Raw genomic sequence first — 57,671 nt, 5'->3', positions numbered from 1 at the left:
GCGCATTGATGTACTCACGCGAGGTCAGGGTCTCTTCGAGGGTCATCCCGCCGACCACGTTGCGCAGCGTGGTCGTGGCCAGCTGTTCCACACCGACGATGTAGTCGTTGATCTCATAGACCGCGGCCTGCGGGGTGGTGACCTGGAAGTAGACGACGGTGTCGATGTTGACCGTGAGGTTGTCCTCGGTGATGACCGGCTGCGGTGCGAATGAGACCACCCGCTCCCGCAGATCGATGCGGGCCCGGATGCGGTCGACAAACGGAATCAGGAGTGTGAGCTGCCCGGACGTGGTTTTGATGTATCGGCCCAGACGCTCGATCACCGCCGCCTCGGCCTGCGGGATCAGCGCGACCGACTTCACCAGGATCACGGCCACAACCAAGACCAGAACCACGATCACCACCAGTCCGACCAGCATGGTGCTCATCCTTTCCACACCACGGCGGTGGCGCCTTCGATGTCGAGAACCGTCACCGATTCGCCCTCGGCGAACCGGTCAGCTGGATGCGCGGCCCGCGCCGACCACACACTTCCGTCGAACTTGACCTGTCCGGAATCGCCGTCGATGGCAGCAACGACCACGCCGTGACGGCCGATCAGACCTTCGGTGTTGGTGGCCAGCCGGGGACGGTTGTACATGTGTCGCTTGGCAACCGGACGGACAGCAAACAGCAAGAGCAGCGACATCAGGGCGAAAACGGTGCCGTCGACCCACAGCGGTGTGCCGAAGACTGCGTTGACCCCGGCCGCGGTCAATGCGCCGCCGGCGAGCATGAGCAGGATCAGATCGCCGCTGAGGACCTCAGCGCCGATCAGTATCAGTCCGGCCACGAGCCAGATGACTGCGCTCACACATCCACTGTGCCACGCAAAGTGAGTCTGGGTAGTTTCGTTATTCGACTGCGGTCACAAAATCGATCAGTTCCTCGACAGCCCGGATCAGTGGAACCTCGATGTCACGGAAACTCGACACGGACGAGTTCACCTTCCGCCAGCCGTCTTGCGGTGTACCCCAGTTCAATTCCTGGCAGATACCGGTCTTCCAGTCGATACCCCGCGGGATCTTCGGCCAGGCCTTGATCCCCACCGCGGCGGGCTTCACCGCTTCCCAGACGTCGATGTACGGATGCCCGGTGACCAGGACATGTTCGCCGACCCGCTCGGTGAGCCGGGATTCCTTGGAACCGGCCACCAGGTGGTCCACGAGGACGCCGGCCCGGCGGGTGGGGCCGGGCTCGAACTCGGCAAGTGCTTCATCGAGATTGTCGAGGCCGTCGAGGCTCGAGACAACGATGCCTTCGACGCGCAGATCGTCGCCCCAGATCCGTTCCATCAAAGCCGCATCGTGAACGCCTTCGACGAACAGGCGGCTCGCCCGGGCGACCCGGGCCCGCTGCCGGGCCACCGTCCGTGAACCGGACGCCGTTCGTGCCGGTGCCGACGGTGCCTTCACCACCGGTTTGATCAATGTGACAGTTTTGCCGTCGATCAGGAACGCAGCGGGCCGCATCGCGAAGATCCGGGTCAGTCCCCGACGGTCTTCCAGTCGCACGAACTCTCCGTCGTAGCTGCGTTCGAAGCCGACCACGGCGCCGCAGAATCCGCTGGCCGCATCCTCGACGACGAGGTCACGCTCGGCAGCGACCTCGGGGACGACGGGCCGGGTGCTCTTCCGCGGTCCGGACAGGACATCTCGACCATAACGATCAGAACCATTGCTGTTCACCGGCACCACGTTAGGGCCCGGCCAGGAGCCACGGTGCTTGCCACGCCGAGCCGCGGCACCGGCAGTAAGATCGGCCCAGACGCAACGAAGAAGTGAAGGCTGTGATGACCGACAACGTTTTTGAGTATCCGACCGACACCGCGGGCATCGGTAGTGCCCTCGGTGCGTGGGGTGCGGCGTGGCAGTCGGGTCGCTACTCCCCCGATGACCTGCTCGACGTGCTCGGTCGGTGGAGTTCGCGGCACCGCGTCATCGCGGCGGATGCTGCTGCCGCCCAGGAACTTTCATTGAATCCCGACGGCGAGGAGAGTGACGCACTCCTGCGCCTGGTCCGCGAGGGCTCCACCCATGGCCTGGCCTTGCTCCTGGTCGCACCCGGCGACATGCTCGGCCTGCCGCCGCGGGGTCCGGTCACCACGGCCGCACTCGAAGCCGGCGAACTGCTGGTGGTACCCGGACGTTTCGCACTCATCCCCCGCCGACTGGACCGCTACACCGTCGGCTGGGGTGTGCACACACTCACCGGTACTCCCGCGATCCCCATCACACATTCCCTCAGTGAGGTCGAATACGAACTGCGCGAGGGCATTCGGTCGGCGACCCAGATCCTCGCCGGTCTGCGGATGCCGCGCACGTCGTCCGCCGAAGGGCGCCCCGACCCCCGCGACGTGGTGGCGCAAATGACTCGACTCGCCGCCCAGCAACTACCGCCCGGGGTCAATCCGCGGGCCGAACGCATCCTCGAACAGGCCGCGCACGTGGCCGCCATCCTGTCGGTGGCCAGCGCTGCGGCACCTGACTTCGGGATCGTCGCCGGTCAGCAGCAGAGTGGTGATACGGCCTTGCGCGAGCTCGGTCGTACGGTCCGGATCGCACGGATGAGTGCCACCAATGCCGTCATCGACGAATTGGTCTCCAGCAACCACGTCTGAGACCAGCTGTGTTTGGCGAGCTATGCAGGACGACGGACGGGTTCGCAACAACCGCGTGCGCAGGGTGCCCCGTTGTCCGTCATGCCGAGCCTGAACTCGACGCCGCCGCTGCACTGTTCGGCGATGAGTTCGGTGATCATCGCGATGAACCGCGGGTCCGTCCCCACCGTTGACGCCCGCGCGTAGCCCAGGCCGAGCTCTTGCGCCTTCTCTCGGCCCTCGTTGTCGAGATCCCACACCACCTCGAGGTGGTCGGAGACGAAACCGATCGGGCACACGATCACGGCCCGGACGCCGCGGCCTGCGACGGTCTCGAGGTGATCGCAGATATCCGGTTCGAGCCACGGGATCTGCGGCGGGCCCGACCGTGATTGCCACACCTGATCGAACTCCGCGAAACCCGCGGCATCGGCGGCCAGTGCGGATGCCGCCGCGACCTGCCTGCTGTAGAGCTGCCCACCGTCAGCGGGTGGACCTGCCGCCCGGTCGGCCGAGAGCGGAATGGAATGAGCGGTGAACACCAGCCGTGCGTCGTCGCGGAGTTCTTCTGGCAGTCCGGCTTTGGCGGCCGCGATCGAATCGGCCCACGACGCCGTCATCGCGGGGTGCTGCCAGTACTGCGGCAGCTTGCGGATGAACATGTCCCCGGCATCGGCTCCGAGTGAGGTCAGCCCACGAGTGATGTCCTCGTCGTACTGGCGGCACCCGGAATAGCCACCCCACGCCGAGGTCGGAAAGACCAGGACCCGCCGATATCCGTCAGCATGGATCTGCGCGAGAGTGTCCTCGATCATCGGATGCCAGTTGCGGTTTCCGAAATAGACCGGCAGATTGATGCCGACCCGGTCGAGCTCGGCTTCGAGCGAGCTGATCATCGCCTTGTTCAGTGCATTGATCGGCGACACCCCACCGAAGTGGAGGTAGTGCTGCGCAACCTCATCAAGGCGTTCCGGTGGCACACCACGCCCCCGGGTGACGTTCTCGAGGAATGGCCGGACGTCGTCCGGCTTGTCCGGTCCACCGAAGGACAAGACCAGGACGGCGTCGAAACCGGTTGTCATGATCACTCCGTCGCGAAACCTTCGGGGAGCCAGGTGTTGTGGCTCGCGCCACCGTCGACGTAGACGATCGACCCGGTGGTACCGGGCAGCCAGTCCGAGAGCAGCGCACAGACCGATTTGGCGACCACCGAGGGATCATCGACGTTCCAGCCGATCGGCGACGCGCCATCCCAGTATTCGTTGAGCTGGCTGAGCTTCTTGGCATCACCGGTCGCGGTGCCGGCGATCGCCTTGGCGGCAAGGGTCTTGATCGGGCCTGCGGCCACCAGGTTCGACCGGATCTTCTTGGCCTCGCCGACTTCGCGGGCCACGTAGCGGTTCACCGATTCCAGTGCGGCCTTGGCCACACCCATCCAGTTGTAATACGGCATCGACGTCCGGGGATCGAAATCCATGCCGACGATCGATCCGCCCTCGTTCATCGCGGGCAGCACCGCCCGGGCGAGCGCCGCATAACTCCACGCCGACACCTGGAACGACTGTGCCGCATCGGGTCCGGGTCCTTCGAGGAACGGCTTGGCCTCCGGGCCCATCAGGGTGCGCGGAGCGAACGCGATGGAGTGCAGGACACCGTCGATGCCCTCGGGAGCGATCTCCTTGAGGCGATCGGCGAGGGTTCCGAGGTGGTCCTCGTTGGTGATGTCCAACTCGAGCGCAGGCGGCACTTCCTTCGGTAGACGCTGAGCGATCCGGTCGATCAACCGCAGGCGGTCGAATCCGGTGATGATCACGCGTGCGCCCTGTTCCTGTGCCATGGCGGCAGCGTGGAACGCGATCGAGGAATCAGTGATGATTCCGGTGATCAGAACTGTCTTGCCGTCGAGTATCCCGCTCAATGTCTGCTCCCTCGAGGTGGTTTCGTGTGTCGGTGGTGCGTAAATGCTGATGAAACGCCGGGTCTGACCGGAGTCTCAGTGACCCATTCCGAGGCCACCGTCGACGGGGATGACCGCGCCGGAGACATAAGAGGAGTCGTCCGAGGCAAGCCAGCTGACAACAGCGGCGACCTCTTCGGGCTGTCCGATGCGAGCCGCCGGGATCAATTTGACGGCCTGCTCCTTGTATTCGGCGGGCAACTCGTCGGTCATGTCCGTCTCGATGAGTCCGGGTGCGACGACGTTGGCGGTAATAGAGCGCGACCCGAGTTCACGGGTGAGCGATCGCGCCATGCCGATCACGCCTGCCTTGGACGAGGCGTAGTTGATCTGGCCCGGCGTGCCCATCATCGCGACGGCGGAACCGAGAAAGATGAACCGGCCCCAACGCTTGCGCAGCATCGATCGGCAGGCTGCTTTGGAGACCCGGAACGAGCCGGTGAGGTTGGCGTCGATGACCTTTTCGAATTGTTCCTCGGTCATCCGCATGAGCAGGGTGTCGTCGGTGATCCCGGCGTTGGACACCAGAACCTCGACCGGCCCCTGGTGCTCCTCGACCGCCTTGAAAGCTGCGGTGATGGAGTCGTTGTCGGTGACGTCGCACTTGACCCCGAACAGTCCCTCGGGGGCTCCTGAGCCGCGATGCGTGACGGCCACCTTGTGGCCATCGGCGGCAAGCCGTTGTGCGATCGCCAAACCGATTCCACGGTTGCCACCGGTGACGAGAACCGAGCGGGATACCTTCGTATTGCTGTCAGCCATGACGGTCAACCTATCGCTTTGCCCACTGTCGACGTTTAACAGGCCCCATCACGGGAGCCGCCTGTTGATTGCTACCGCACTCACCGCGGCCGCCAACACCAGCAGTGTGCCGACGATCAGCCACGGCCGGGACGCATCGCCACGCTGGGTCTCGTAACCGATCTGATTCTGCAGGTTCTCGTACACCTGGTTCAGCTCGTCGAGGCTCGACGCGGTGAAGAACTTGCCCCCGGACAATTGCGCGATCCGCTGGAGCGATTCGTCGTCGACGGGCACCGGGATCCGGTCACCTTCGAGATCGACGGTTCCGGTCGAGGTACCGAACGAGATCGTGTTGACCGGGATCCGTTCTTCTTTGGCCTTACGGGCCGCGGTGAACGCGCCACGCGGGTCGTCCGGATCGTCGGGGACGGTCTCTTTTCCGTCCGAGAGCAACACGATCTGGGCCGGCGGTGCACCCTCTTCCCCGCCGAGGACGGCGTTGAGGGTTTTGATCTGCGTCATCGCGGCCAGGATGCCCTCGCCGGTCGCGGTCTTGTCGTCGAGCGTCAACTTGTCGATTGCGTCTTTGGTGGCCTGACGGTTCGGGGTCGGTGACACCAGGGTGGTCGCGGTCCCCGCATACGAGATCAGCCCGAGGTTGATCCCCTCGGTGAGTTCGTCGGCGAACTTCTTGCCCGCTTCTTGTGCAGCCTTCAGCCGCGACGGCGAGACATCGGTGGCGTCCATCGACCGCGAGACGTCGATCACCAGGATCACCGTTGCCTTGTTCCGGGGCACCTTGCGATCGGCCTGCGGTCCGGCCATCGCCACCACCAGCACCGCCAACGCGAGGACCATCAGCACGATCGGTATGTGCTGGGCCCGGTTCTGGGTTTTGGGTGCGACACGGTTGAGCAGATCGAGATTGGCGAACTTGAGGGCCCGGCTCTGGCGCCTGCGCTGCATGTAGATGTAGCCGGCGATGAGGCCGACGACGGCGAGCAGGACCAGCAGCCACCACGGTGACGCGAGATCGAACCAGCTCATCGGGTCGACCCCGCATTCATTCCGCGGCGACGCTGCGCGATGAACCGGACCACATCGGCGATCCAGTCACGGTCGGTGCGCAGCGCGAGAGTCGGTGCGCCACAACGCCTCAGGGTCCGCTCCACCTGCTGTCGATGATCCTCGGCGGCGCGGGCGAAATCAGCACGGACCTTGTCGGTGATGGTGAGCTCGCGGATCTGACCGGATTCGGCGTCGCGCAAGACGACCTCTCCGACATCGGGCAGCTCCATATCGCGGGGATCGAGAACCTCCACGCCAAGGACGTCATGGTGGCCGGAGATCGCGCGCAACGGGCGATCCCAGTCGATCGGTCCCAGGAAATCGCTGACCACAACGGCCAGACCCCGGCGGCGCTCTGGCCTGCGCAGCGCATCGATCCCGGCATGCAGGTCGCCCCGCACGCCCTCACTCGAACGAGTGGTGGTGGCGATGGTCTTGAGGGTGTCGAGTGCATGCGCGCGACCGCCGCGGGCCGGGATGCGGACCACCTTGTCGCCGGTACAGACAACGGCACCCATCCGGTTGCCGCCACCGAGCGTCAGATGCGCGATCGCAGCGCAGGCGGCCACCGCGAGATCACGTTTGGTGGTGTTGACCGTGCCGAAGTCCAGACTCGCGGACATGTCGACCACCAGCCACGTCTCGAGTTCACGGTCGGCGACCATCTGTCGCACATGTGGCTGTGTGGTCCGCGCCGTGACCGACCAGTCCATCCGCCGGACGTCGTCGCCGGGCTGGTACGGGCGGGCCTCCCCCGGCTCGGTGCCCGGTCCCGGGATCAAACCGAGGTGGTCGCCCTGGAGTACGCCATCGAGCTTGCGACGAACAACGATCTCCAGCGTCTTCAGTGCTGCCGTCAGTTTGGGATCTTCCAGCGTGCCCGCGCCAAATGACGGAAGTGCGCTGTTATCCGCCATAGTGCGACTGGTTGCCCTGTCCCGGGCCACCCTGCGCTGCGGCAGGCTTGGTCAGCGGATTCGGCTGTTGCCGATAGCCACCCTGCTGCGGGTAGCCGGGCTGCTGATTGCCCACCGATTGTTGCGGAGGCTGCTGGTGCGGCTGATTGTTCGGGTGTTGGGCGTTCGCCTGCGCAGGCGCGGCCGGTCCGGTGTTCAGCGTCTGGGCGCTGACCTGTGGCAGCCCGATCGTCTGGAGGACGCGGGTGATGATCGTGTCGGCATCCACCTCGTCGGCGAGCGCGTCGTAGCTGAGCACCAACCGGTGCCGCAAGACATCCGGAATGACCTCGACGACATCCTGCGGCACGACATAGTCACGTCCGCGTACCAGCGCCAGCGCCCTGGCGGCGGCGATGATGCCCAGGGTCGCACGCGGCGACGCGCCGTACGAGAGCCATCCGGCCACGTCCTTCAGGCCCAACTCGGCCGGAAAACGCGTCGCGTGGATGACCCGCACGACGTAGTCGACAAGCGCATGGTGGACGAACACGTTGGCCGCGACGTTCTGCAGGCGCACCATCGTCACCGGATCGAGCACCGGCTTGGCCGTCGGCGGCTTGTTGCCCATGCGGTAGACGATCTCGCGCTCTTCTTCCATCGCGGGATAGTCCACCAGCACCTTGAACAGGAAGCGATCTCGCTGGGCTTCCGGCAGCGGGTAGACGCCCTCGTTCTCGATGGGGTTCTGCGTCGCCATCACGAGGAACGGATCGGGCATCGGGTACGTCGTCCCACCGATCGACACGTGCCGCTCGGCCATGACCTCGAGCAGTGCCGACTGGACCTTGGCCGGCGCCCGGTTGATCTCATCGGCGAGCAGGAAGTTGGCCACCACCGGACCGAGTTCGGTGTCGAACTCTTCGCGGCCCTGACGGTAGATCCGGGTACCGATGAGGTCGGTGGGCACGAGGTCGGGGGTGAACTGCACCCGCGAGAACGATCCGCCCACGACGGTTGCATACGTCTCGACAGCCAACGTCTTGGCCACGCCCGGAACACCTTCGAGCAAGATGTGTCCACGTGCGAGCAGGCCGACGAGGATCCGCTCAACCAGTCGATCCTGTCCGACGATGACCCGCTTGACCTCGAACATGGCCTTTTCGAGCAAGGCGACGTCGGCCTGCGTGAGCTTGAATTCGTCCACTGAAGTCTTGCTCTCGTCCTGCGCTGAGGTCACCGAAACCCTCCGGGGTCTGATCGATCGTTGTGCTGACTGAACCGAGGGTACTGGAGGCACCCAGGCGAACCCGCCGGTGTCAGCTCAGACGGACGACGTAGGGCATCGCGCCACTGGTGCGCAATGGCGAGATCTTGACGACATCACCCGACTGCGGTGCCTCGACCATCTGGTTGCCGCCCAGGTACAGCGCCACGTGCTGGCTCGCGTTGGGACCGTAGAAGATCATGTCACCGCGTTCCATCTGCGAGAGCGGGAACTGCGGGCCGGACGTGTACTGGTAGCCGGTGTAGTGCGGCAACGAGATCCCGATACCGGCGAATGCGTAGATCATCAGACCGGAGCAGTCGAATCCGACCTTGTTGTAGTCGCCGTACGAGTCGGCCACGCCGCCGTCACGGATACCGAGTGTCGGGCCGTTCGCGTTTCCGCCACCCCACGAGTAGGTGACACCGAGTTGTGAGAGTGCGCGGTTGACGACGATCTCGACTGCCGCCGATCCGGAGGCTCCGGGGATGACCGGTGTGGTCGGGGTCGACGGTGTCGTCGGTGTCGACGGAGTCGGCTCTTCCGGCACAGACGGATCGACGGGCAGGCTCGGGTCGACGGGCGTCGGGGTCTCGATGTCGGTGTGCGGCGGTGTCATCGAGCCGATGATGGCGGCGAGGACCTGCTGCGAGGTGTCCAGTGCCAGCCTGGCGCTGGCTTCACCCGCAGCCCGCAGAGCGGCGTCGTGTGCCTGTTGCTCGATGGCGGCCTGTTGGTCCGGGAGGACAGCGGTCGGAGCACCGGGGTACGAGGATGCGGGCTGGCCGCGGAGCTTGTCCAATTCACGCTGTGCCGCGGCCCGGTCCTGTTCGAGCATGGAGCGCCGCGCGTATTCGGCCTTGACCGCTTCGGTTGCCGCGGCGATGGCGCTTTGCGCGTCGGCCTGACGGGTCTCGGCAGAAGCAGTTGCGAACGTGGCCTGCTGCGCGGTGGCCTTGGCCGTGGCCGCGCGGTTCGCCTCTTCGTTTCGGGCCTGCTGCAACCGGGTGATGGTGGCCTGCTGATCGCGACTGATCTGGTCGACCACCGATGCCCGGTCGAGCAGAGCGCCGGGGTCACCGGACATGTATCCGAGCAGCGAGCCCTGGCTGTTGCCCATCGAGTACAGGCTACGAATGAACGCATCGAAGTCGGTCTGGGCGAACGCGATTGCGCCGGAGGCCTCTTCCAGGGACGCCTGAGCACCGCGGACGGCTACTGCAGCGAGACGCTCGGACTCCCTGGCATTCTGCAGATCGACCAGTGCCCGGTTCACGGCTTCACGCTTGACGGCAACCTCGCCATCGAGGTTGACCATCGTCTGGTTCGTGTCGGCGATCTGATTGATCAGTGTGGCGATCTGCTCCGCGCTACTCGGCGGAGCCGCGACCGCGGTTCCCGTGGCCAACTGTGCACAGGTGACCGTCACCACCGCCATCAAAGCGGTCACCGAGGACACTCGAATGCCACGTTTGCGCGGCTGTAACGCCTTTCCTCGACTCACTAATGACTCCCTCGCAGATCCGACAGTGCGCCGGTGCCACTGCGGAGCAGTGGCACACACTCGGCCATCGCCACGATGGTGATCAACTTCCCCATTAACCCCATCGGTGACATACGAACCGTACGTCACAAAAACAACCAAGGAAACATGAGTCACAAATTACATCGCAGTCATTACCTGCGGAAACGCTGTGATCACCACGGATGTGCAAGGTAACAAATTGGACATGCGCGAATTACACAAATGTAATTCAGTCGCGTGAATCAGAAATCTGTCCGCGAATCGTGGATCAGAGGCTGTGGATCACAGTCTGTCGGGTGAATCGGTGGCGGCGGTCGCCGAGGTCGGCACGTCTGCGTGGACGTCCGCCGGCTGCGCGCCACTTCCCTTGCGCAACTGCAGTTTGCGGCCAATGACCGCACCGACCGCGACAATGGCGATCAGGAGCATGGTCACGACGGTCCAGGGCACGTCGGTCTGACCGGTCATCCGGTCGACCATCTGCTGCGCGGCCTGCGGTGGATTCTGAATCGCCAGATTGTCGGTGGCATTCTCGAGTTCGACGCGGCTGAACTCGTTACTCGAACTACCCACGTAATTACCGCCGAGCACAATGACGGTTCCACCGGTCTCGGATTGCAACTCGGTGGCGATGTCACGGTAATAGGTGATTCGCGGATAGATCTTGTCGGTGACAACAAAATGCACGTCGTAGCCCTCATCGCGGGCTTGCGCGACGGCCGCCAGGATCGCCGGGGTCATCTCGGGTGGGGCGACGACACCTTCCTCTGCCAGTCCGGCCGAGAGCTCTGCGATATCGACGTCGGACGGGACGATCGTCGAGAAGGGCGTCGGTGCCATCTACTTACTGTCTCCATTCGGGCCACATGAATCTCCGCCGTGCCGGAAAGTTCAGCCTGTGTCCAACCTACGGCAGCACAGTACGACACAATTGACGGCGTACGGCATCCCCCTGGCGTGTCGTCCTCGCGAAGACACGCCAGAATCCCCCACTGGTTTACCAGTACGCTCGTACTGCTAGAATCGGAGGAAGCACGGATCGGCGCAGCCCGTCGGTTCGTACCTGTCGGCGATCACGCCGACAAGAGGATCAAGAACCGGCGTTGCCCAGCCGGTGAGACAACAAGACTGGAGCTGACGTAAGCGATGAGTATCGATACATTTGGCGCCCGCGGCACGTTGACCGTCGGTGAGAACTCGTACGAGATCTTCCGCCTCAACGCCGTCGAGGGAACAGAGAAACTCCCCTACTCCCTCAAGGTGCTCGCAGAGAACCTGCTCCGCACCGAAGACGGTGCCAACATCACCAAAGATCACATCAACGCGATCGCGAACTGGGATCCCAGCTCCGAGCCGGATACCGAGATCCAGTTCACCCCGGCGCGCGTCATCATGCAGGACTTCACCGGCGTCCCCTGCATCGTCGACCTCGCGACCATGCGTGAAGCCGTCACCGCCCTCGGCGGCGACGCCACCAAGGTCAACCCGCTCTCCCCTGCCGACATGGTCATCGACCACTCGGTGATCCTCGATGTGTTCGGTCGCGCCGATGCCCTCGAGCGCAACGTCGACCTCGAATACGAGCGCAATGGCGAGCGTTACCAGTTCCTCCGTTGGGGCCAGGGCGCGTTCGACGACTTCAAGGTCGTCCCCCCGGGCATGGGCATCGTCCACCAGGTCAACATCGAATACCTCGCTCCGACCGTGATGACCCGCAACGGCCAGGCATACCCCGACACCTGCGTCGGCACCGACTCGCACACCACGATGGTCAACGGCCTCGGCGTGCTCGGCTGGGGCGTCGGCGGCATCGAGGCAGAGGCCGCAATGCTCGGCCAGCCCGTGTCGATGCTCATCCCGCGTGTTGTCGGCTTCAAGCTGTCCGGTGAGATCCAGCCCGGCGTCACCGCCACCGACGTGGTGCTCACCGCCACCGAGATGCTGCGCAAGCACGGCGTTGTCGGCAAGTTCGTCGAGTTCTACGGCGCAGGCGTTGCCGAGGTCCCCCTCGCCAACCGCGCCACCCTCGGCAACATGAGCCCCGAATTCGGTTCCACCGCAGCGATCTTCCCGATCGACGCCGAGACCATCAGCTACCTGCGCCTGACCGGTCGCAGCGACGAGCAGCTCGCGCTGGTCGAGGCATATGCCAAAGAACAGGGCATGTGGCACGATCCCGAGCGCGAGCCGGTGTTCTCCGAGTACATCGAACTCGACCTGAGCACCGTGGTCCCCTCGATCGCCGGCCCGAAGCGTCCGCAGGACCGCATCCTGCTGTCCGAGTCGAAGGCGGCGTTCCGCAAGGACATCCACACCTACGTGGAGAACAACAACGACGCCGAGCACACCCAGCTCGACGAGGCCGTCGAGGAGTCGTTCCCGGCGAGCGACCCGGCAACGCTGTGTTTTGCCGACGACGGCGCCGATGAAGGCCGGTCGGCCGCCAGCGGCAGCAAGGGACGCCCCTCCAAGCCGATCAAGATCGTCGACCCCGAACTCGGCGAGTTCGTCCTCGACCACGGCGCCGTGGTGGTCGCGGGTATCACCTCGTGCACCAACACCTCCAACCCGTCGGTCATGCTCGGCGCTGCGTTGCTCGCCCGCAACGCGGTCGAGAAGGGACTGGCCACCAAGCCGTGGGTCAAGACCAATATGGCTCCCGGATCGCAGGTCGTCACCGACTACTACGAGAAGGCCGGCCTCTGGCCGTACCTCGAGAAGCTCGGTTACTACCTCGGTGGCTACGGATGCACCACCTGCATCGGTAACACCGGCCCGCTGCCCGAAGCGATCTCCAAGGCGATCAACGACAACGACCTGTCTGTCTCCGCGGTGCTCTCGGGTAACCGTAACTTCGAGGGACGCATCTCCCCCGATGTCAAGATGAACTACTTGGCTTCCCCGCCGCTGGTGATCGCGTACGGCCTTGCCGGAACCATGGACTTCGACTTCGAGACCGATTCCCTCGGCAACGACACCGACGGCAAACCCGTCTTCCTGAAGGACATCTGGCCGTCCACCGAGGAGATCGAATCCACGATTCAGTCGGCGATCAGCCAGGACATGTTCCGCAAGTCCTACGCGACGATCTTCGCGGGCGATCACCGCTGGCAGAATCTCTCGACTCCCGAGGGCGACACCTTCGCGTGGGATGAGAAGTCCACCTACGTCCGGAAGCCCCCGTACTTCGACGGCATGGCGGTCGAGCCGTCGCCGGTCACCGAGATCAAGGGCGCTCGCGTCCTGGCGTTGCTCGGCGACTCGGTCACCACCGACCACATCAGCCCGGCAGGCCCGATCAAGCCAGGTACCCCGGCAGCGCAGTACCTCGATGCCAACGGTGTGGCGCGCAAGGACTACAACTCGCTCGGTTCTCGTCGCGGCAACCACGAAGTGATGATCCGCGGAACGTTTGCCAACATCCGTCTGCAGAATCAGCTCCTCGACGGTGTCGCCGGCGGCTACACGCGCGACTTCACCCAGGACGGTGCCCCGCAGTCGTTCATCTACGACGCGTCGCAGAACTACCAGAAGGCCGGCATCCCGCTGGTCGTCCTTGGCGGCAAGGAATACGGTTCGGGCAGCTCGCGTGACTGGGCCGCCAAGGGCACCAGCCTGCTCGGCGTCCGCGCGGTCATCACCGAGTCCTTCGAGCGCATCCACCGCTCGAACCTGATCGGCATGGGCGTGATCCCGCTGCAGTTCCCCGAGGGCGAGTCGGCCACGTCTCTCGGACTCGACGGCACCGAGGTCTTCGACTTCACGGGTATCACCGAGCTGAACGAGGGCAAGACACCGAAGACGATCAAGGTCACCGCCACCAAGGGCGACGGACAGGTCGTCGAGTTCGATGCCAAGGTGCGCATCGACACGCCGGGTGAAGCCGATTACTACCGCAACGGCGGCATCCTGCAGTACGTGCTGCGCAACATGCTCAAGAGCTGACGAGCGGACGCAGTCGGTTGCCCAAGGTCAGTCAAGACCATCTGGAAGCCCGGCGACGACAGATCCTCGACGGTGCGCGCCGTTGTTTTGCCGAGTTCGGCTACGACGGCGCCACCGTGCGTCGGCTCGAGGAGGCAACCGACCTGTCGCGGGGTGCGATTTTCCACCACTTCCGTGACAAGGAGGCGCTGTTCCTGGCCCTGGCCAACGAAGATGCCGAACGAATGGCCGATGTTGCGGCCAACGAGGGTCTGGTTCAGGTCATGCGGGACATGCTCAACCGTCCCGAAGATTTCGACTGGCTCGGTACGCGGCTGGAGATAGCCCGAAAGCTGCGTACCGATCCCGGTTTCCGTACCGAGTGGAAAGCACGTTCGGCGGAACTGGAGTCGGCCACGCTGGCGCGTCTGGAGCGCCAGCGTACGGCCGGCCGTCTTCGTGACGATCTGCCCACCCGTGTTCTGGTCGCCTATCTCGACCTCATCCTCGACGGTCTCACGACGCGTCTGGCATCAGGTGCCGCCACCGATGATCTGCACGCGGTGCTCGACCTCGTCGAAGAATCGGTACGCCGGTCCCAATAACGGAACCGGTTACCTCGGCTGACGCCGAAATGCCCGCGTACGTAGGCCTTCCTGTGATAGTCCTGGTTAACATATCGCGGTCAGTCGGGCCGCGGTCGCCAGCGCCGGAGGTCGCGATGTTCCCGGGTAATTTTGTCGACAGCACGCCGGACAAGGTTGCTGTCGTGCGCCCCGCGACCGGTGAGTCGATCACCTACGCCGAGCTCGATCAGCTCTCGACGAAGCTAGCCCACTACTTGCGGGATGTCGGGCTCGGCCGCGGGGACAACATCGCCATGGTGTCGAACAATGACATCCGCATGCTCGTAATCTATTGGGCTGCACTGCGTTCCGGCATGTATGTGACAGCCATCAACAATCATCTGACCGCCGAGGAGACCAACTACATCCTCGGCGACTGTGGCGCGGTTGCGCTGTTCGCCTCTGCCGAGGTCGCCGATGTGGTGAGCCGTTCGGCCGAGGTCGCCACGCTCACCCATCGAATCGCCTGGGGCGGTGAGCTTTCCGGATTCGATTCGTATGACACGATCCTGGCGCAGGCCTCGGACGCACCGCTCAAAGATCAGCCGCGGGGCCAGGACATGCTCTACTCCTCCGGTACCACCGGCCGCCCAAAGGGCATCAAGGTTCCACTGCAGGACGGTCAGGTCGACGAGATCCTCGATCCGTACACACCGGTCTTCTCCGCCATCTACGGCTTCGACCAGGACTCGGTGTACCTGTGCCCGGCGCCGCTCTATCACGCTGCGCCACTGCGCTATTGCGGCATGGTCACGTCACTGGGCGGAACCGTTGTACTGATGGATCGCTTCGACGCCGAGACCGCGCTGCAACTGATCGACGAGTATCGGGTGACCCACAGCCAGTGGGTTCCGACGATGTTCATCAGGATGCTGAAGCTACCCGAGCAGGTGCGGTCGAAATACGATGTCAGCAGCCTGAAGGCCGCCATCCATGCCGCCGCACCCTGTCCGCCAGAAGTGAAGCGGGCGATGATCGAGTGGTGGGGTCCGGTCATCAACGAGTACTACGCGTCCACCGAGGGTTCCGGTGCCACGTTCATCGACAGCGCCGGTTCGCTGGCGCACCCGGGATCGGTGGGTAAACCGTTGCTCGGCATCGTCCGCATCTGCGGCGACGACGGCGCAGAACTGCCCACCGGTGAGATCGGTACCGTCTACTTCGAACGAGACGAATTGCCCTTCCACTACCACAACGACCCCGAAAAGACGCGGGACGCACAGCATCCCGACCATCCCGCCTGGACCACCAGCGGTGATGTCGGATATGTCGACGCCGATGGTTTCCTCTATCTCACCGACCGCAAGTCCTTCATGATCATCTCCGGCGGGGTGAACATCTACCCGCAGGAGGCCGAGAACATCCTCATCGGCCACCCCGATGTCTATGACGTCGGCATCATCGGCGTCCCGGACCCGGACCTCGGTGAGGTGGCGAAGGCCTGCGTCCAACTCGAACCGGGTGTCGCCGGAGGTGACGTACTCGCCGAGGAATTGATCGCGTTGGTCCGTTCTCGACTTGCCCACTACAAGGCACCGAAATCGGTCGACTTCGTCGACTCACTACCCCGCACACCCACCGGCAAACTCGTCAAACGTGAGCTGCAGAAGCGCTACCTCTGACCGGGTTCCGATGCCCGCCAGGAAGACTGATCGAATCGATACGACACCGCAAATAGGCCGTGTTCGTTAGGTAATCCTCGCCTAACAGATATAGGGTTCGCCTATTCTGAGAAGGGCGAACTAATGACCGGTTTGAACTCTGTCACCAGTCGGCGCACAGTACTGCGGGCGGCCACAGCGGGTGCGGCCATCGCGGCCGCCGCTGTAGTCGCACCCCGCGCTGCTGCCGGCACAGGAAGCACGGGCGCCACGGCGATCGTGATCGGAAGTGGGTTCGGCGGTGCAGTCGCCGCGCTGCGCCTCGGGCAGGCCGGCGTCCAGACGACCGTGCTCGAGCGTGGCCGCCGGTGGCCGATTCGCCCGGACGGAAACACATTCACCAATCTCAACAACCCGGACAAGCGGGCGGCCTGGTTCAGCACCAAGCCGCCGATCAATCCCCTGACGAGTTTCACCCGGCTGGAGCCCTACCCCGGCCTCATCGACCGCATCCACGGAAACGGTATCGATTCGGTCTACGGCGCCGGAGTCGGTGGCGGCTCGCTGGCGTTCGGTGCTTTCACACCCACCCCGCGCAAAGTCGACTTCGAGATGGAGTTCCCCGATGTCGCCAATTACGACGAGCTGATCCGGGACTACTACCCGACCGCTCGGACGATGCTCGGATCGAGTCCCATGCCCGCCGACATCCTGGCTCATCCGCAATATCGCGGCGCCCGGGTATGGACGAAGACCCTGGCCGACTACGGAGTCGAACCGGTCCCCCAGGACTTCGCTGTCGACTGGGACATCGTCCGCGACGAATTGGCAGGCAAGGCAAAGGCATCGCTGTCCGTGGGCGGCGGTCCCTACGGTGTGAACTCCGGCGCAAAGAACTCCGTCGATCACAACTATCTCCCGTCCGCCGAGTCCACCGGCAACGTCACCATCAAGCCGATGCACGAGGTGTTCGAGATCCGGCCGCGAGAGCGCGCCAAGGGATTTGTGGTGAAGGCCCGGCTCATCGACGATCAGCACCGCACGGTCAGCATCGAGACGTTCGAAGCCGACTACCTGTTCATGGCCGCCGGTTCGTACTACACGACGTCGCTTCTGGTGACTGCCCGGGCGAACGGCACCCTGCCCAACCTGTCCACACATGTCGGAAACGGATTCGGTTCCAACGGCGACTTCTTGATCATCCGGACCCTGCTCCGCGACGACGTCGGATACGCCCAAGGTGGCCCGGGCTTGTCTCGCATGTACGAGGATCGACTACCAGGCGGACCGGTGTCGATGATCTATCAGGCGACTCCGTTCCCACAGGTGGCAGGCGGGTTCACCACCACCCACATGGTGCAGACACACACCCCGGACCGCGGGACCATCACGTTCGACCGCGCCACCGGCAAGACGGTCCTCGATTACCCGTTCGCGGGCGGGCAGTCCATCGGCGACAAGCGGGCGATGGCGTTCGCCGGACACTTCCACGAGCGCACCGAAACCCGCTTCGGGCACCCGGCCAACGGCATTCCGGTGTACCCCCGCGAAGGGGACTTCGGTTCGGCTGCCACCTTCCACGGACTCGGCGGGGTGGTCATCGGGAAGGCCGCCGACGAGAACGGCAAGGTCCACGGTTACGACAACCTCTACGTCACCGATGGTTCGTTCATGCCCGGTGCCGTCGGACTGGTGAATCCGTCGCTGACGATCACCGCGATCGCCGAACGCACGATGGACCGGTTCGTGGCGAATCTCTGAGCTCCGGGCAGGCCGCCGACCAGCGAAGCTGTGTGAATGCTGAAAGGGATTAGGTAGAACACCTCGCCGGGGCTATTAGTTTTCCAACCCCCTTCGGGAAGGCGAACCATGAGCGCCGGCGACACGATCACGTCCACACGGACCGTTCCCAGACGCACTGTTCTGCGAGCGGCGGCGGCAGGCGCGGCGGTGGCCGCCACCGCCGCGGTGTCGGCGCGAGCACGCGGAGCCCCCACGGGCGGATCGGCACCGACGGCGATCGTCATCGGCAGCGGCTTCGGAGGCGCGGTGGCGGCACTGCGGCTCGGACAGGCAGGTGTGTCGACCACAGTTCTCGAGCGGGGTCGGCGATGGCCCATCAGGCCTGACGGCAACACCTTCGCGACGGTGAACCAGCCAGATGGGCGGGCTGCCTGGTTCAGCACGAGAACCTACATCAATGGCTTGTTGTCGCCGCCCATCAATGCGTATCCAGGTCTGATCGATCGCATCTTCGGCAACGGCGTCGACGCGATCTATGGGGTCGGCGTCGGTGGTGGATCGCTGGCGTTCGGCATGTTCACCTCGGTGCCGCGCCGGGTCGATTTCGACATGATCTTCCCGGCGTCCGCGAACTACGACGAACTCGTCAGCACATACTATCCGCGGGCCAAACAGGCCTTGGGTACCTCACCGTTGCCTGCCGACATCCTGGCTCATCCGCAGTACCGCGGCGCGCGCGCATTTCTGGACACGTTGCGCGACTACGGAACCGAGCCGATTCCCACCGATTTCGCCGTCGACTGGGACATCGTCCGCGAAGAGCTCAGAGGCAGGCGAAAGGCATCGGTCAGCGTCGGCGAAGGACCGTACGGCATCAACTCCGGTGCCAAGAACTCCGTCGATCACAACTATCTCCCGTCCGCCGAGGCCACCGGCAACGTCACCATCAAACCGATGCACGAGGTGTTCGACATCCGACCACGGGAGGGCGCCAAGGGTTTTGTCGTCACCGCCCGCGAGATCGACGAGAACCACAACACGGTCCGCGTCACGAGCTTCGACGCCGACTACCTCTTCATGGCAGCCGGATCCTTTTACACCACATCACTTCTGGTGGCGGCGCGGGCAAGGGGAACGCTTCCGGCACTCTCGACGGCCATCGGAGGGGGCTGGGGCACCAACGGCGACTTCCTCATCGTGCGGACCCCGCTCCGTCAGGATTACGGGGCCGCACAGGGCGGACCCGGCAACGTCAAGATGTACGAGGACCGGCTACCCGGCGGGCCGGTCGCGATGAATTATCAGGCGACGCCGTTCCCGGAGTATGCCGGTGGGTTCTCCACCACGAACCTGATCCAGACCCACACCGATGAACGCGGCACCATCGACTACGACCGCGCCACCGGCAGGACGATTCTCAACTTCCCGTACCCCCGCGAGAACACGCTCGTCGATCAACGTGCATCCCAATTCGCCTGGCACTTCCACGAACAGACGGAGACCCGATACGGGTTCCCTGCCAACGGGATTCCGATATACCCGCAGGCCGCCGACTTCGGTGCCGCCTGCACCTATCATGGCCTCGGTGGTGTGGTGATGGGTCAGGGCGCAGACGAGAACGGCCGCATCCGCGGCTACGACAACCTCTACGTCGTAGACGGCGCGTTCCTGCCGGGTGCCGCCGGACTGGTGAATCCGTCCCTGACCATCACCGCGATCGCCGAACGCACGATGGACAGATTCGTCGCCACCCTCTGACCTTCGAACTGTGCCCTTTTGGCGAACAAAACCGCAGGTCGTGCCCGCCAAAACAGCACATCATCGGGCTCAGGCGAGTTCGATGATCTCCTGGTACTCGGCCGACCAATGGTCCTCGGTGCCGTCGGGCAGCAGGATCACCCGTTGCGGATCGAGAGCCGCTGCGGCGCCCGGGTCGTGGGTGACCAGGACCACGGCACCCTTATAGCTGCGCAGGGCGTCGAGCACCTGTTCACGTGAGATCGGATCGAGGTTGTTCGTGGGCTCGTCGAGCAGCAGAACGTTGGCCGCCGACGACACCAGTCCGGCCAAGGCCAGACGGGTCTTCTCACCACCGGACAGCGTTCCGGCCGGCTGATCGAGCTGCGGGCCGGTGAACATGAACGCACCGAGCAGACCACGCAGGTCCTGTTCACCCGCATCCGGAGCCATGTGCCGGATGTTGTCCCAGACACTCGCGTTGTCGTCGAGGGTGTCGTGTTCCTGCGCGAAATAACCGATCTTCAGGCCGTGACCGGGCTCGATCGTCCCGCGCTGGGCTGTTTCCGTACCCGCCAGCAATCGGAGCAGCGTGGTCTTGCCGGCACCGTTGAGTCCGAGCACCACGACGCGACTGCCACGGTCGATGGCCAGGTCGACGCCTGCAAAGATCTCCAGCGACCCGTACATCTTTGTCAGACCCGAGGCCATCAGCGGGGTCTTGCCACAGGCGGCAGGCTCCGGGAACCGGATCTTCGCGGTCCGGTCGGCCACCCGCTCTTCGTCGAGATTGTCGATCATGCGTTCGGCACGCTTGAGCATGTTCTGTGCGGCAACGGCTTTGGTGGCCTTGGCACCCATCTTCGCAGCCTGGACGCGCAGCACGCCCGCCTTCTTCTCGGCGTTGGCGCGTTCCCGCTTGCGGCGCTGCTCATCGGTAGCGCGGGCGTCGAGATACTTCTTCCAGCCCATGTTGTAGATTTCGGGCTCGCCGCGGACCGCGTCGAGGAACCACACGCGGTTGACGACGTCTTCGAGCAACTCGACGTCGTGACTGATCACGATCAGTCCACCCTCGTGGTTCTGCAGGAATCCGCGGAGCCAGCCGATCGAGTCGGCGTCGAGGTGGTTGGTCGGCTCGTCCAGCAGGAGCGTGGTGCCGGACTTGCCGCCGCTGCCATCGGAGGCCGCAAACAGGATGCGAGCGAGTTCGATTCGGCGGCGCTGACCACCGGAGAGCGTATTCAGCGGCTGGGCCAGTACGCGGTCGGGCAGACCGAGGCTGTTACAGATGCGGGCGGCCTCCGACTCGGCGACATATCCACCGAGGGTCGAGAAGCGATCTTCGAGCTGTCCGTACCGTTGAACGGCCTTGTCGAGGTCTTTCTCGTCGACGGCCTCTGCCATCAACGCCTGCTGCTTTTCCAGATCACGCAGCAAGGTGTCGAGCCCGCGAGCCGAGAGCACCCGATCCTTCGCAATGACCTCCAGGTCGCCTTCACGCGGATCCTGGGGCAGGTAGCCGAGCTCCCCGCTGTTGACGACCGAACCCGCGTAGGGCTCGCCTTCACCGGCGAGAATGCGCATCGTGGTGGTCTTGCCGGCACCGTTGCGGCCCACCAACCCGATGCGATCGCCGGGTTGCACCCGTAGCGCCGGACCAGGGGCGCTCAATAGGGTGCGTACGCCCGCGCGTACCTCGAGGTCAGTTGCCGTAATCACGACTTATCAGTCTACGGCAAGGCGATACGGTGCTCGTATGACAACTCGTATCGTCGACCTGGCGGTGGTGGGAGCCGGGCCGTCGGGTCGTGCCCTTGCGCACCGTGCGTCCCTCGCAGGCCTGCACGTGGCCGTGATCGACCCTCAGGTCGAGAGCCTTTGGAAGCCAACGTATGCCGCGTGGGCCGATGATCTGCCGAGCTGGCTCGACGACTCCGTGATCGCGGCAAGTTGTGAGGCCGTTGCGGTGTTCACGCCGTCGCACCGCCTCCTCGAACGGCAATACGTGACTTTGCACACGGCCGCGCTGCAACAGTCGCTGACCCTTGATGACAGGGTCGTGGTCCATCCGCAATCAGTGTCGGCGGTGCACCCCACCTCCGTGCATTTGGAGGACGGAACGCAGATCGATGCGCGGGCGGTGGTCGATGCGCGCGGGCTCCGAGATCCGGAAGCACCCGCGCAGAGTGCCTACGGCGTCGTTATGGATCGAGCCCACGCGGCACCGGTCCTTGGCAACGACAGCGCAATATTGATGGACTGGCGCGGGGCAACCGCTCATCGGACTCCGACGTTTCTCTACGCAATCCCATTGGACGACAATCGAGTACTGCTCGAAGAGACGTGCCTGGCCGCGGCACCGGCCATGCCCATCGCCGTGCTCCGCGAACGACTCGGCAAGCGGCTGGCACAATTCGACATCGACCAGGGATCACTCGAGGTGTCCCAGACGGAGACAGTGAAGATCGCGCTGTCCGACAGTTCGAGGTTGCCATGGGCCTCGCCGGATCCGCTGCGGTTCGGGGCTGCCGGCGGAATGGTCCATCCGGCAACGGGTTACAGCGTCGCCGAAACGCTGTCGTCGGTCGATCAGCTGGTTGACGCCTACGCACGTGGCCGCGATCCGGTCAAAGCCCTGTGGCCACGTCAGGCCCGGGCGGTGTATCGGCTCCGACTACGCGGACTTGCTGTGCTGCTCAACCTGTCCTCAGCCGACCTCACCGGCTTCTTCGATGCATTCTTCGCAGCACCGGCCTCGATGCAGCGCGCCTATCTGAGCGATCGCCACCATCTCGGCGGGACTCTCGGAGCGATGGCGGGCACCGTCTCCCATGCCGATATCCGCCTGTCCGGCACCATCGTCCGCTCGGCGTTGAAGTCCGGCAGGCCGGATCACTGATTCGGTGCTCGATGCAGCAGGATCCGAACCTCGACATCGGCTCCGGCGAACGACAGTTGAAGTTGATGGCGGACCGCACGTAGCAACTCGATGAGCTCGCGACCCTCGGCAGCAGGGTCTGCGGTCACGGTCAGCTCGAGCGTTGGGGTCCTGCCGTCGATGAACGACCGCGTCTGTGTCGAGTTGATCCAGGGATGCCGCTCCAACGATTTCGCGGCAGCTTTCCCGACATCGGGCACCGACACCGCGCGTTCACCGGCGACCGCACCCGATGAAGAACCCACCACGACGGACCGAATCCTGTTGAGACGCAGGTTGGCCAGCACCAGCCACAGTCCCAGGACAGCCAAGACGACGGTGGCCACGAGTAGCGACCACGGCCACCAACCCTGCTCCGGCGCGGTGTAGATCTCGTAGTCGTTGATCTGCTCGATTTCGTCGACGACCACTGAAACCTGTTGCCACCAGAGCAATGCGACCACACCCGCCCCGAGAAGGACAAGCCCGATCAGGCCAACAACGAGTCGGTCCATGAGGTTCAGGGTGCGTCTCACTTTTCCGGTCCCTCGTCCGTGGAGGTATGCGCAGGGTCGGCCGCAGGCGCCCGATAGTCGAGTACCACCCGCGGGGCGGTTTCGAGCCGGGCCATCACGATGTCCAGACGCTCACGGAGCGCAGCACTATTGCTGCCTTCCTGCCCGCGCACAGCGATCTTCGCGCGGCCCCTGGCAACGGTCGTGGTCGCCGAGACGGTGTCCTCTTCATCGAGCGCGATGGCGCTGATCCGCCGGGCGATGTCCACGTCACGCGTCCACAGGCCGGATACCGCCAACGGCCGGTGGGTGCGCGGTCGGGGTCGAATCGCCAGGTACAACAACCACAGGCCCACCACGACGGCGGCGATCGCAACGGCAACCATCCACGTCTGCCAGCTCGTACTCGCAATCCACTGCGTCGCATCCGCTATCCAGGCGTCGGAGTCGTAATAACCCTGGGCCACCGCGAATTCGCGACCGGCGAGCAGTGCTCCGACGATCAACAACACGCCGATCAGTGGCGCGATCCGCCCGGCACCGGGATAAGCCCGTGGCGGTCTACCGCCACGCTCGGAGACCATTTCAGAGGAATTCTGTTGTTCCGTGACGATATTCGCGACCTCTTCGGACAGCAACAGTCCTTCCGAATCGGTCACCGCCACAACGTCGACATCAACCCGCGACGGGCGCCGCCCGGTGAGTCGGGTCAAAACATCGGCGACGTGTGTCTGTACCTGCGCCGACACCTCCGCTGCCGACGCGGGCCAGCACACCGCGATCTCGATGGCGATCGCCGGATGCCGGGTGCTCGAATCCGACAGCGCGCGAGGCAGATTGCGACCGGTCAACGACCCCAGTTTCACCGACTGCGGCACCACGCCGCGAACCTCCACCGCAGCCTGGCGCGCGATCTTCACGTTGACCTTCGGCTCGATCTGCAACCTACCGCGGATCGCGGGCCGAGCCGGCCCGCTCAACTCCAGATCGGCAGCCTCGGTCGGTTGCGCGACTGCCGCCTCAGCCACGGCCCTTGCTCCGCAACAGCACACCGAGATCGATACGTCCATCGCGATGTGCCCCGATGGCCAGCCCGACCACCGCAAACACCACGGCGATCATCAAACCGGAAAAACCTCCGGTGGTGATGGCCAGGGCGAGCAACAGACCGACAAACAAGCCCACGATTGTATTGCTCATGATTCTCTCGTTTCTGGTGCGTTCACTTCGCTGCTTGCTGCCCCACCCACTGCTGCCCCACCCACTGCGTCTTCGACCACTGCGCCTTCGACCGCTGCGCCTTCAATCACTGCGGCAACGACGTCTTCGACAACAACCGTGCAGGGCAGCGGCCGATCCAGCTGCGCCAGCGCCGCGACACGCACCGCTTGTGCCACCTGCTGAATATCGGTGCCAAAGTAGACGATCACATGCACCTCCACACCGGCCTTGCCGATCCGGACGCCGGACACCCGGTGCCCCGGCAGATATGTGGCCACGTCACCGAATGTCCCGGCATGCAGGCCGGCAACACCGTCGACCGCCATGACCGCATCGCGGACACGTTCGGCAACCGTGGTCGCCGGTCCGGTCACTGGACCCGCGACACTGTCTGCCCGTCGAGAGCGGTGGTCGAGTCATCGGTGTCCAGGTGGACGTCGTGAACCGTGATATTGACCTCCGTGACCTCGAGCCCGGTCATCTTCTCGATCGCGTCGATCACATTTGCCCGAACCGACTCCGCGAGTTGGTGAATCGCAACGCCGTAGTTCGCGACCAGGCCGACGTCCACGGCTGCCTGTCTCTCACCGACCTCGACAGAGACACCTTGTGTGACGTCCGTTGACGCACCGGGGATGTTCTCGCGCAACTTGCCGACGGCACGGGCCGCGCCCCCGCCGAGGTCAAAAACCCCGTCGATCTCCCTGGTCGCGATCCCGGCAATCTTCGACACCACCACGTCGGCGATAGTTGTCGTTCCGCCCGACGACTCGGAGTCGTCCGAGGTTTCTTTGCTCAACCCGACGTGGTCGGGGTCCGCAGAAGTTGTCATCTCGAGTCCTCCACTCGTCATGCTTCCCAATGTGGGACGGACGAGGGCATATGTAACCCGGTCCACTTCTTATGACGAGGTGGGACCGCAATGTTGCACGCGGCAATTGTGAGCCACGCCACATCCGGAACTGGCATGCTGAACCCGTGGACATGGAAAGCGAAGCATCCTTGATTCGCTACGCCGCACTGGGCGATCGCACTGCGTTCGAGGATCTGGTCCGGCGTCACCTCAAGCCTCTGCTCCGCTATGCCAACCGGCTCACCGGCTCACCGGCCACCGCAGAGGACATCACCCAGGAAACGTTCCTTGCCGCCTGGCGCGGTTTGCCCGGGTTCGCCTTCGAATCCTCGTTCCGCACGTGGCTGTTCACGATTGCCTCACGCAAGACCATCGATCTGCGGCGACACCGAGTCGCGATCCCGGTGACCGATGAAACGCTCGAACGTTCGGATCGGTACACGCCCGGACCCGAAGACGAGGCCGTGGGCCAGTCGCTGCTCGATGCATTGGAGTACGAGCTCGGACAGCTCAGCGCGCATACCCGGGCGTGCTGGTGGCTCCGCGAGGTCGAAGGGATGTCGCATGAAGAGATCGCCACCGCGCTGGCTATCACCCGGGGATCGGTGCGCGGTCATCTGCAGCGGGCACGTGCGCAGTTGGCGGCCAGACTTGCACCATGGGGACCCGCCGGGGCAAGGTCCGACAGGGTGGGCACCTACAGAAAACATCAAGGGACAAGGGAGGATCTGCGATGACCGAACCGGTGACCGACCCCGATCTGTGGTGGATCAGCGACGCCGCAGCTGCGCTCGATGCTCAGATCCCAGAGGCCACCGTCCTCGAGAAGATCCGGGCACGCCTGCACCACTCGAACCGGCGGGGCGTCCCGGTGTCGACCGACAGTCCGGGAATTCTGATCAACACCCGCGCGCTTCGCCTACTGCTGGCAGGCACCATCTGGGAGGTCGGCCGCCGCGACATCGCCGCAATCGAATTCGACACGCAATCGACAACTCTCACCGCTGTCGACATCAATCTGATCGGCCGATACAGCGATCATCTCGTGGCAATCGGTGACCGGATACATGATGCGGTCACCGAGCGCCTTCGAGAAATACTCGGGCCGGTGAGCGGCTCAGCCGTGATGCGGCGCCTGTACTGGTCCGATCTGGAGCAACCGAACGACCCAAGTGGTCGCGTGAAACCGGAGGTCAGACGGTGAAACCGAGCGCACGCAACTGTTCGCGTCCGTCATCGGTGATCTTGTCCGGACCCCACGGCGGCAGCCAGACCCAGTTGAGTTCCATGTCGGTGCACAGGCCGGAGGTGACCAGCGCATTGCGCGCCTGATCCTCGATCACGTCGGTGAGCGGGCAGGCGGCCGACGTCAGTGTCATATCGACCTTCGCAACGGCGTCGCTGCTGACCTCCAGGCCGTAAACCAAGCCCAGGTCAACGACATTGATACCGAGTTCGGGATCGACCACGTCGCGCATGGCCTCTTCGATGTCGTCGATGGACGGCAACGAGGTCTGCACCGGCGCAGGCACAGCTGCCGCAGGCGATGTTGCGACCTCGGTCGAGCCTTCAGGTCCTGATGTTGTTGTCATACCGACTCCCTAGCCGAATTCTCTTTGCCGGCAACCGTCTGTGCCAACGCGTCCTTGAATGCCATCCATCCCAGCAATGCGCATTTCACGCGAGCCGGATACTTACTGACCCCGACAAAGGCGACGCCGTCGCCGATCACGTCTTCGTCACCTTCGTCGGCGCCGCGTGAGGTCATCATCTTGTTGAACGAATCAACCGTGGCCAGAGCTTCTTTCACACTCTGGCCGACAAGCTGCTCGAACATCACCGAGGTCGAGGCCTGCGAGATGGAGCAGCCCTGACCGTCGTACGAGACGTCGGTGACGGTCTCCCCGTCGTCGGACAACCGAACCCGCAGGGTGACCTCGTCGCCGCACGTCGGATTGACGTGATGGACCTCGGCACCAAAAGGATCGCGCAGGCCGCGTCCCTGCGGATGTTTGTAGTGATCGAGGATCACTTCCTGGTACATCTGTTCCATACGCATCAGGCAACCACCCCGGTCGGCACATTGTCGCCGTCAGTCTTTCTCACGCCGAAAAATTCCTGGCCCTTGACGATGGCCTTCGCAAGCGCGTCGATCTCGTCGAGTGTGTTGTATGCGGCAAACGATGCGCGTGCGGTGGCGGCCACACCGAAACGCTTGTGCAGCGGCCAGGCGCAATGGTGTCCGACGCGGATGGCGACACCTTCGTCGTCCAGGATCTGGCCGAGGTCATGGGCGTGAATGCCATCGACCACAAACGAGACCGCTCCCCCGCGCCGCTCCGAGGTGGCCGGACCGATGATCCGGACGCCTTCGATCGCACCGAGGGCGGACAACGTGGCTTCGACAAGCGAATGCTCGTGTGCGGCAATCGCATCCATCCCCAGGTCCTGCAGGTAACGAACCGCCGCACCCAGCCCGATCACCTGAGAGGTCATCGGCACGCCCGCTTCGAAACGCTGTGGCGCGGGTGCGTAGGTGGAGACCTCCATGGAGACCGTTTCGATCATCGAACCACCCGATATGAACGGTGGCAGGCCGGCAAGCAGCTCCCGCTTGCCGTACAGCACACCGACACCGGAGGGGCCGAACATCTTGTGGCCGGAGAACGCCGCGAAGTCGACATCGAGTTCGTGGAAGTTCACCGTCATGTGCGGGACCGACTGGCAGGCATCGAGTACCACCAGGGCTCCGACGGCGCGTGCGCGGCGGACCATCTCCGGCACGTCGGCGATCGCACCGGTCACATTCGACTGATGCGTGAACGCCACCACCTTGACGGTGTCGTCGAGTTCCAGCGAATCCAGGTCGATCCGACCCTCGTCGGTCACCCCGTACCACTTCAGCGTTGCACCTGTACGGCGGCACAGTTCTTGCCACGGAACCAGATTCGCGTGATGCTCGAGCTCGGTGACGACGACGGTGTCACGGGGGCCGAGTGGACTGCCACCCAGCACGCCGGCACTGCGATCGTCGCCGAGCGTGTAGGTCACCAGGTTCAGCGCCTCGGTGGCGTTCTTGGTGAACGCCAACTCGTCGACATCGGCGCCGACGAACCCGGCAACCACCGCACGCGCATCCTCGTAGGCATCCGTGGCCTCTTCGGCCAGCTGATGCGCTCCGCGGTGAACCGCCGCATTGCAGGTGACCAAAAAGTCGCGTTCGGCATCGAGAACCTGCACCGGACGTTGGCTGGTGGCACCGGAATCGAGGTACACCAGCGGCTTGTTGTCGCGCACCGTACGACCCAGGATCGGGAAGTCGGCGCGAACAGCAGTGACGTCCAGCGCAGTCGAAGCGATCGTCTCATCGATGCTTGTCATGTCTGGCCTCCTGGAGGATGTTCGGGCGAAAGGTAGATCCGGTGTCAGGCGGTTGCAGTCTGGGTGAACCGGATGTAGCCGTTCTGCTCGAGCTCGTCGGCCAATTCCGGGCCACCCGACTCGACGATGCGACCGTCGATGAACACATGAACGAAATCAGGCTTGATGTAGCGCAGGATCCGGGTGTAGTGGGTGATCAGCAGAACCCCGCCGTTCTCGCGCTCCTTGTAGCGGTTGACGCCCTCGGAGACGACGCGCAGAGCATCGACGTCCAGACCCGAGTCGGTCTCGTCGAGGATCGCGATCTTCGGCTTGAGCAATCCGAGCTGCAGGATCTCGTGGCGCTTCTTCTCGCCACCGGAGAATCCCTCGTTGACACTGCGCTCACCGAACGACGGATTGATCTCCAGCTCGTTCATCGCCTCTTTGGTCTCTTTGACCCACAGGCGCAGCTTCGGTGCCTCGCCGCGGACGGCGGTGGCAGCGGTGCGCAAGAAGTTCGACATCGAGACGCCCGGCACCTCGACGGGGTACTGCATCGCCAGGAACAGTCCGGCGCGCGCCCGCTCGTCGACCGCCATCTCGAGGACGTTTTCGCCGTCGAGCGTGATGGTGCCCTGCATCACTTCATATTTCGGGTGCCCGGCGATGGCGTACGACAGCGTCGACTTACCGGAGCCGTTGGGGCCCATGATCGCGTGGGTCTGGCCCGACTCGATGGTCAGGTTGACACCCTTGAGGATGTTGATGGGTTCGGCGTCGGCGTCAGTCTGCTTGACGTTGACATGCAGATCACGGATTTCCAAAGTAGCCACGGTATTTGAGTTCCTTGCTGATATCTGGGGAAGAGTTTGTGCTTGCCGGCGATCAGGCGCCGGCGGCCTCGAGCTCGGCTTCGATGGCGGCCGACAGACGGTCACGCAACTCTGGCAGCGCGATCCGAGCGATCACCTCGCCGAAGAATCCGCGGACCACCAGTCGACGGGCCTCGTGTTCGGAGATGCCACGAGACTGCAGGTAGAACAGATGCTCGTCATCGAAACGGCCGGTGGCACTGGCATGTCCGGCGCCGACGATCTCACCCGTCTCGATTTCCAGGTTGGGTACCGAGTCGGCGCGGGCACCGTCGGTCAGGATCAAGTTGCGGTTCAGCTCGAAGGTGTCGGTGCCCTCGGCCTCGGCGCGGATGAGCACGTCGCCGACCCATACCGTCCTGGCCTCACGGGCGCGGTCGCCTTCGACACCCTGCAGCGCACCCTTGTAGACCACGTTCGACCGGCAATGCGGCTGCGAATGATCCACCAGCAGGTGCTGTTCGAGATGCTGTCCGGCGTCGGCAAAGTACAGACCCATCAGTTCCGCGTCGCCACCTGGTGCGTCGTAGTGCACCACCTGGCTGAGCCGGACCAGTTCGCCACCGAGGCTGATCGCGAAGTGACGCAACACCGCATCCCGGCCGAGCCGGTTGTGATGGGCGGTCACGTGCACCATGTCGTCGGCCCAGTCGTGGACGTTGAGCACCGTCAGATGCGCACTGTCACCGACGATGAACTCGATGTTCTCGCCGTAGGTGCCACTGCCCTTCTGGTCGATGACAACGGTCGCCTTGGCAAACGCTTCGAGCCGGATCTGGAGATGACCGAAAGCCGTCTCGCCGACACCCGGACCATCGACGGTCACGGTGATCGGTTCGGCGAGTTCGACCTCTTTGCCGACGGTCACAACCGTTGCCGAGGTGAACGACGAATAGGCCTGCGCTGCAACCCGATCGAACGGCACGCCGCCCTGACCGAGTCGCTTGTCGTCGCGACCGACCGTTTCAACGGTCACACCCTGCGTGGCTCCGGTGACCTCGACGGTCGCCTCGGCCGTACGTTCGGCGCTGCCGTCGTGCAGACCGCGGAGCTTACGGAACGGCGTGAACTTCCACGCTTCGTCCTTGAAGCGGGGTACTTCGAAAGCGTTCACGTCGAAGGACGTGAACATCTCACCTTTGTTGACCGCAGGCCGGGAGTTCTCACCCTGGACCGCACCGACAACACCTGTAGCAGAACTCATCCGACGGAGCCTTCCATCTGCAGTTCGATCAGCCGGTTGAGTTCCAGCGCGTATTCCATCGGCAGTTCCTTGGCGATCGGCTCGACAAATCCGCGCACGACCATGGCCATTGCCTCGTCCTCGGTCAGACCGCGGCTCATGAGGTAGAAGATCTGGTCGTCGCTCACCTTGGAGACCGTGGCCTCATGACCCATCGTGACGTCGTCCTCGCGGATGTCGACGTAGGGGTAGGTGTCGCTTCGGCTGATCTGATCAACCAGCAGCGCATCACACTTCACCGTCGAGCGGCTGCCGTGTGCACCCTTGTTGATCTGGACCAGGCCACGGTAGGAAGTCCGCCCGCCGCCACGCGCGACCGACTTGCTGACGATGTTGGACGAGGTGTTCGGTGCCAGATGCACCATCTTCGATCCGGTGTCCTGGTGCTGTCCGGGCCCTGCGAATGCAACCGAGAGGACCTCGCCCTTGGCGCCTTCACCGGTCATCCACACAGCCGGGTACTTCATGGTGACCTTGGAACCGATGTTGCCGTCGACCCACTCCATGGTGGCGCCGGCTTCGGCCTTGGCCCGCTTGGTGACCAGGTTGTAGACGTTGTTCGACCAGTTCTGAATCGTGGTGTACCGGCAGCGGCCACCCTTCTTCACGATGATCTCGACCACGGCCGAGTGCAGCGAGTCGGTCTTGTAGATCGGCGCGGTGCAACCTTCGACGTAGTGCACGTAGGCACCCTCGTCGACGATGATCAGCGTGCGCTCGAACTGACCCATGTTCTCGGTGTTGATCCGGAAGTAGGCCTGCAGCGGGATGTCGACGTGCACACCGGGCGGGACATAGATGAACGAGCCACCCGACCAGACCGCGGTGTTGAGCGCGGAGAACTTGTTGTCGCCGGCCGGGATGACCGTGCCGAAGTACTCGGCGAACAGTTCGGGCTGTTCCTTCAATGCGGTGTCGGTGTCGAGGAACAACACACCCTGCTGCTCGAGATCCTCACGAATCGAGTGGTAGACGACCTCGGACTCGTACTGAGCGGCGACACCGGAGACCAGGCGCTGCTTCTCGGCTTCCGGGATGCCCAGCCGGTCGTAGGTGTTCTTGATGTCTTCGGGCAGATCGTCCCAGGTGGCTGCCTGCTTCTCGCTGGAGCGCACGAAGTACTTGATGTTGTCGAAGTCGATGCCGTCGAGGTCGCTGCCCCAGTTCGGCATGGGCTTGCGGTCGAAGATAGACAACGCCTTGAGGCGCGCCGCGAGCATCCACTCGGGCTCACTCTTCCTGGACGAGATGTCTGCGACAACCGCTTCGGACAGGCCGCGCTTGGCGCTGGCGCCCGCGACATCGGAATCGGACCAGCCGTATCCGTATGAACCGAAAGAGTCGATCGTCTCTTCCTGCGTCAGAACGCCCGCCGGTGCTGCTGCGGGGGTCGGGTCTGTGACCGTCATATGTGACTCCTTCCGGAGGCTACCGATGCCGACGCGGACTGTGCGTCGACCTGATTTGCCCCCTGCATTTTTGCAAGTGGCACGTGGGTGGTGCATGCGCAGTCGCCGTTGGCGATCGTTGCCAGACGCTGCACGTGAGTACCGAGCTTCGCGGTGAACACCGCTGTTTCTGCTTCGCACAATTCCGGGAACTCGGCCGCCACGTGCGCCACCGGACAATGGTGCTGGCAGATCTGCACACCATTACCAACGCGACGAGTGGTGGCAGAAAATCCCGCACTGGTCAAAGCTTCGGCAATTTGTTCGGCGGTGTTCTCGAGTTCTTCTGCCGAACTGCCCGATACGGGCACGTCAGAGACGATTTTCTGAGCGCGTTCCATGGCGAAGTCGGTAACCGCCTCCTCGCCACCGATCGTGCGCAGGCGGCGCATGACAGCACCGGCGAGATCGTCGTAGGCGTGCTTGAGGCGTCCACGACCGCTCGGTGTGAGCTGGAAATGCTTGGCCGGACGTCCTCGCCCACGGTGTGCGTAACGCGGTGCTGCTGTCGCGATCAGATCACCCGAGGCGATCATCGCGTCGAGATGACGACGTACCGCGGTAGGTGTGATGCCGAGCTCTTCGCTGATGTGTACCGCCGTGACCGGTCCCTGTTCGAGGATCAGGTTGACCACCGCGGCCCGGGTCTGGCCGTCATGACTGACGGGAACCGGAGAATCAGCACCGATATGTGTGCCCGGAGCAGCAGACGGTGACACCGGAGCAGCAGACAACGATGCCCCTTCCGGGGCATGCGAGGTACCAGCAACCGTTTTCACAACACAAGTGTTACCGAAATAGATTCTGATTGCTAGCAAGGGTCACCTTGCTTGATGAACGCCACACTTACAGCCCGGTATCGGACATCGGCTGCACAGGGCTGACCGGGCAGAATCGTCAGACGATTACAGTCTCACCTGTGCCGGATACCGCAGCCCCTGAAGTCGACCCTCCCGTCGACCCCAAGAAAGCTGCGACGACGCCGAACGATGCGCGCCCGTCCAGAGGCCCGATACGGGGGGAATTCAGGAAAGCGCTCGAGTACCTGGGCCTGCGGCGTGTGGGTGAACCCGAACCGGACTCCGACGCCACCGGCGACTACGGCGTGGCGGTCGCGCGGCTACACGACGACGAGTCCGAGGTCGGGCCGCTCACCAGAGCCGAGAACAAGCGTCTGCTGAGCATCCGGGTGTTCGGGACCCTGGGTTCGGTCCTCGTGCTGGTCGGATCGCTCGGTACCGGCGCGCTCCCGGTCCTGCAGAACCCACTCGCCGGTATGCGGGTGTTGTCTCTGCCGTCCCGGATGTGGCCGGTCGCGCTGACGTTCTCGCTCACCGGAGTCGTGATCCTGGTCCTGGCATGGTTGTTGCTCGGAAGGTTCGCGGTCGGGCGCCTCGGTGTCGACGTGTTGAAGGACCGATCGCCCCAGCGACGGATGACGCGTAGCCAGGCCGATCGCACGCTGCTCGTCTGGATCCTCCCGTTCGTGCTGGCACCACCGATGCTCAGCAAAGACGTCTACTCCTACCTGGCGCAGAGCGAGATCGCCGCCCGGGGCCTCGATCCGTACAAGATCAGCCCGGCTGCGGGACTGGGCATCGATCACGTGTTCACCCGGTCCGTGCCGAACATCTGGCGCGAGACCCCGGCGCCCTACGGCCCACTGTTCCTCTGGCTCGGAGACCAGATCACGCATCTGACCGGCGAGAACATCCCGGCAGCGTTGGCCGCGCACCGGGTGCTCGCACTGCTCGGTGTGGCGATGATCGTCTGGGCGCTGCCCCGCCTGGCGGGCCGGTGCGGTGTCTCTCCGGTCGCGGCGCTGTGGCTCGGAGCCATGAACCCCCTGCTCATCCTGCATCTGGTCGGCGGCATCCACAACGAAGCGCTGATGCTCGGCATGATGCTCGCCGGCCTCGAGCTGTGTTTCCGGGGGATCGATTCACCCGACCGGCTCCGAAAACCCGGTTCGTGGTTACCGAGCCCACCGGGGTGGATTCTGGTCGCCGGCGTCGTGGTGATCGCCTGCTCCTGCATGATCAAGGTCTCCTCGATCCTGGCGCTCGGATTTGTCGGCGTGGCACTGGCCCGCCGCTGGGGCGCAACCCTCCCGGCGCTGCGTCACGCTCCGGTCCGCGAGTACTGGCAACGCTCCAAACGCAGCGTGCTGGCGCTGCTGGGTGCCGCGGGCCTGCTGGCGGTGATCCTGGCGGTGGTCATCGTCGTCATCTGTGTCGGTACCGGACTGGGATTCGGCTGGACGACGACTTTGTCGACCGGCGGGGTCGTGCGGTCATGGATGTCGATGCCGACCTTCATGTCGGTGACCACCGGCCGGGTCGGCGTACTACTCGGTCTCGGCGATCAGACCCAGGCGATGCTCGACGTCGCCCAACCGATCGGGCAGGTGATCGCCGGAATTCTGGTGATTCGCTGGCTGCTCGCCGCGCTGGCCGGCCGGATCCACCCCGTCGGGGCCCTCGGGTTGGCGATGGGCAGCTTCGTGCTGTTCTTCCCGTTCGTCCAGCCCTGGTATCTGCTGTGGTTCATCATCCCACTGGCGGCCTGGGCCACCGGGCGTTGGTTCCGCCTGATCGCGATCGCGCTCTCGGCGATCATCTCGGTCGTCGTGCTGCCAACCGGTGCCGGTACGCGCGGATTCCAGCTGGCGGAGGCCATCGTTGTGGCCGTTCTTCTTGTGGCAATACTCACAGCGTTGTTCTTCGAAGAGATGCCGTGGCAGCGCCGCCGACGCGTGAACGCCGAGGATACCGAGGACACCGACAAGGCAACCGCACAGATCTGACCGCGAACCGGACGCTCGAACGTCACCCGTGTTCGGATCCAGAGCGCAGGCCGCTTACTCTTGGACGTTGTGAACAGCCCGTCGTACGCTCCCGGGGTCACCGGTGCCGCGGCGACCGGCCCAGCCCTGTCGGTCAAAGGCCTGGTGAAGAGATTCGGCGAGACAACCGCGGTCGGCGGTCTCGACTTCGAGCTCCAGACCGGCGAGATCCTGGCGATCCTGGGCCCCAACGGCGCAGGCAAAACCACCACCGTCGAAATCTGCGAAGGCTTCGCCTCGCCGGATTCCGGTGAGGTCACCCTCCTGGGCCTTGATCCCATCGCCGACAACGAAGCAGTCCGCAGCCGCATCGGCGTGATGCTCCAGGGTGGAGGCGCATATCCGGGCGCCCGCGCCGGCGAGATGTTGCGACTGTGTGCCGCCTACTCCGCCGATCCCCTCGACCCGGACTGGCTGCTGCAGAGCCTCGGGCTCGTCGACGCCCAGCGCACGCCATATCGGCGACTCTCGGGTGGACAACAACAACGCCTCGCGCTCGGCTGCGCGCTGGTGGGCCGTCCCGAGGTGGTCTTCCTCGACGAACCCACCGCCGGCATGGATGCGCACGCCCGGATCATGGTGTGGGAGTTGATCGACCGGCTACGGGCCGACGGTGTCTCGGTGCTGCTGACCACCCATCTGATGGACGAGGCCGAAGCGCTCGCGGATCAGTTGCTGATCATCGATCACGGGGTCGAGGTCGCCAAGGGCTCCCCCGCCGAACTGACCAGCCGCGGAGCCGAGAACGAGCTTCGATTCCACGCGCCCCGGGGACTCGACATGACCCACCTGGAGTCTGTTCTGCCTGAAGGCTATTCGTGCACCGAGTTCACCCCGGGCGGGTACCTGGTCACCGGCCATGTCACCCCGAAGGTGCTGGCGATGGTGACCGGATGGTGTGCGGAGATCGATGTATTGGCAACCGACCTGCAGGTCGAGACACGGAGCCTGGAAGACGTCTTCCTGGATCTGACCGGCCGAGGGATGCGCGAATGACCACTGCCCGACCGAACAGCGCCAACCGTTTTGCCGCGGGCACATTCACCCCGCGGCCGCGCCCGGCCCCGATCCGCAAAATGCTCGCCGCACAGTCCCGGATCGAATTGCTCCTGCTGCTGCGCAACGGCGAGCAGCAACTGCTGACCATGTTCATCCCGATCACCATGCTGATCGGACTGTGCCTGCTGCCCATCGGCGACTTCGACGAATCCCGTGCCGACATGTTCGTCCCCGCGATCATGACCGTTGCGGTGATGTCGACCGCATTCACCGGTCAGGCGATCGCCGTCGGATTCGATCGCCGGTACGGCGCGCTCAAGCGACTCGGGGCCACCCCATTGCCGCGATGGGGTGTGATCGCAGGCAAATCCATCGCCGTTGCCATCGTGGTCAGCTTGCAGGCGGTGATCCTCGGCGTCATCGGGCTGATCCTGGGCTGGGAGCCCTCACCGGCCGGACTCCTGCTCGGCATCCTGGTGATCGCCATCGGCACGCTCATGTTCTCGGCGATGGGTCTGCTGCTCGGTGGCACCCTCAAGGCCGAGATCGTGCTGGCCCTGGCGAACCTGCTGTGGTTCGCATTCCTCGGGATCGCGTCGATCGTCGTGATCGGCGACAGTGTTCCGACCGCGGTCGAGTGGTTCGCCAGGTGTACCCCGTCCGGCGCCCTGAGCGAGGCCCTGCATCAGGCAACGTCGGGTTCGCTGGATCTGGTCGGTATCGCAGTGCTCTCTGCCTGGGGTATCGCCGCCGGAACCGCCGCCGTTCGTTACTTCAAGTTCACCTGAACCGCGACCATCAAACCCGGCAACCTACGATCATTACCGTGTACCGCTTGTTTGTCCGGCTAGTCGACCGGCTCCCGCTCCCGTCCCTGCGCTTTCAGATCCTTTCCGCATTGGCGGTGGTACTGACGCAGGCGGGCATCGCGGTCACCGGATCAGTCGTCCGGGTCACCTCGTCCGGACTCGGGTGCCCGACGTGGCCCCAGTGTTTCCCCGGCAGCTTCACCCCGGTCCAGCACGACGAGATCACCGCGATTCACACCGCGGTCGAGTTCGGCAACCGGCTGCTGACCTTCCTGGTCACCCTCACCGCCGCGATCATCGTGATCGCCGTGACGCGGGCGCGGCGCAGGTACGAGGTTCGCCTCTACGCGTGGTTGATGCCGGCCTCGACGATCGTCCAGGCCGTCATGGGCGGCATCACCGTACTCACGGGCCTGCTGTGGTGGACGGTCGCGATCCACCTGATTTTGTCGATGGGCATGGTGTGGCTGGCGGTTCTGCTGCTGGAAAAGGTGCGCGAGCCCGACGACGTCGAAGCCGTCGCCGTGGTGCCAGCGCCCATCCGGTGGCTGACGGTCCTGTCCGCAGTCCTGATGACCGGGGTGCTGATCGCCGGGACGATGGTGACCGGCGCCGGACCTCATGCCGGCGACAAGAGCATCGACAAGCCCGTACCTCGATTGAAGATCGAGATCACCACGCTCGTGCATCTGCACGCCGACCTGTTGATCGCCTACCTGTCGGTGCTGGTGGCGATCGGCTTTGCACTCTTTGCCGTCAAGGCACCCGAACGACTGAAGCGGCGCCTCTACGTGGTCGTCGGCGTGGTCGTCGCGCAGGCGTTGGTGGGTGTGACCCAGTACGCCACCGACATCCCGGCGGTACTGGTGGTCCTCCACGTCGCGGGCGCAGGCGCCTGCGTGGCCGTCACGGCCGCGCTCTGGGTCGCCATGCGGCCAAGGCCGGCCCCGACCGGCTCCGGGACGCAGCCGTCGTCCAAGCCAGTCGAGGCCGCAGCCGCGTCTTAAATGTTCGAGTCCTAGGTGTTGGCGACCCAGCCCGCCATCTTGCGGTAGTGCGACGGGTTCACGGTCGCGGTTGACGTCAGTTCGCGATCCCACTCGCCGACCGTGAGGCCCTCGACCTGTTCGACGATCGCCTTTGCGGTGTCGAGATCAGGTACCACCTGATCGCCCAGGACGCCGCCCTCGCCGCCGACCAGGGTGATCCGAACACCCGCTGCTCCGACGGGCTGCAAAACCGCTGTTGCCGACCCGCCCTCGCGCGCCACGTACTTGCTGATCGCTGCGATGACCGCCTTGTGTTCGCTCATGCGCCACAGCTTAGTTGGAGCTTCGGACGCTCCGGGAGCGGACACCCCCGCTGCGTACGGATCAGGCGGGTGGGTACAACTACAGTCATGCGCGCAATCCAGGTGAGTCGACACGGTGGGCCCGAAGTTCTCGAATACGTCGAATTGCCAGACCCCCAGCCGGCACCGGGCGAGATCCTGGTGCGGGCCCTGGCCATCGGCGTGAACTTCATCGACACCTATCAGCGGGCCGGCATCTATGCGATGCAGCTGCCGTACATCCCGGGCAGCGAAGGCGCCGGCGTTGTTGTTGCCGTCGGGGACGGCGTCGAATCACCCTCGGTGGGTCAGCGGGTCGCCTGGTGCGACGCCCCGGGTAGTTACGCCGAACTCGTCACCATGCCCGCCCACGTTGCCGTCGCGGTCCCGGACGGTGTCGGCGATGAGATCGCCGCCTCGGCGTTGCTGCAGGGCTGCACCGCCCACTATCTGCTGGACGGATCGTCGCACCCGAAGGCAGGCGACACCGTGCTGATCCATGCCGGTGCAGGCGGAGTCGGTCTGGTCCTCACGCAAATGGCCAAGGCCAAGGGCATCCGGGTCATCACAACCGTGTCGAACGATGCCAAGGAGGTGTTGTCGCGGGGTGCAGGCGCAGACGAGGTGCTCCGGTACGGCGACGACCTCGCCGACCGCGTCCGGGACCTCACCGACGGCAAAGGTGTGGCCGTTGTCTACGACGGCGTCGGAGCCGACACCATCGACCAGAGCATCGCCGCCACCGCGGTCCGGGGCATCGTGGTCCTGTTCGGTGCCGCCAGCGGTCCGGTCCCACCATTCGACCTCCAGCGGCTCAATGCTGCCGGCTCCCTGTCGATCACCCGGCCGAAACTGGGAGATTTCATCGCCGACCCCGCCGAACGTGCGTGGCGGGCAGGCGACGTCATGAGCGGAATCAACAGTGGGACGGTGAACGTGCACGTCGGCCACCGCTACGAACTGCCCGAAGCCGCCCGGGCCCACGCCGATCTGCAGGCGCGGGCAACAAGCGGTTCGGTGGTCTTGCTGCCGGTCAGTTCGGAGTGAACACCGGGTTGTCGACCGACAGATCGACGTCCCCGTAGAGATACTGGGTGTCGGTCTCGGTTTTCGTCTCGGCCGGCCGCGATGCCGATGCTTTGGTGCGGAACGTCACCGACCAGTTCAGCTGGCCATCGACCGACACCTCATTCGGATTGTCGTATCCGAGCCGAGTCTCCAGACCATCGAGGGTGGGCACGGTCCACACCGCCGAACCCGGTTCCGGGTCGTAGGCGTAGACGTCCTGTTCACAACCGGGCTTGTCGGTGCTCGCGTCGGGCTCGTTCGACAACGCACAGTTGTCGACGTAGGCCTGCACCGCCGTCTCGACAGCCGTGGTTCCCTTCGTGCTCAGGGACACGGTCGGTGCGCTCGTCGATCCGTAGCTGCTCCCCGACATCCCGAATTCCGACTTCTCCTCGTCGATGACGGTGAAGTTCTTGTTCGACGTACCCCACTCGATCGGGCCCGGAAAGACGTAGACCTTCGCCTCGTTATTGACGGGGACACCGAATACCGTCAGGCCAGGGATCCCGTTCTTGAAGTACGAGATGTCGATGTCGACGGCTCCGTCGTCGAGGCGCCAGTTCTCACCGGCCTTGCTGAGCATGAAGGTCTCGTCGGCCTTGCGATCACCGAACATGTACGTGGCCTGCACGGTCGCCATGTCACTGGACTCGGAGGTGTCGATGATCTTCACATCGGTGATCGGGGCGATCTCCTGCTGCTTACTCAGGACGTCATCGGTCAGCAGTAGTTCTGACGCCTGCGTCTTCATGAGGCCGCGGGCCTTGGCGGAATCACCGTCGGCCAGCGCTTGCAGGTACGACTTGACCGTCGCGTCGGGTTCACTCGACGAACTGCCGCCGGTGAAAACAATCAGTGAGACGACGAGGATCACGACAGCGGCAGCGGCACCGATGGCCAGGGCGATGAACAACGGCTTCTTGGATTTGGGGGGCGGCACGGGCCCGCCGCCTCCGCCTTGCGGCCAGAAGGCCGGCCCTTGCTGCTCATACGGCTGGTAGGCCCCGTAATTGGGATCAACCCCGGGCGGCACCTGGCCTGCGGGGTTCTGTGGCGGCGGGTACTGACCGAATTGCGGTTGGCCCGCTTGCGGCTGACCAGCGACGGTCGGTTCGGAATACGGCTGCCAACCGGCCTCTTCAGGACCCGGGCCCGGACCATACGGATGTGACACATTCCCCCCGATTCACTTCAATACCGGCCATCACCCCAACGGCCGATCCGAAAACGTTAACTCGTGCGGCCGCAACTGCCGTCGCAGGCGTCCGGCGTTCGGCCGACGCGGCCGGTCAGAACAGGCTGGACAGAGTCGGCAAACCGATGACGGAATCGATTGCCAGGCCACAGAAGACCACGGCCAGATACTCGTTCGACTGCAGGAACACCTTCAGCGGTACAACTTCTTCGCCGCGCAAGGTTCCGCGGTAGAGCTTGTGCACGACGTAGATGAACCAACCGCCTGCGATGACGGCAACCGCGGTGTAGATCCAGCTGGTCGCCCAGCACAGGACGAGTGTGCTCAGGACGGTTGCCCAGGTGTAGGCCAGCATCTGACGGGTGACCTGCACCTCGGTGGCGATCACGGGCAGCATGGGGACGCCCGCAGCGCGGTAATCCTCCTTGTAGCGCATAGCCAGCGCCCAGGTGTGCGGCGGAGTCCAGAAGAAGATCACCGCGAACAGCACCAACGGTTCCCAGCTCAGCGTCCCGGTGACAGCGGTCCAGCCGACCAGGACCGGCATACAACCGGCAGCTCCGCCCCAGACCACGTTCTGCCAGGTGCGACGCTTCAAGATCATCGTGTAGACGAAGACGTAGAACGCGATGGTTGCCATCACCAACAGCGCACTGAGCAGGTTGGTCGTCGTGAACAGCACCACGAAGGACGCTGCTCCGAGGGCCAGTCCGAAGATCAGGGCACTACGTGTCGACACCGCGTGACGAGCCAGAGGCCGCCGTTCGGTGCGCTTCATCTTCTGATCGATGTCCGCGTCGACAACCATGTTCAGGGTGTTGGCGCTGGCTGCACCGAGCCAGCCACCGAGCAGGGTCCAGGCCATCAAGGCCGGATCCACATGCCCCCGATCGGCAAGCAGCATCACCGGAATCGTCGCCACGAGCAGCAATTCGATGACGCGAGGCTTGGTCAACGCGAGATAAGCGAGCGCCAATCCCGAAATCCGCCCACGCACACTGGTGGCGGGCTCCACGGGAGCAACCTCACCACCATCTGACGCTGGGGAGGAGACGAAACCGTGTCCGCTCACACGTTCCCCAATCCGCACTAGATCTCCTGACTCATGCTCATCTACTACACAGAATGGTAGACGGAGGTCGGTCGCAAACAGCAATCGAGGTCCGATCGACCGCCTATCTGTGGCGTCGGTTACCACGAGCCCTCCGCCGCCGGTTCGCGTGCCGTAGCCCGCGGCGACGGCTCGGGGCGACTACCCTAGATGGCGGACTGTGCATTGCCCAGGCCAGTGACAAATGTCGAGCCCCGGAATCAGAAGTTTGAGCTTGAGGAGTTCAGAAGATCGTGTCAGCAACAGATGAGATTCGCACACTAACTCAGGCGTCATACCCCGCAGACTGGACTGCAGTCGACACCAAAGCAGTTGACACGGTTCGTGTTCTGGCCGCCGACGCGGTCCAGAAGTGCGGAAGCGGACACCCGGGGACCGCCATGAGCCTGGCTCCCCTGGCGTACACCCTCTTCCAGCGGGTGATGCAGCACGACCCCAACGACACCGATTGGATGGGTCGCGACCGTTTCATCCTTTCCTGTGGCCACTCGAGCCTGACCCTCTACATCCAGCTGTACCTCGGCGGCTTCGGGCTCGAACTCGAGGACATCGAGGCGCTGCGTACCTGGGATTCGAAGACACCCGGCCATCCGGAGTACCGCCACACGCGCGGCGTGGAGATGACCACCGGCCCGCTGGGCCAGGGACTGGCCTCCGCGGTGGGCATGGCCATGGCCGCCCGCTACGAGCGCGGCCTGTTCGATCCCGACGCACCGGTCGGACAGAGCGCGTTCGATCACTACATCTATGTGATCGCCTCTGACGGTGACATCGAGGAGGGCGTGACTTCCGAGGCGAGTTCACTGGCAGGCACCCAGCAGCTCGGCAATCTCATCGTCTTCTATGACAAGAACCACATCTCGATCGAGGACGACACGGACATCGCGCTTTCCGAGGACGTCGCCGCGCGTTACGAGGCCTACGGCTGGCACGTCCAGCGCGTCGAGGGTGGAGAAAACGTCACCGCGATCGAGGAAGCCGTCGAGAAGGCCAAGGCCGTCATCGACAAGCCCTCGATCATCGTGTTGCGCACCATCATCGGCTACCCCGCCCCGAACAAGATGAACACCGGCGGTATCCATGGCTCGGCCCTGGGCGCCGACGAGGTGGCCGCCACCAAAAAAGCGCTGGGCTTCGACCCCGACAAGACTTTCGACGTCTCCGACGAGGTCATCACCCACACCCGCGCGCTCGTCGAGCGCGGCGCAGAGCTCCGCAAGGCCTGGGATAAGTCCTTCGACGAATGGGCACAGGCCTACCCCGACCGCAAGGCACTACTCGACCGCCTCGTGGTCAACGGCCTGCCCGACGGCTGGACCGATGTACTCCCGAAGTGGGAGGTCGGCGACAAGGACGTGGCCACCCGATCGGCGTCCGGCAAGGTGCTCTCGGCGCTGGGCCCGATTCTGCCCGAACTCTGGGGCGGTTCTGCCGACCTCGCAGGCAGCAACAACACCACGATGGACGGTGCAGCCTCGTTCGGACCGGAGGGGATCAGCACCAAGTCGTGGAGCGCGAACCCGTACGGCCGGACACTGCACTTCGGTATCCGCGAGCACGCAATGGCCGCGATCCTGTCGGGCATCGTCCGGCACGGCCCGACCCGCGCCTACGGCGGTACGTTCCTGCAGTTCGCCGACTACATGCGCCCCGCGGTGCGTCTGGCCGCCCTGATGAAGACCGATCCGATCTACGTCTGGACCCACGACTCGATCGGTCTCGGCGAGGACGGGCCCACCCATCAGCCGATCGAACACCTGGCATCCCTGCGCGCGATCCCCAACCTCGACGTGGTGCGTCCCGGTGACGCCAACGAGACGGCGTACGCCTGGCAGGCCATCATGACCCGGCGGCACAACCCGGTCGGGTTGGCGCTGACCCGCCAGAACCTGCCGATCCTCGAGGGCACATCGGCCGACGGTGTGGCCATGGGTGGCTACATCCTGTCGGAGCCCGAGAGCGAGCCCCAGGTGATCCTGATCGGAACCGGATCCGAGGTGTACCTCGCCGTCGAAGCGCAAAAAGCATTGAAGGACAAGGGCATTGCCGCCCGCGTCGTCTCGATGCCGTGTGTCGAGTGGTTCGACGAGCAGGATGAGTCGTACCGCAACTCGGTGCTGCCGCCTGCTCTGAAGGCCCGCGTGGTCGTCGAGGCCGGCATCGCGATGCCGTGGTACCGCCTGGTCGGCGACGGCGGCGAGATCGTCTCGATCGAGCACTACGGCGCATCGGCCGACTACAAGGTCCTGTACGAAAAGTTCGGGATCACCGCGGAGGCCGTGACCGCGGCCGCCGAGCGCGCTCTTGCGAAGCAAGCCTGAACTCCCCCACCATCTGAATCGGAGCACGACATGAGCGAACAGAACGCCAATCTTGCTGCACTGGCCGAGGCCGGCGTCTCGGTCTGGCTCGACGACCTCTCCCGGACCCGGATCGAATCCGGCAACCTGGCAGAGCTCATCGCGACGAAATCGGTCGTCGGTGTCACCACCAACCCGTCGATCTTCCAGGCTGCCCTCTCGAAAGGCGACGCCTACGACGCACAGGTCAACGAACTCGCCGCCCGCGGCGCCGACGTGGACGCGACCATCCGCACCGTCACCACCGACGACGTCCGCAATGCGTGTGACGTGCTGGCCCCGCAGTTCGAGGCCTCCAAAGGTGTCGACGGCCGGGTGTCGATCGAAGTCGATCCGCGACTCGCGCACGATGCCGACAAGACGGTCGCCCAGGCGATCGAACTGTGGAAGATCGTCGATCGGCCCAACCTGCTGATCAAGATCCCCGCGACAAAGGCCGGGACTCCCGCGATCACCAAGGTGATCGCGGAGGGCATCAGCGTCAACGTGACCCTGATCTTCTCGGTCGAGCGGTACCGGGACGTCATGTCCGCCTACATCGAGGGCCTGCAGCAGGCCACGACCGCGGGCCACGATCTGTCGAAGATCCATTCGGTGGCGTCGTTCTTCGTCTCCCGCGTGGACTCCGAGATCGACAAGCGTCTCGACGCGATCGGCACCGACGAGGCCAAGGCACTCAAGGGCAAGGCGGCTCTGGCCAACGCCCGGCTCGCCTACGCCGCGTACCAGGAGGTGTTCGAGCAGGGTGACGGTTTCACCGCGCTCGCCGCAGCCGGTGCCAATGCCCAGCGTCCGCTGTGGGCATCGACCGGTGTGAAGGATCCGGCCTACCCCGACACCCTCTACGTCGGTGAACTGGTCGCCCCGAACACCGTCAACACCATGCCTGAGAAGACGATGGACGCCTTTGCCGATCACGGCGTCGTGAACACCGAATCGGTTGTGGGTCAGGGTCCGGCATCGCAGCAGGTCTTCGACTCACTGGAGGCCGCCGGTATCGATGTGACCGACGTGTTCCTGGTGCTGGAAAAGGAAGGTGTCGAAAAGTTCGAGGGAGCGTGGCAGGAATTGCTCGACGCCACTGCCGAGCAGCTCGCCGCCGGCGCGAAGAGCTGATCGACCTTGCCGAGCCGTCCCGCCGACCAGTGGGTCAACCCACTGCGCGATGAACGCGACAAGCGACTCCCCCGGATCGCGGGTCCGTGCAGCCTGGTCATCTTCGGTGTCACCGGTGACCTGGCCCACCGCAAGCTGATGCCTGCGGTATACGACCTGGCGAACCGGGGGCTGTTGCCGCCCGGTTTCGCACTGGTCGGCTTCGCGCGGCGGGACTGGGACCATGAGGACTTCACGCAGGTGGTGCACGACGCTGTGCGCGCCAGTGCCCGGACCCCGTTCCGGGAAGATGTCTGGGAGCGGCTGAGCGAGGGTTTCCGGTTCGTCCGGGGTGCCTTCGATGACAGCGATGCCTTCGACCGGTTGCGGGACACGCTGGCCGAGCTCGACGAGAAGCGCGGTACCGGCGGAAATCACGCGTTCTACCTCTCGATTCCGCCTGCCGCCTTCCCCGTTGTGTGCGAACAACTCTCCCGCTCGGGGTTGGCGCAGCAGTCCGAGGACACATGGCGGCGGGTGGTCATCGAGAAGCCCTTCGGGCATGATCTCGAGAGCGCCAAAGAACTCAATACCGTTGTGAACAATGTTTTTCCGGAACAATCGGTTTTCCGGATCGATCACTACCTCGGTAAAGAGACGGTCCAGAACATCCTGGCGCTGCGGTTCGCCAATCAGCTGTTCGACCCGGTGTGGAGTTCGCACTACGTCGACCATGTCCAGATCACGATGGCCGAGGACATCGGCCTCGGCGGCCGGGCCGGGTACTACGACGGCATCGGTGCGGCGCGTGACGTCATCCAGAACCACCTAATCCAGTTGATGGCCCTGGTGGCGATGGAAGAGCCCATTTCCTTTGAGCCGCATGAACTCCAGAGCGAGAAGATCAAGGTCCTCTCGGCCACCAAGAACATCCTGCCCCTCGACGAGAACACCGCGCGGGGGCAGTACGAGGCGGGTTGGCAGGGCAGCGAGAAGGTTCCGGGGCTTCTGGACGAGAGCGGATTTGCCCACGATTCGACGACTGAGACCTTTGCGGCCATCGCCGTCGAGGTCGACAGTCGCCGGTGGGCCGGTGTGCCGTTCTATCTGCGCACCGGAAAGCGGTTGGGCCGCAGGGTCACCGAGATCGCGCTCGTGTTCAAACGGGCTCCCCATCTTCCGTTCGACCAGACGATGACCGAAGAGCTGAGCCAGAACGCTCTGGTGATCCGGGTGCAGCCTGACGAGGGCATCACGCTCCGGTTCGGCTCCAAGGTTCCGGGATCGTCGATGGAGGTGCGTGACGTCAACATGGACTTCTCGTACGGACAGGCCTTCACTGAGTCCTCCCCAGAGGCCTACGAACGTCTGATCCTCGACGTCCTGCTCGGTGTGCCGTCCCTGTTCCCGGTGAATGCCGAGGTCGAACTGTCCTGGCAGATCCTCGATCCAGTGCTCGAACACTGGGCGGCCAGTGGCAAGCCGGACGGTTACGAGGCGGGGACCTGGGGCCCGCAATCTGCAGAAGACATGATGGCGCGGCACGGAAGGGCCTGGCGTCGTCCCTGACCGCTCTCGCCTCGAAGGAGCGCACGAATGATTGTCGAACTTCCCGATACCAACACGACCGCCATCAGCAAGGAACTCATCAAGATCCGCGACATCGGCGGCGCATTCACCTCTGGTCGCGTGCTGACGTTGTTGGTCAGCACCAACGAGGGTGAGCCGGCCGAGCCGGCCATCGAGGCCGCCAACGAGGCCAGCCGGGAACACCCCTGCCGTGTCATCGTGGTCTCGCGCGCCGACCGCTGGGGGCCCTCGAGGCTCGATGCCCAGATCCGGGTCGGCGGAGACGCCGGTGCCTCCGAAGTTGTTGTCCTGCACCTCTTCGGCGACCTGGTCGATCACGCTAAGAGCGTGGTGATCCCGTTCATGCTGCCCGACACCCCGGTGGTGACGTGGTGGCCAGGGCAAGGTCCGGAGAATCCATCCGCTGATCCGATCGGACAGCTCGGTAAGCGCCGGATCACCGACTCCACCAAGACATTCGATGTCTCGGCGACCCTGGCGCAGCGTCTGGCCACCTATGCCCCCGGCGATTCGGACATCGCCTGGTCCCGGATCACGGTGTGGCGGGCACTGCTCACCTCGGCCCTCGATCAGCCACCGCACAGCCCGGTGACCGCGGTGGAAGTCCAGGGTCCGGCCGACAACGCTGCGCTCGAACTCCTTGCCGGATGGCTTCATTCGGCACTCGGTGTGCCGGTGACACGCTCGGTGGGCAGTTTCCAGGTGACGGTGTCCAGGGAATCGGGACCACTTGTTCTCTACGTCGGAATGGGCAACCAGGCGATCATCTCCATGGCCGGTCAACCCGATGGCAGGGTGGCGTTGCCTGACCGGGAGCTTCGCAGCTGTCTGTCCGAGGAACTCCGTCGACTTGATCCCGATGTGATCTATCACCAGGCTCTGCAGGGGGTTTCGGGTCTGATCCGCACCGAAGACAAGATTCACGCTTGACACACGCACGTCGATCAGGAGGTCTAGCTCAACGATGAGTATCCATCCAGATGTTGTCCGAGTCGACGACAAGGACGCCCTTGTCGCCGCGGTCACCGAGCGGTTCATCAAAACCGTCACCGCAGCGCAGACCGCCCGCGGGTTTGCCTCGGTGGTCCTGACCGGCGGCAGCAACGGCATCGCACTGCTCGAGGCGCTGGCGAAGGATTCCGGTGACATCGACTGGGCATCGGTTGACATTTACTTCGGCGACGATCGTTTCGTCCCGGCCGCCGATCCGGAGCGCAACTCCGGACAGGCTCACATCTCTCTCCTCGATCATGTTCCGGTCGCGCCGGAGCGGGTGTTCGAGATGGCACCGTCAGACGGCGAGTTCGGTGACGACATCGACGCTGCAGCAGCCGATTATGCGCGGCGGCTCGCAGACCGGGCCGGCGACGGACAGAGCGTTCCGCAGTTCGATCTACATCTTCTCGGCATGGGCGGTGAGGGACATATCAATTCGCTGTTCCCCCACTCCGAGGCCACCAGCGAAAGTCAGGCCTCGGTGGTCGCGGTGCGGAACTCGCCGAAGCCGCCTCCGGCCCGGATCACGTTGACCTTGCCCGCGATCGCGCGGGCACGCGAGGTGTGGTTCCTCGTCTCCGGCGCCGAGAAAGCCGAAGCGGTCGCGGCCGGTGTCGGCGGTGCGGACCCGATGGACTGGCCTTGCGCCGGTGCCCACGGCACCGAGGAAACGGTCTGGTTCGTGGACCGGTCCGCAGCGGGCAACCTCCCCTGAGTCGGGTTCTTCGGTCGCGGGTCAGAGCAGACCCAGCCGTTGCCCCACCGCCACCGCGTCGCGTCGATGTCGGACGTCGAACTTGCGATAGATGCCGCGCAGATGGGTTTTGACGGTGTTCACCGACAGGTGCATCAGCCCCGCGATCTCGTCGGTCGTGCGATCGGTCGCCAGGAACCTCAGGACATGGATTTCTGCGCGGGTCAGCGGCGGATAGTCCGGCACACCATGGCTGGACATGACACTCAGAACGGCATCGGCGTAGGCATTGATCGAACCGAAACTGCCCCGGTAGGTCGTGATGACTCCCGCGACGACCGGCCCGCATTCCACGATGGGACGCATCACGCCGTGCTCGGCCGCCGTTTCCAGTGCTCGGGTGATCGCCGCGTAGGACTGCGCGGACAGACCTGCCTGCTCACAGGCATACGATTCGAGCGCCCAGGCCGCAACCGTCGCCTGCGGACCGGACGCGTCAGCTTCGAGTAACGGGCTCAACAGCTTTCGTGCCGCCTGTGGTCGGGCTTCACCGACGTCGACGGCCGCATCCACGAGTCGCGCCTCGTCCGAGTATCCGAACGCGCGCTCAGCTTTACGCGACAGGTCGCGAGCCCAATCGAATCGCTTGACCGCCAAGCACATGTACGCCACGCGCGGAAGCAGGAAGAGTATCGGGAATGGTGAGGTGGCGCAGAGGAGCAATGCCGAGGTGGCGCTGTACGCGGTGGCGGTCACCACCAGACGATTCGGTGAGGTGTCGAACATCAGGACGCTGCGGGCAATGGGCACGTGGCGACCCAACACGCTGAACACCTCACCTCCTTCCGAGACATCCTCAGCCGGTTGGTGTTTCAGATCCTCTATCGGTTTGCCCTGCATGAATCGGGCGTATGCCAAGACTGTCTCCAGGCGCGGCACGTACGGCGACTCGGCGACTGCTGAGTCTTCATCCGCGATGTCCCGGACACATGCCAGCGCGTAGCGGGCACGGTCCTCCATCAGTACCGGCAGCCCCCGCACGCCCGCCACCGACGCCCGGTTGGCCATGGCGCGCACCACCAACCGATTCAGTCCGGCAGCTTTCGCCAGCGCGATGGCCCGCACCGACGACAGCTCACCGTCGGCGGGCCGGTTCAAACGGGTGTAGGCCGATCCGAGAACGGTGTGCGCGTAGGCATCCACAGCCCACCCGCGATCGCCGACGGCAGATGCAACCGCCTTCGCCAGGTCGACCAGATCAAGATCGTCACGAGCAAGCGCGACGTCGAGGAGCAGCGCCCGGTAGAGCAGACCGCCGCCGTCGACGGCGAGGTCCTGCTCGGCCTGCGCCACGCATTCCAGGTAGGACGCCGCGTACCGGTCGTCGCCGTGCTCCATAGCCGCCAGGGCCCGAAGTACCACCGCAACCGGATCCTCGCCGAGCGAGGTGTCACACCCATCGAGCACAGACAGCAACGCCTCGCGCCTGCCCTGCAGCGCCAACTCGACTCCGCTGTGAAAGATGGTCTCCCGCAGCAACTCCGCGTCACCGAGATGTGCCGCGTGGTCGATCGCCTCTGCGGGCCGCCTGCGCGCCGATGCCCACCGAATCGCCCTGATCTGCAGGGTGCGCCCGAGTTCGGGGGCGGTCCGCTGCAGCTCACCGCGTAGATAGGTGGCTATCAACGGAAGAAATCGATACCGGATCGCATCGCGCTCACCCGATGGGACCGCGGCCGCGATCCCCAGACCGATGATCTCGGGGATATAGGCCTCTGCGTCCGCACCGTCGATTGCCCTGGCCAGGTCGCCATCGAAGTCGGCCACGCTCGACAAACGCGTGACCAATCTGCGCACCCGGGGTGTCATCGGATCCACCAACTCGCGGCGCAAGAAATCGGATATCAGTCGCGGACATGCGGCGAACTCCAGCAGCGCGAGTTCCAGATCAGGACGCGCGGCCAGGAAGACCCCGGCCATCCGCACGAGTATCGCCCAGCCACCGGTGAGTTCGGCGACCCGTGAGACCTGTGCGGCCGCCGGGTTGAGGCCGTGTTGACGCAGCATCCGATCGACCTCGGCCTCGGTCAGTATCAGGTCCTCGCGCCCGATCCGGGCCCCGACACCATCTCCGATCAGATGCTGCCAGATCAGCGGAGGATCGTGCCGTGCGGAGACAACAACATTGATGTGTGGCGGCCGGTGGCGCAGGAACCGGTGAAAGGAGTCGAGCACCAACGGATCGGTCACGGTCTCGGCGTCGTCCACGACCACCGTCACCGGACCGTTTTCGACGCCGGCCCCGAACAACCGATCCCCAGCCGTATCCCCGAGAACGAGATCATCGGCGCCGAATGCATCCACGCCCAGCCACACGACCCGGCCGACGACGTCTGACTCCGTGCGCCGGATCAACCATTGCTCGAGAAACGTGGTCTTGCCGTACCCGCCTGGTGCGCTGACGAGTACCAGGACGCCGGATTGATCATCAAACAGTTCATCGAGGGTACGTTCGGGGCGCATTCGTGCGAAAGCGCGGATCGTATCGGGCCCAGCTCTCGATCCGGCGGTCGAGCGCGTCAGAGCTTTCGACATGGCCACCCTTTTCTAGCCTCTGGTTGCTCAGAGGCTAACAATAATCACGACAGACAACATCTGATTACGCGTCATTAAAGAATGCCAGAGGTATTTGCGTTATTGCTGTAACCCGACGTTCGCCCGGAGCCCGGTGAAGACATCACCCGAAACAGGTGATGTCCCGATGCTCAGAACACCCCGATCATGGCAAGACCACGTTGGCAATACGTGCTGCCTGATCCGATCATCGGCCCAGGGGTTCTTGATCATCCGAGCCAAGGAGCAACGTCATGAGCAGCCCATCAGACCGTCCTCCCATCCAGCAAGACCGTCCTCCGATCCAGCAAGACCGTCATCCCGTTCAGCAAGGCATTGCAGGCGGAACGGTGTTCGCTGCGGCAATACTCCTGTTCGTCGTCGGCGCCCTCGGCATTCTCCAAGGCATTTCAGCCCTGGTCGATGACGAGGTCTTTGTCGTCGGGCCGCAATACACCTACGAGTTGGATCTCACCGCGTGGGGCTGGATCCACCTCATCGTCGGAATCATCGCAGTCCTGATCGCCGTCGGGTTGTTCACCGGTGCCACGTGGGCCCGGGTCGCGGCGGTCATCATCGCGGCCTTGTCGATCATCGCGAACTTCCTGTGGCTTCCGTACTTCCCGCTGTGGGCGATCCTGATCATCGCGATCGACCTCGTTGTGATCTGGGCCGTCACCACCTGGAATACCGACGACAGGATCTAGTGCCGCACTAGCCGCTGTTCCGCAACGCGGTGGCGAGTCCGTTCATGGTGAGCTGAATGCCGCGGCGCACCAGCTCGGAATCATCGCCACCGCGATAGCGGCGCAACAGCTCGACCTGCAGATGATTCAGCGGTTCGAGATACGGGAATCGATTGAAGACCGAACGCTTGAGGGCGGCGTTGTCGGCCAGCAGATCGTCCGTTTTGGTGATCTTGAAATACATCGCCGTTGTCCGCTCGTGTTCGGCGGTGATCATGCCGAACACCTTTTCGCGCAGCGCCTCATCGGGCACCAATCGTGAATAGTGCTCGGCCAGTCCCATATCCGACTTCGCCATCACCTGAGCCATATTCGACATCACGGTCCGGAAGAACGGCCACCGCTGGTAGTAGTCCGCCAGGGTCGCCAGGCGGCTTTCGTCGTCACCGATCCACTGCTCGAAGGCCGATCCGGTGCCGTACCAACCGGGCAACATCACACGCGACTGCGACCACGACAGCACCCACGGGATGGCGCGCAGGTCGGAGATCTTCTCGGTCTGTTTGCGGGAGGCCGGGCGACTTCCGATATTGAGGGAGCCGATCTCCGACAGCGGAGTCGAGTTCACGAAATATTCGACAAACCCTGGTGTTTCGTGGACCAGCTCGCTGTACGCCTTGCGGGCCAACGACGCCAGTTCGTCGACAACCGCGTACGCGACCTCGGCTTCGGCGCCCAGGCCTTCGGTGTCGAGCAGCGACGATTCGATGGTGGCGGCCAGCAGGGTCTCCAGATTCCGGCGTGCGATGACCGGCTCTGCGTATTTGGCCGCGATCACCTCACCCTGCTCGGTGATCCGGAGCGATCCCTGCACCGCACCCGGCGGCTGCGCCAGGATGGCCTCATAGCTCGGACCGCCACCGCGACCGACGGTTCCACCGCGGCCGTGGAAGAGCCGCAACCGGATCCCCGCCTTCGCGGCCGCTTCCACGAGATCGAGCTCTGCGCGGTAGAGCGCCCAGTTGGCGGCCAGGTATCCGCCGTCCTTGTTGGAGTCGGAGTAGCCCAGCATGATCTCGGCCATGCCGTCCTGTTGATCGATCAGCGTCCGGAACAGCGGGACCTCAAGCGCCGCAAGCAGTGTTGCCGCACCCTGCTGCAGATCCTCGATCGTTTCGAACAGCGGGACCACCCGGACCGACGACCGCGGCGGGGTGTCCGGCGAACCGGGATCGAACAGCCCGGACTCCTTCAGCATTACGAGCGCCTCGAACAGGTCGCTGACCGAGGTGCACATGCTGATGATGTAGTTGGGGACCGCTTCCGGGCCATACGCGGCCACCGCGGCCGCGGCCGCGCGGACGATGTCGAGTTCTTTGTTCGCCAGGTCCGACAGCTGCGCGCCCGGACCGGTCAGCGGCCTGCGATTGCTCAACTCCGCGGTGAGGATCTGCACCCGCTCCGGCTCGGCGAGCGACAAGTAGTCGTGATGCACACCGGCCCACGCCAACAGTTCGGCAACCACTTCTTCGTGGGTGTCGGAGTTCTGCCGCATGTCGAGACCGGACAGGTGAAAACCGAAGGCCCGCACCGATTCGCGGAGTGTCAGCAGACGATCGTCGGCCAACTCGTCGTCGCTGTTGGCGCGGAGCGACGCATCGATCAGGTCGAGATCGGCGAGCAACTGCGGGGCATCGGCATAACTGTCTGCGCCGTCGGCCGGGAATCCACCATCGTTGACAGCGACAAATCGTGCATCGAACAGTCGGGATGCGGTCGCCGCCAACCGGGCCCGGATGGCCCGCAATGCAGTACGGTACGGCTCGTCGGCGGCGATGGTTCCGCGCTCCACACCCCCGAGTTCGAGCACCGCATCGCTGACAGCGGTGAGGCGCGATGACAGGCTCAGTTCCTGGGCAAGCAGTGTCAGTTCCGAAAGGTGATGGGACACAGCGGTTTCTGCGGCGCGCCGGGTGGCCATCGACACGATCTCACCGGTGACGAAGGGATTACCGTCACGGTCGCCGCCAATCCATGAACCCATCCGGAGCATCGGATCATCGGTGATGCCTGCGGTCGGATAGTGCTGCTGCAACCAGGCCCGCAACTCGGCGTTGATACGTGGGATGACCTCGAAGAAGCCGGCGTCGTAGTAGCGCAGCCCCACCTCGATCTCGTCCTGGATCTGCAACCGTTCCAGGCGGATCAGCGCGGTTTCCCACAGGGTCAGGATCTGCCGGTTCAGCGCGACATTGACCTCATCCCGCTCGGCAGGCGTCAGCTCGGTACGCCCGGCGAACCGCATCAATTCGGTGATCCGGTGTTGCACCTCGAAGACCGTGCGCCGCCGGGTCTCGGTGGGATGTGCGGTGATGACCGGGACGACAGTGGCATCGGCAAGTGCTTTGCCGACCTGCTCATCGGTCAGATCGGCGGAATCGAGCTTGAGGTAGGTCGCCGCCAGGGACGAATCCTGCGGGGTATCACCGGCCCGGACGTGGATCGCCCGCCTGCGTTCACGATGGATGTCTTCAGCGAGGTTGGCCAACAGGGCAAAGTGGCTGAAAGCGCGGATGACCGAAATGGCATCGGCGATGTCGATGTCGCGGAACAGGTTTTCGAGCTCGGTGCGGTCGATCTCGGAACGTCGTACCCGGAAGGACTCGACCCGGGCTTTCTCGACGAGATCGAAGGTTGCCTCGCCTGCGTGTTTACGCACGATCTGGCCGAGGATTCCGCCAAGGAGGCGGATGTCCTCGCGTAACGGTTCGGTGAGTTCGCGATCGGTACTACCGGGTTCCGGACGGGGCACAGAGGGGCGCTTATCAGTCACCCGTCCAGTATCTCCGGATGACGACGGGTTGCGCATGCCAACCCGTCGTAACGACGCAGAGGTTTTACGAGAGCTTGATATCCAGGCCGATGCCGAGGATGAAGATCGTCCAGATGATTCCGACGAATACGGTCAATCGGTCGAGGTTGCGCTCGACGACGGACGAACCAGACAGACTCGACTGGACGCCACCACCGAACAGCGACGACAAGCCGCCACCTTTACCACGATGGAGCAAGACCAGAACGATCAGCAAAACGCTGGTGATCACAAGTCCAATGTCCAGGGCTAGCTTCACGTGTTGATTCCCATCAGATCTGAAGTTCGAGCGGCCGATCTACGACTGTACCCGGCCACACTGCATAACCCGGAAATGGGGCGTTCGGGCGAACGCGACCTGCGGCGGAGACGAAGCCGAAGGCGGAGGTCGACCGAATGTCTGTTCGCCCGAACACCCCAATTCACGAGATCAGGGCAGTGGACCACCGGCAGCGATGGCCGAGAGGGTCGCAAACTCGTCCGACTTGAGCGACGCGCCGCCGACCAGTGCACCGTCGACGTCGGTCTGGCCGACGATCTCCCCCACGTTCTTTGCGTTCACCGATCCGCCGTACAGGATGCGAACCGAGTCGGCGACCTTTGCATCGGCCAATTCGGCCAGTGTGGCCCGTAGTGCGGCGCACACTTCCTGTGCGTCGGCAGCGCTGGCAACACGTCCGGTGCCGATGGCCCAGACGGGTTCGTAGGCGATGACGACCTTCGCGATCTCGGCGGCGCTCAGACCGGCGAGGGAACCCTTGAGCTGCTCGATGTTGTAGTCGACGTGCTCACCGGCCTCGCGGATCTCCAGGCCCTCACCCAGGCACACGATCGGGGTCAGTTTGTACTTCAGCGCAGCCTTGGTCTTGGCCAGCACCACCGAATCCGTCTCGCCGTGCATTGTGCGGCGCTCGGAGTGCCCGACGACCACAAAGGTGCAACCGAGCTTGGCCAGGAACGACCCGCTGATCTCACCGGTGTAAGCGCCGGAATCGTGTGCCGACAGGTCCTGTGCGCCATAGGTGAGCAGCAGCTTGTCGCCGTCGACGACGGTCTGCACGCTACGAATGTCGGTGAACGGCGGGATCACCGTCACGTCGACCTTGTCGAAGTACTTCGACGGCAGCGCGAAGGCGATCTTCTGAACCAGCGCGATGGCCTCGAGGTGGTTCAGATTCATCTTCCAGTTGCCCGCGATGAGCGGTTTACGCGATGCCATGTCAGTTCTCCAATACGGTCAGGCCGGGCAGTTCTTTGCCCTCGAGGAATTCGAGCGACGCCCCGCCACCGGTCGAGATGTGGGAGAAGCCGTCCTCGGGCAGGCCGAGCAGTCGAACCGCGGCCGCACTGTCGCCGCCGCCGACAACGGAGAACGCGCCACCACTGGTGGCACCGATGATCGCCTCGGCCAGACCCTTGGTCCCGGCCGCGAACTTCTCGAACTCGAACACACCGGCCGGTCCGTTCCAGAACACGGTCTTGGCCTCGGCCAGAACCGCGGCGAACCGCTTGACCGACTCGGGTCCGATGTCCAGACCCATCCAGCCGTCCGGGATCTCCTCCGCCGAGACGACCTTCGCCTGCGCATCGGCGGCGAACTTGTCTGCCACGACCACATCGACCGGCAGATGGATGACGTCACCGAAGCGCTCGAGGAGCGAGCGGCAGACGTCGATCTGATCTTCCTGCAGCAGCGAGTTGCCCACCGGCAGCCCGCGGGCCGCCAGGAACGTGAACGCCATACCGCCACCGATCACCAGGGTGTCGACCTTGGGGGCCAACGACTCGATGACACCGAGCTTGTCGGAGACCTTCGAACCACCGAGCACCACCGCGTACGGGCGGGCGGTGTCGGTGGTCAGCTTCACGAGAACCTCGACCTCGGCCGCGACCAGGCCGCCGGCGTAGTGCGGCAACAGCTTTGCCACGTCATACACCGACGCCTGCTTGCGGTGCACAACACCGAAGCCGTCCGAGACGAACGCACCGTTGTCCCCGGTCAGTTCCACCAACGCCTTGGCGAGCTTGTTTCGCTCGGCAGCATCCTTGGAGGTCTCGCGCGGATCGAACCGCACGTTCTCCACCATCATCACGTCTCCGTCGGTCAGACCCTCCGACCGTGCGAGGGCGTCACCGCCGACGACGTCGGTGGCGAGCTGGACGTTGCGTCCCAGCTCGGCACTGAGCCGCTCGGCGACCGGGGCCAACGAAAACGCCGGATCCGGAACACCTTTCGGGCGACCGAGATGCGCGGTCACGATGACCTTTGCACCCGCTTCGGACAGGGACTTGATGGTGGGCACCGACGCCAGGATGCGACCTGGATCGGTGATTTTGCCATTGTCGAGCGGAACGTTGAGGTCGGAACGGACCAAGACGGTCCGGCCTTCCACTCCGGTCTCGAGCAGGTCTGCGAGGGTGGGTACCGAGATGGTCATCAGATGCGTTGTCTCTTTGCGATCGGTGATACGGGGTACAGGCGTCGTACGAGGCAGGCGCAAACCTGCCGAAAACCAAAGGGCGAGAACCCCTTAGAGGGACTTGGCAACCAGTCCGATGAGATCGACGAGGCGGTTGGAGTAGCCCCACTCGTTGTCGTACCAGGACACGATCTTGACCTGCTCGTCGATGACCTTGGTCAACGGCGCATCGAAGATCGAGGAATGTGCGTCGGTGACGATATCCGACGACACGATCGGGGCCGTGCTGTACTTCAGGATGCCCTTGAGCGGTCCCTCGGCAGCAGCCTGCATCGCAGCGTTGATCTCGTCGACGGTGGCCTTCTTCTTGAGGATGGCCGTCAGGTCGGTGACCGAACCGGTCGGGATCGGCACCCGCAGCGCATAGCCGTCGAGCTTGCCGAGCAGCTGTGGGAGAACCAGGCCGATTGCCTTGGCGGCGCCGGTGCCCGTGGGAACCACGTTGAGTGCCGCGGCGCGAGCGCGACGCAGGTCGCTGTGCGGGCCGTCCTGCAGGTTCTGATCCTGGGTGTAGGCGTGGATCGTGGTCATCAGACCCGAGACGATGCCGAACTCGTCATCGAGAACCTTGGCGATCGGTCCGAGGCAGTTGGTGGTGCACGAAGCATTCGAGATGATGTTCTGGCTGCCGTCGTACTTGTCGTCGTTGACGCCCATCACGATGGTGATGTCTTCGCCCTTGGCGGGTGCGGAGATGATGACCTTCTTGGCGCCGGCCTCGAGGTGACCCTTGGCCTTGGCGGCGTCGGTGAAGATGCCTGTCGA

Annotated in this window: 53 protein-coding genes (2 of these 53 only partly in view); 20 read left to right on the top strand and 33 right to left on the bottom strand. The window is 64.2% G+C overall.

Going from position 1 to position 57,671, the window contains the following annotated elements; translation table 11 throughout:
* The 3 genes in view from AC1TPF_RS18305 to AC1TPF_RS18295 are tightly spaced (at most 40 nt apart) and all read right to left on the bottom strand, a layout consistent with a single transcriptional unit that may run on beyond the window.
* A protein-coding gene (locus tag AC1TPF_RS18305) for an SPFH domain-containing protein (protein ID WP_482139397.1) crosses the window boundary here: on the bottom strand, positions 1–430 show its start. The gene continues 779 nt to the left of window position 1, outside the view; 430 of the gene's 1,209 nt are visible here — the first part of the coding sequence; the start codon lies at positions 428–430; its stop codon lies beyond the left edge, outside the window.
* Positions 427–855: an NfeD family protein gene (locus tag AC1TPF_RS18300; protein ID WP_482139396.1), complete on the bottom strand. Its 429-nt coding sequence runs from the start codon at positions 853–855 to the stop codon at positions 427–429. Before AC1TPF_RS18300 ends, AC1TPF_RS18305 begins: the two co-directional genes overlap by 4 nt.
* A 40-nt stretch (positions 856–895) precedes the next feature.
* The gene (locus AC1TPF_RS18295; protein WP_482139395.1) at positions 896–1,735 is read right to left on the bottom strand and encodes a DUF3097 domain-containing protein; all 840 of its coding nucleotides are present in this window, start codon (positions 1,733–1,735) and stop codon (positions 896–898) included.
* A 98-nt stretch (positions 1,736–1,833) separates the two neighbouring features.
* Here AC1TPF_RS18295 and AC1TPF_RS18290 point away from each other — a divergent pair, with 98 nt between their 5' ends.
* Complete coding sequence (locus AC1TPF_RS18290; RefSeq protein ID WP_482139394.1) at positions 1,834–2,661, top strand: hypothetical protein; 828 nt, start codon at positions 1,834–1,836, stop codon at positions 2,659–2,661.
* 20 nt (positions 2,662–2,681) lie between these two features.
* On the opposite strand, the gene AC1TPF_RS18285 is transcribed toward AC1TPF_RS18290, so the two are convergent.
* From AC1TPF_RS18285 to AC1TPF_RS18250, 8 genes are all read right to left on the bottom strand, one after another.
* Entirely contained in the window at positions 2,682–3,722 is a 1,041-nt protein-coding gene (locus AC1TPF_RS18285; RefSeq protein WP_482139393.1) for a ferrochelatase, read from the bottom strand.
* 2 nt (positions 3,723–3,724) lie between these two features.
* Positions 3,725–4,558, bottom strand: coding sequence for an NADH-dependent enoyl-ACP reductase InhA (gene inhA, locus AC1TPF_RS18280; RefSeq protein ID WP_482139392.1), 834 nt, complete (start codon positions 4,556–4,558; stop codon positions 3,725–3,727).
* Between the two features lie 75 nt (positions 4,559–4,633).
* A complete protein-coding gene (gene fabG1 / locus AC1TPF_RS18275; RefSeq protein WP_482139391.1) occupies positions 4,634–5,359 on the bottom strand; it encodes a 3-oxoacyl-ACP reductase FabG1 in 726 nt (241 codons plus the stop codon).
* A gap of 48 nt (positions 5,360–5,407) precedes the next feature.
* A complete protein-coding gene (locus AC1TPF_RS18270; RefSeq protein ID WP_482139390.1) occupies positions 5,408–6,388 on the bottom strand; it encodes a VWA domain-containing protein in 981 nt (326 codons plus the stop codon).
* The gene (locus AC1TPF_RS18265; RefSeq protein ID WP_482139389.1) at positions 6,385–7,326 is read right to left on the bottom strand and encodes a DUF58 domain-containing protein; all 942 of its coding nucleotides are present in this window, start codon (positions 7,324–7,326) and stop codon (positions 6,385–6,387) included. The genes AC1TPF_RS18270 and AC1TPF_RS18265 overlap by 4 nt, the downstream gene beginning before the upstream one ends.
* A complete protein-coding gene (locus AC1TPF_RS18260) occupies positions 7,316–8,461 on the bottom strand; it encodes an AAA family ATPase (protein WP_482145143.1) in 1,146 nt (381 codons plus the stop codon). Before AC1TPF_RS18260 ends, AC1TPF_RS18265 begins: the two co-directional genes overlap by 11 nt.
* Positions 8,462–8,624: 163 nt before the next feature.
* Complete coding sequence (locus AC1TPF_RS18255; protein ID WP_482145142.1) at positions 8,625–10,010, bottom strand: NlpC/P60 family protein; 1,386 nt, start codon at positions 10,008–10,010, stop codon at positions 8,625–8,627.
* Between the two features lie 369 nt (positions 10,011–10,379).
* A complete protein-coding gene (locus AC1TPF_RS18250) occupies positions 10,380–10,937 on the bottom strand; it encodes an Rv1476 family membrane protein (RefSeq protein ID WP_482144912.1) in 558 nt (185 codons plus the stop codon).
* 306 nt (positions 10,938–11,243) lie between these two features.
* On the opposite strand from AC1TPF_RS18250, the gene AC1TPF_RS18245 reads away from it, so the two are divergent.
* The 5 genes from AC1TPF_RS18245 (at position 11,244) to AC1TPF_RS18225 (ending at position 19,749) form a co-directional block, all read left to right on the top strand.
* A complete protein-coding gene (locus AC1TPF_RS18245; protein ID WP_482144911.1) occupies positions 11,244–14,042 on the top strand; it encodes an aconitate hydratase in 2,799 nt (932 codons plus the stop codon).
* 17 nt (positions 14,043–14,059) lie between these two features.
* Positions 14,060–14,626, top strand: coding sequence for a TetR/AcrR family transcriptional regulator (locus AC1TPF_RS18240; RefSeq protein ID WP_482139386.1), 567 nt, complete (start codon positions 14,060–14,062; stop codon positions 14,624–14,626).
* A 116-nt stretch (positions 14,627–14,742) separates the two neighbouring features.
* Positions 14,743–16,269 (top strand): AMP-binding protein, encoded by a 1,527-nt coding sequence (locus AC1TPF_RS18235; RefSeq protein ID WP_482144910.1) that lies wholly within the window; start codon positions 14,743–14,745, stop codon positions 16,267–16,269.
* A gap of 123 nt (positions 16,270–16,392) precedes the next feature.
* Positions 16,393–18,009, top strand: a complete 1,617-nt coding sequence (locus AC1TPF_RS18230; protein WP_482139384.1) for a GMC oxidoreductase — start codon at positions 16,393–16,395, stop codon at positions 18,007–18,009.
* A 108-nt stretch (positions 18,010–18,117) separates the two neighbouring features.
* Entirely contained in the window at positions 18,118–19,749 is a 1,632-nt protein-coding gene (locus AC1TPF_RS18225; protein WP_482139383.1) for a GMC oxidoreductase, read from the top strand.
* 69 nt (positions 19,750–19,818) lie between these two features.
* Here the strand turns inward: AC1TPF_RS18225 and AC1TPF_RS18220 are convergent, their stop codons facing one another.
* Entirely contained in the window at positions 19,819–21,450 is a 1,632-nt protein-coding gene (locus AC1TPF_RS18220; protein ID WP_482139382.1) for an ABC-F family ATP-binding cassette domain-containing protein, read from the bottom strand.
* A gap of 37 nt (positions 21,451–21,487) precedes the next feature.
* On the opposite strand from AC1TPF_RS18220, the gene AC1TPF_RS18215 reads away from it, so the two are divergent.
* On the top strand, positions 21,488–22,630 hold the full coding sequence (locus tag AC1TPF_RS18215) for a lycopene cyclase family protein (protein WP_482139381.1): 1,143 nt from the start codon (positions 21,488–21,490) through the stop codon (positions 22,628–22,630).
* Here the strand turns inward: AC1TPF_RS18215 and AC1TPF_RS18210 are convergent.
* From AC1TPF_RS18210 to AC1TPF_RS18190, 5 genes are read right to left on the bottom strand one after another with little or no spacing between them, the layout of a single operon-like run.
* Positions 22,624–23,163 carry an Asp23/Gls24 family envelope stress response protein gene (locus tag AC1TPF_RS18210; protein WP_482139380.1) on the bottom strand — a complete coding sequence of 180 codons (540 nt, stop codon included), beginning with the start codon at positions 23,161–23,163 and terminating at the stop codon, positions 22,624–22,626. The two genes, AC1TPF_RS18215 and AC1TPF_RS18210, sit on opposite strands and share 7 nt — an antisense overlap.
* A 17-nt stretch (positions 23,164–23,180) precedes the next feature.
* The gene (locus AC1TPF_RS18205; RefSeq protein ID WP_482139379.1) at positions 23,181–24,191 is read right to left on the bottom strand and encodes an Asp23/Gls24 family envelope stress response protein; all 1,011 of its coding nucleotides are present in this window, start codon (positions 24,189–24,191) and stop codon (positions 23,181–23,183) included.
* Positions 24,184–24,363 (bottom strand): DUF2273 domain-containing protein, encoded by a 180-nt coding sequence (locus AC1TPF_RS18200; RefSeq protein WP_482139378.1) that lies wholly within the window; start codon positions 24,361–24,363, stop codon positions 24,184–24,186. Before AC1TPF_RS18200 ends, AC1TPF_RS18205 begins: the two co-directional genes overlap by 8 nt.
* A complete protein-coding gene (locus tag AC1TPF_RS18195; RefSeq protein ID WP_482144909.1) occupies positions 24,360–24,758 on the bottom strand; it encodes an Asp23/Gls24 family envelope stress response protein in 399 nt (132 codons plus the stop codon). Before AC1TPF_RS18195 ends, AC1TPF_RS18200 begins: the two co-directional genes overlap by 4 nt.
* Positions 24,755–25,216 (bottom strand): Asp23/Gls24 family envelope stress response protein, encoded by a 462-nt coding sequence (locus tag AC1TPF_RS18190; protein WP_482139376.1) that lies wholly within the window; start codon positions 25,214–25,216, stop codon positions 24,755–24,757. The genes AC1TPF_RS18195 and AC1TPF_RS18190 overlap by 4 nt, the downstream gene beginning before the upstream one ends.
* Positions 25,217–25,368: 152 nt before the next feature.
* Here AC1TPF_RS18190 and AC1TPF_RS18185 point away from each other — a divergent pair, with 152 nt between their 5' ends.
* Together AC1TPF_RS18185 and AC1TPF_RS18180 are read left to right on the top strand one after the other, a co-directional pair.
* Complete coding sequence (locus AC1TPF_RS18185; RefSeq protein ID WP_482139912.1) at positions 25,369–25,974, top strand: RNA polymerase sigma factor; 606 nt, start codon at positions 25,369–25,371, stop codon at positions 25,972–25,974.
* Complete coding sequence (locus AC1TPF_RS18180; RefSeq protein WP_482139375.1) at positions 25,971–26,441, top strand: hypothetical protein; 471 nt, start codon at positions 25,971–25,973, stop codon at positions 26,439–26,441. Before AC1TPF_RS18185 ends, AC1TPF_RS18180 begins: the two co-directional genes overlap by 4 nt.
* Here the strand turns inward: AC1TPF_RS18180 and AC1TPF_RS18175 are convergent.
* The 7 genes from AC1TPF_RS18175 to AC1TPF_RS18145 are packed head-to-tail and all read right to left on the bottom strand — an operon-like array spanning position 26,431 to position 32,942.
* Positions 26,431–26,829, bottom strand: a complete 399-nt coding sequence (locus AC1TPF_RS18175; RefSeq protein ID WP_482139374.1) for a metal-sulfur cluster assembly factor — start codon at positions 26,827–26,829, stop codon at positions 26,431–26,433. The two genes, AC1TPF_RS18180 and AC1TPF_RS18175, sit on opposite strands and share 11 nt — an antisense overlap.
* Positions 26,826–27,296, bottom strand: coding sequence for a Fe-S cluster assembly sulfur transfer protein SufU (gene sufU, locus AC1TPF_RS18170; protein ID WP_482139373.1), 471 nt, complete (start codon positions 27,294–27,296; stop codon positions 26,826–26,828). The genes AC1TPF_RS18175 and sufU overlap by 4 nt, the downstream gene beginning before the upstream one ends.
* Entirely contained in the window at positions 27,296–28,618 is a 1,323-nt protein-coding gene (locus AC1TPF_RS18165) for a SufS family cysteine desulfurase (protein ID WP_482144908.1), read from the bottom strand. The genes sufU and AC1TPF_RS18165 overlap by 1 nt, the downstream gene beginning before the upstream one ends.
* Before the next feature lie 44 nt (positions 28,619–28,662).
* Positions 28,663–29,433 (bottom strand): Fe-S cluster assembly ATPase SufC, encoded by a 771-nt coding sequence (sufC, locus tag AC1TPF_RS18160; protein ID WP_482139371.1) that lies wholly within the window; start codon positions 29,431–29,433, stop codon positions 28,663–28,665.
* 52 nt (positions 29,434–29,485) lie between these two features.
* Complete coding sequence (gene sufD / locus AC1TPF_RS18155) at positions 29,486–30,676, bottom strand: Fe-S cluster assembly protein SufD (RefSeq protein ID WP_482139370.1); 1,191 nt, start codon at positions 30,674–30,676, stop codon at positions 29,486–29,488.
* A complete protein-coding gene (gene sufB, locus AC1TPF_RS18150) occupies positions 30,673–32,124 on the bottom strand; it encodes a Fe-S cluster assembly protein SufB (protein ID WP_482139369.1) in 1,452 nt (483 codons plus the stop codon). Before sufB ends, sufD begins: the two co-directional genes overlap by 4 nt.
* Positions 32,121–32,942 (bottom strand): helix-turn-helix transcriptional regulator, encoded by an 822-nt coding sequence (locus tag AC1TPF_RS18145; RefSeq protein ID WP_482144907.1) that lies wholly within the window; start codon positions 32,940–32,942, stop codon positions 32,121–32,123. Before AC1TPF_RS18145 ends, sufB begins: the two co-directional genes overlap by 4 nt.
* Before the next feature lie 233 nt (positions 32,943–33,175).
* On the opposite strand from AC1TPF_RS18145, the gene mptB reads away from it, so the two are divergent.
* The 4 genes from mptB (at position 33,176) to AC1TPF_RS18125 (ending at position 37,823) form a co-directional block, all read left to right on the top strand.
* Positions 33,176–34,969, top strand: a complete 1,794-nt coding sequence (gene mptB / locus AC1TPF_RS18140) for a polyprenol phosphomannose-dependent alpha 1,6 mannosyltransferase MptB (RefSeq protein WP_482145141.1) — start codon at positions 33,176–33,178, stop codon at positions 34,967–34,969.
* A 69-nt stretch (positions 34,970–35,038) separates the two neighbouring features.
* Positions 35,039–36,004, top strand: a complete 966-nt coding sequence (locus AC1TPF_RS18135; RefSeq protein ID WP_482144906.1) for an ABC transporter ATP-binding protein — start codon at positions 35,039–35,041, stop codon at positions 36,002–36,004.
* Positions 36,001–36,795: an ABC transporter permease gene (locus tag AC1TPF_RS18130; RefSeq protein ID WP_482144905.1), complete on the top strand. Its 795-nt coding sequence runs from the start codon at positions 36,001–36,003 to the stop codon at positions 36,793–36,795. The genes AC1TPF_RS18135 and AC1TPF_RS18130 overlap by 4 nt, the downstream gene beginning before the upstream one ends.
* 32 nt (positions 36,796–36,827) lie before the next feature.
* The gene (locus tag AC1TPF_RS18125; protein WP_482145140.1) at positions 36,828–37,823 is read left to right on the top strand and encodes a COX15/CtaA family protein; all 996 of its coding nucleotides are present in this window, start codon (positions 36,828–36,830) and stop codon (positions 37,821–37,823) included.
* An 11-nt stretch (positions 37,824–37,834) separates the two neighbouring features.
* Here AC1TPF_RS18125 and AC1TPF_RS18120 read toward each other — a convergent pair whose 3' ends face one another.
* A complete protein-coding gene (locus AC1TPF_RS18120; RefSeq protein WP_482144904.1) occupies positions 37,835–38,128 on the bottom strand; it encodes a hypothetical protein in 294 nt (97 codons plus the stop codon).
* 87 nt (positions 38,129–38,215) lie between these two features.
* Between AC1TPF_RS18120 and AC1TPF_RS18115 the strand changes: the two genes are divergently transcribed.
* On the top strand, positions 38,216–39,193 hold the full coding sequence (locus AC1TPF_RS18115) for a quinone oxidoreductase family protein (RefSeq protein ID WP_482145139.1): 978 nt from the start codon (positions 38,216–38,218) through the stop codon (positions 39,191–39,193).
* On the opposite strand, the gene AC1TPF_RS18110 is transcribed toward AC1TPF_RS18115, so the two are convergent.
* Both AC1TPF_RS18110 and AC1TPF_RS18105 read right to left on the bottom strand, forming a co-directional pair.
* Positions 39,180–40,154 carry an Rv0361 family membrane protein gene (locus tag AC1TPF_RS18110; RefSeq protein WP_482144903.1) on the bottom strand — a complete coding sequence of 325 codons (975 nt, stop codon included), beginning with the start codon at positions 40,152–40,154 and terminating at the stop codon, positions 39,180–39,182. The genes AC1TPF_RS18115 and AC1TPF_RS18110 overlap by 14 nt on opposite strands.
* A 349-nt stretch (positions 40,155–40,503) precedes the next feature.
* On the bottom strand, positions 40,504–41,481 hold the full coding sequence (locus AC1TPF_RS18105) for a heme o synthase (protein WP_482139362.1): 978 nt from the start codon (positions 41,479–41,481) through the stop codon (positions 40,504–40,506).
* A gap of 272 nt (positions 41,482–41,753) precedes the next feature.
* On the opposite strand from AC1TPF_RS18105, the gene tkt reads away from it, so the two are divergent.
* The 5 genes from tkt to pgl are packed head-to-tail and all read left to right on the top strand — an operon-like array spanning position 41,754 to position 48,276.
* Positions 41,754–43,841 carry a transketolase gene (gene tkt, locus AC1TPF_RS18100; RefSeq protein ID WP_482139361.1) on the top strand — a complete coding sequence of 696 codons (2,088 nt, stop codon included), beginning with the start codon at positions 41,754–41,756 and terminating at the stop codon, positions 43,839–43,841.
* A gap of 30 nt (positions 43,842–43,871) precedes the next feature.
* The gene (gene tal, locus AC1TPF_RS18095) at positions 43,872–44,996 is read left to right on the top strand and encodes a transaldolase (RefSeq protein ID WP_482139360.1); all 1,125 of its coding nucleotides are present in this window, start codon (positions 43,872–43,874) and stop codon (positions 44,994–44,996) included.
* 6 nt (positions 44,997–45,002) lie between these two features.
* Positions 45,003–46,544, top strand: coding sequence for a glucose-6-phosphate dehydrogenase (gene zwf / locus AC1TPF_RS18090; protein WP_482144902.1), 1,542 nt, complete (start codon positions 45,003–45,005; stop codon positions 46,542–46,544).
* 27 nt (positions 46,545–46,571) lie between these two features.
* On the top strand, positions 46,572–47,495 hold the full coding sequence (locus tag AC1TPF_RS18085; protein WP_482139358.1) for a glucose-6-phosphate dehydrogenase assembly protein OpcA: 924 nt from the start codon (positions 46,572–46,574) through the stop codon (positions 47,493–47,495).
* A 34-nt stretch (positions 47,496–47,529) separates the two neighbouring features.
* Positions 47,530–48,276 (top strand): 6-phosphogluconolactonase, encoded by a 747-nt coding sequence (gene pgl / locus AC1TPF_RS18080; RefSeq protein WP_482144901.1) that lies wholly within the window; start codon positions 47,530–47,532, stop codon positions 48,274–48,276.
* A 21-nt stretch (positions 48,277–48,297) separates the two neighbouring features.
* Here pgl and AC1TPF_RS18075 read toward each other — a convergent pair whose 3' ends face one another.
* Positions 48,298–50,778, bottom strand: coding sequence for a LuxR C-terminal-related transcriptional regulator (locus tag AC1TPF_RS18075; protein ID WP_482144900.1), 2,481 nt, complete (start codon positions 50,776–50,778; stop codon positions 48,298–48,300).
* A 344-nt stretch (positions 50,779–51,122) separates the two neighbouring features.
* Between AC1TPF_RS18075 and AC1TPF_RS18070 the strand changes: the two genes are divergently transcribed.
* The gene (locus AC1TPF_RS18070) at positions 51,123–51,575 is read left to right on the top strand and encodes a DUF7144 family membrane protein (RefSeq protein ID WP_482139355.1); all 453 of its coding nucleotides are present in this window, start codon (positions 51,123–51,125) and stop codon (positions 51,573–51,575) included.
* A 7-nt stretch (positions 51,576–51,582) separates the two neighbouring features.
* Here the strand turns inward: AC1TPF_RS18070 and ppc are convergent, their stop codons facing one another.
* The 5 genes from ppc to gap form a co-directional block, all read right to left on the bottom strand.
* Positions 51,583–54,423 carry a phosphoenolpyruvate carboxylase gene (gene ppc, locus AC1TPF_RS18065; protein ID WP_482144899.1) on the bottom strand — a complete coding sequence of 947 codons (2,841 nt, stop codon included), beginning with the start codon at positions 54,421–54,423 and terminating at the stop codon, positions 51,583–51,585.
* A 28-nt stretch (positions 54,424–54,451) separates the two neighbouring features.
* Positions 54,452–54,685, bottom strand: coding sequence for a preprotein translocase subunit SecG (gene secG, locus AC1TPF_RS18060; protein ID WP_482139353.1), 234 nt, complete (start codon positions 54,683–54,685; stop codon positions 54,452–54,454).
* A 171-nt stretch (positions 54,686–54,856) separates the two neighbouring features.
* Positions 54,857–55,645: a triose-phosphate isomerase gene (tpiA, locus tag AC1TPF_RS18055; protein WP_482139352.1), complete on the bottom strand. Its 789-nt coding sequence runs from the start codon at positions 55,643–55,645 to the stop codon at positions 54,857–54,859.
* Between the two features lies 1 nt (position 55,646).
* Complete coding sequence (locus tag AC1TPF_RS18050) at positions 55,647–56,858, bottom strand: phosphoglycerate kinase (RefSeq protein ID WP_482139907.1); 1,212 nt, start codon at positions 56,856–56,858, stop codon at positions 55,647–55,649.
* A 99-nt stretch (positions 56,859–56,957) separates the two neighbouring features.
* Positions 56,958–57,671, bottom strand: partial view of a type I glyceraldehyde-3-phosphate dehydrogenase gene (gene gap / locus AC1TPF_RS18045; RefSeq protein ID WP_482139351.1) — the 3' portion only. Its footprint extends 306 nt past the window's final position; only the last 714 of its 1,020 coding nucleotides appear in the window; the start codon falls outside the window, past its right edge — the gene reads right to left on this strand; the stop codon is at positions 56,958–56,960.

The organism is Williamsia sp. Y853, from assembly GCF_056786495.1.
This window is presented reverse-complemented; position numbering and strand designations above follow the sequence as displayed.

Coding starts and splice junctions, on each gene's coding strand:
- AC1TPF_RS18290 (WP_482139394.1), top strand. CDS start 1,834: ATGACCGACAACGTTTTTGAGTATCCGACCGACACCGCGGGCATCGGT.
- AC1TPF_RS18285 (WP_482139393.1), bottom strand. CDS start 3,722: ATGACAACCGGTTTCGACGCCGTCCTGGTCTTGTCCTTCGGTGGACCG.
- fabG1 (WP_482139391.1), bottom strand. CDS start 5,359: ATGGCTGACAGCAATACGAAGGTATCCCGCTCGGTTCTCGTCACCGGT.
- AC1TPF_RS18270 (WP_482139390.1), bottom strand. CDS start 6,388: ATGAGCTGGTTCGATCTCGCGTCACCGTGGTGGCTGCTGGTCCTGCTC.
- AC1TPF_RS18265 (WP_482139389.1), bottom strand. CDS start 7,326: ATGGCGGATAACAGCGCACTTCCGTCATTTGGCGCGGGCACGCTGGAA.
- AC1TPF_RS18260 (WP_482145143.1), bottom strand. CDS start 8,461: ATGTTCGAGGTCAAGCGGGTCATCGTCGGACAGGATCGACTGGTTGAG.
- AC1TPF_RS18255 (WP_482145142.1), bottom strand. CDS start 10,010: ATGGCGGTGGTGACGGTCACCTGTGCACAGTTGGCCACGGGAACCGCG.
- AC1TPF_RS18250 (WP_482144912.1), bottom strand. CDS start 10,937: ATGGCACCGACGCCCTTCTCGACGATCGTCCCGTCCGACGTCGATATC.
- AC1TPF_RS18245 (WP_482144911.1), top strand. CDS start 11,244: ATGAGTATCGATACATTTGGCGCCCGCGGCACGTTGACCGTCGGTGAG.
- AC1TPF_RS18235 (WP_482144910.1), top strand. CDS start 14,743: ATGTTCCCGGGTAATTTTGTCGACAGCACGCCGGACAAGGTTGCTGTC.
- AC1TPF_RS18230 (WP_482139384.1), top strand. CDS start 16,393: ATGACCGGTTTGAACTCTGTCACCAGTCGGCGCACAGTACTGCGGGCG.
- AC1TPF_RS18225 (WP_482139383.1), top strand. CDS start 18,118: ATGAGCGCCGGCGACACGATCACGTCCACACGGACCGTTCCCAGACGC.
- AC1TPF_RS18215 (WP_482139381.1), top strand. CDS start 21,488: ATGACAACTCGTATCGTCGACCTGGCGGTGGTGGGAGCCGGGCCGTCG.
- AC1TPF_RS18210 (WP_482139380.1), bottom strand. CDS start 23,163: ATGGACCGACTCGTTGTTGGCCTGATCGGGCTTGTCCTTCTCGGGGCG.
- AC1TPF_RS18200 (WP_482139378.1), bottom strand. CDS start 24,363: ATGAGCAATACAATCGTGGGCTTGTTTGTCGGTCTGTTGCTCGCCCTG.
- AC1TPF_RS18190 (WP_482139376.1), bottom strand. CDS start 25,216: ATGACAACTTCTGCGGACCCCGACCACGTCGGGTTGAGCAAAGAAACC.
- AC1TPF_RS18185 (WP_482139912.1), top strand. CDS start 25,369: ATGGAAAGCGAAGCATCCTTGATTCGCTACGCCGCACTGGGCGATCGC.
- AC1TPF_RS18180 (WP_482139375.1), top strand. CDS start 25,971: ATGACCGAACCGGTGACCGACCCCGATCTGTGGTGGATCAGCGACGCC.
- AC1TPF_RS18175 (WP_482139374.1), bottom strand. CDS start 26,829: ATGACAACAACATCAGGACCTGAAGGCTCGACCGAGGTCGCAACATCG.
- sufU (WP_482139373.1), bottom strand. CDS start 27,296: ATGCGTATGGAACAGATGTACCAGGAAGTGATCCTCGATCACTACAAA.
- AC1TPF_RS18165 (WP_482144908.1), bottom strand. CDS start 28,618: ATGACAAGCATCGATGAGACGATCGCTTCGACTGCGCTGGACGTCACT.
- sufD (WP_482139370.1), bottom strand. CDS start 30,676: ATGAGTTCTGCTACAGGTGTTGTCGGTGCGGTCCAGGGTGAGAACTCC.
- sufB (WP_482139369.1), bottom strand. CDS start 32,124: ATGACGGTCACAGACCCGACCCCCGCAGCAGCACCGGCGGGCGTTCTG.
- AC1TPF_RS18130 (WP_482144905.1), top strand. CDS start 36,001: ATGACCACTGCCCGACCGAACAGCGCCAACCGTTTTGCCGCGGGCACA.
- AC1TPF_RS18120 (WP_482144904.1), bottom strand. CDS start 38,128: ATGAGCGAACACAAGGCGGTCATCGCAGCGATCAGCAAGTACGTGGCG.
- AC1TPF_RS18115 (WP_482145139.1), top strand. CDS start 38,216: ATGCGCGCAATCCAGGTGAGTCGACACGGTGGGCCCGAAGTTCTCGAA.
- tal (WP_482139360.1), top strand. CDS start 43,872: ATGAGCGAACAGAACGCCAATCTTGCTGCACTGGCCGAGGCCGGCGTC.
- AC1TPF_RS18085 (WP_482139358.1), top strand. CDS start 46,572: ATGATTGTCGAACTTCCCGATACCAACACGACCGCCATCAGCAAGGAA.
- pgl (WP_482144901.1), top strand. CDS start 47,530: ATGAGTATCCATCCAGATGTTGTCCGAGTCGACGACAAGGACGCCCTT.
- AC1TPF_RS18075 (WP_482144900.1), bottom strand. CDS start 50,778: ATGCGCCCCGAACGTACCCTCGATGAACTGTTTGATGATCAATCCGGC.
- AC1TPF_RS18070 (WP_482139355.1), top strand. CDS start 51,123: ATGAGCAGCCCATCAGACCGTCCTCCCATCCAGCAAGACCGTCCTCCG.
- ppc (WP_482144899.1), bottom strand. CDS start 54,423: ATGCGCAACCCGTCGTCATCCGGAGATACTGGACGGGTGACTGATAAG.
- tpiA (WP_482139352.1), bottom strand. CDS start 55,645: ATGGCATCGCGTAAACCGCTCATCGCGGGCAACTGGAAGATGAATCTG.